The 48,910-nt window shown below is 61.6% G+C and carries 44 protein-coding genes, 1 tRNA gene and 1 pseudogene; 21 read left to right on the top strand and 25 right to left on the bottom strand.

Annotated features, from left to right (window positions below; genetic code table 11):
• The 6 genes from GNZ12_RS08415 to GNZ12_RS08390 all read right to left on the bottom strand — a co-directional run.
• On the bottom strand, positions 1 to 1,092 hold a 1,092-nt coding region (locus GNZ12_RS08415; protein WP_172309901.1), incomplete at its 3' end, for a Re/Si-specific NAD(P)(+) transhydrogenase subunit alpha.
• A gap of 146 nt (positions 1,093 to 1,238) precedes the next feature.
• Positions 1,239 to 2,369 carry a porin gene (locus GNZ12_RS08410; protein WP_172309900.1) on the bottom strand — a complete coding sequence of 377 codons (1,131 nt, stop codon included), beginning with the start codon at positions 2,367 to 2,369 and terminating at the stop codon, positions 1,239 to 1,241.
• Positions 2,370 to 2,495: 126 nt separating this feature from the next.
• Positions 2,496 to 3,290, bottom strand: a complete 795-nt coding sequence (locus GNZ12_RS08405) for a TauD/TfdA dioxygenase family protein (RefSeq protein ID WP_172309899.1) — start codon at positions 3,288 to 3,290, stop codon at positions 2,496 to 2,498.
• A gap of 40 nt (positions 3,291 to 3,330) precedes the next feature.
• Positions 3,331 to 4,302 carry a zinc-binding dehydrogenase gene (locus tag GNZ12_RS08400; RefSeq protein WP_172309898.1) on the bottom strand — a complete coding sequence of 324 codons (972 nt, stop codon included), beginning with the start codon at positions 4,300 to 4,302 and terminating at the stop codon, positions 3,331 to 3,333.
• A 41-nt stretch (positions 4,303 to 4,343) separates the two neighbouring features.
• Positions 4,344 to 4,709: a hypothetical protein gene (locus GNZ12_RS08395; RefSeq protein ID WP_172309897.1), complete on the bottom strand. Its 366-nt coding sequence runs from the start codon at positions 4,707 to 4,709 to the stop codon at positions 4,344 to 4,346.
• Positions 4,699 to 5,160, bottom strand: coding sequence for a hypothetical protein (locus GNZ12_RS08390; protein WP_172309896.1), 462 nt, complete (start codon positions 5,158 to 5,160; stop codon positions 4,699 to 4,701). Before GNZ12_RS08390 ends, GNZ12_RS08395 begins: the two co-directional genes overlap by 11 nt.
• Before the next feature lie 226 nt (positions 5,161 to 5,386).
• On the opposite strand from GNZ12_RS08390, the gene GNZ12_RS08385 reads away from it, so the two are divergent.
• From GNZ12_RS08385 to GNZ12_RS08360, 6 genes are all read left to right on the top strand, one after another.
• A complete protein-coding gene (locus GNZ12_RS08385; RefSeq protein WP_172309895.1) occupies positions 5,387 to 5,677 on the top strand; it encodes a UxaA family hydrolase in 291 nt (96 codons plus the stop codon).
• 4 nt (positions 5,678 to 5,681) lie between these two features.
• Positions 5,682 to 6,833, top strand: a complete 1,152-nt coding sequence (locus tag GNZ12_RS08380; protein WP_172309894.1) for a UxaA family hydrolase — start codon at positions 5,682 to 5,684, stop codon at positions 6,831 to 6,833.
• Positions 6,834 to 6,839: 6 nt separating this feature from the next.
• Positions 6,840 to 7,544, top strand: coding sequence for a GntR family transcriptional regulator (locus GNZ12_RS08375; RefSeq protein ID WP_172309893.1), 705 nt, complete (start codon positions 6,840 to 6,842; stop codon positions 7,542 to 7,544).
• The gene (locus GNZ12_RS08370) at positions 7,541 to 8,554 is read left to right on the top strand and encodes an Ldh family oxidoreductase (RefSeq protein ID WP_172309892.1); all 1,014 of its coding nucleotides are present in this window, start codon (positions 7,541 to 7,543) and stop codon (positions 8,552 to 8,554) included. Before GNZ12_RS08375 ends, GNZ12_RS08370 begins: the two co-directional genes overlap by 4 nt.
• 81 nt (positions 8,555 to 8,635) lie before the next feature.
• Complete coding sequence (locus GNZ12_RS08365) at positions 8,636 to 12,217, top strand: indolepyruvate ferredoxin oxidoreductase family protein (RefSeq protein WP_172309891.1); 3,582 nt, start codon at positions 8,636 to 8,638, stop codon at positions 12,215 to 12,217.
• Between the two features lie 178 nt (positions 12,218 to 12,395).
• A complete protein-coding gene (locus GNZ12_RS08360; RefSeq protein ID WP_172309890.1) occupies positions 12,396 to 13,721 on the top strand; it encodes an MFS transporter in 1,326 nt (441 codons plus the stop codon).
• A gap of 449 nt (positions 13,722 to 14,170) precedes the next feature.
• Here the strand turns inward: GNZ12_RS08360 and GNZ12_RS08355 are convergent.
• Positions 14,171 to 14,446: pseudogene (locus tag GNZ12_RS08355) on the bottom strand (tyrosine-type recombinase/integrase); the annotation flags it as partial.
• Positions 14,447 to 14,513: 67 nt separating this feature from the next.
• Positions 14,514 to 14,598, bottom strand: a tRNA-Leu gene (locus GNZ12_RS08350).
• A gap of 184 nt (positions 14,599 to 14,782) precedes the next feature.
• On the opposite strand from GNZ12_RS08350, the gene GNZ12_RS08345 reads away from it, so the two are divergent.
• The 6 genes from GNZ12_RS08345 to GNZ12_RS08320 are packed head-to-tail and all read left to right on the top strand — an operon-like array spanning position 14,783 to position 20,674.
• On the top strand, positions 14,783 to 15,853 hold the full coding sequence (locus GNZ12_RS08345; RefSeq protein WP_172309889.1) for a LacI family DNA-binding transcriptional regulator: 1,071 nt from the start codon (positions 14,783 to 14,785) through the stop codon (positions 15,851 to 15,853).
• A 57-nt stretch (positions 15,854 to 15,910) separates the two neighbouring features.
• The gene (locus tag GNZ12_RS08340) at positions 15,911 to 16,990 is read left to right on the top strand and encodes an ABC transporter substrate-binding protein (protein WP_172309888.1); all 1,080 of its coding nucleotides are present in this window, start codon (positions 15,911 to 15,913) and stop codon (positions 16,988 to 16,990) included.
• Positions 16,987 to 17,811: an ABC transporter permease gene (locus tag GNZ12_RS08335; protein WP_172309887.1), complete on the top strand. Its 825-nt coding sequence runs from the start codon at positions 16,987 to 16,989 to the stop codon at positions 17,809 to 17,811. Before GNZ12_RS08340 ends, GNZ12_RS08335 begins: the two co-directional genes overlap by 4 nt.
• A 32-nt stretch (positions 17,812 to 17,843) precedes the next feature.
• A complete protein-coding gene (locus GNZ12_RS08330) occupies positions 17,844 to 18,758 on the top strand; it encodes an ABC transporter permease (RefSeq protein WP_172309886.1) in 915 nt (304 codons plus the stop codon).
• Positions 18,755 to 19,801, top strand: a complete 1,047-nt coding sequence (locus GNZ12_RS08325) for an ABC transporter ATP-binding protein (protein WP_172309885.1) — start codon at positions 18,755 to 18,757, stop codon at positions 19,799 to 19,801. Before GNZ12_RS08330 ends, GNZ12_RS08325 begins: the two co-directional genes overlap by 4 nt.
• 45 nt (positions 19,802 to 19,846) lie before the next feature.
• Positions 19,847 to 20,674, top strand: a complete 828-nt coding sequence (locus GNZ12_RS08320; RefSeq protein WP_172309884.1) for a phosphodiesterase — start codon at positions 19,847 to 19,849, stop codon at positions 20,672 to 20,674.
• An 18-nt stretch (positions 20,675 to 20,692) separates the two neighbouring features.
• Here GNZ12_RS08320 and GNZ12_RS08315 read toward each other — a convergent pair whose 3' ends face one another.
• Entirely contained in the window at positions 20,693 to 21,178 is a 486-nt protein-coding gene (locus tag GNZ12_RS08315) for a DUF2569 domain-containing protein (RefSeq protein WP_172309883.1), read from the bottom strand.
• A 220-nt stretch (positions 21,179 to 21,398) separates the two neighbouring features.
• Between GNZ12_RS08315 and GNZ12_RS08310 the strand changes: the two genes are divergently transcribed.
• The 3 genes from GNZ12_RS08310 (at position 21,399) to GNZ12_RS08300 (ending at position 23,082) form a co-directional block, all read left to right on the top strand.
• Positions 21,399 to 21,593 (top strand): hypothetical protein, encoded by a 195-nt coding sequence (locus tag GNZ12_RS08310; RefSeq protein ID WP_172309882.1) that lies wholly within the window; start codon positions 21,399 to 21,401, stop codon positions 21,591 to 21,593.
• Positions 21,594 to 21,688: 95 nt separating this feature from the next.
• Positions 21,689 to 22,135: a hypothetical protein gene (locus GNZ12_RS08305; protein WP_172309881.1), complete on the top strand. Its 447-nt coding sequence runs from the start codon at positions 21,689 to 21,691 to the stop codon at positions 22,133 to 22,135.
• A gap of 377 nt (positions 22,136 to 22,512) precedes the next feature.
• The gene (locus GNZ12_RS08300; RefSeq protein ID WP_172309880.1) at positions 22,513 to 23,082 is read left to right on the top strand and encodes a lipid-binding SYLF domain-containing protein; all 570 of its coding nucleotides are present in this window, start codon (positions 22,513 to 22,515) and stop codon (positions 23,080 to 23,082) included.
• A gap of 303 nt (positions 23,083 to 23,385) precedes the next feature.
• Here GNZ12_RS08300 and GNZ12_RS08295 read toward each other — a convergent pair whose 3' ends face one another.
• Complete coding sequence (locus tag GNZ12_RS08295; RefSeq protein ID WP_172309903.1) at positions 23,386 to 24,636, bottom strand: D-amino acid dehydrogenase; 1,251 nt, start codon at positions 24,634 to 24,636, stop codon at positions 23,386 to 23,388.
• Between the two features lie 359 nt (positions 24,637 to 24,995).
• On the opposite strand from GNZ12_RS08295, the gene GNZ12_RS08290 reads away from it, so the two are divergent.
• Positions 24,996 to 25,760, top strand: coding sequence for a ParA family protein (locus GNZ12_RS08290; RefSeq protein ID WP_172309879.1), 765 nt, complete (start codon positions 24,996 to 24,998; stop codon positions 25,758 to 25,760).
• Positions 25,761 to 25,849: 89 nt separating this feature from the next.
• Here the strand turns inward: GNZ12_RS08290 and GNZ12_RS08285 are convergent, their stop codons facing one another.
• Complete coding sequence (locus tag GNZ12_RS08285; RefSeq protein WP_172309878.1) at positions 25,850 to 26,734, bottom strand: LysR family transcriptional regulator; 885 nt, start codon at positions 26,732 to 26,734, stop codon at positions 25,850 to 25,852.
• Positions 26,735 to 26,861: 127 nt separating this feature from the next.
• Between GNZ12_RS08285 and argC the strand changes: the two genes are divergently transcribed.
• Positions 26,862 to 27,791, top strand: coding sequence for an N-acetyl-gamma-glutamyl-phosphate reductase (argC, locus tag GNZ12_RS08280; RefSeq protein WP_172309877.1), 930 nt, complete (start codon positions 26,862 to 26,864; stop codon positions 27,789 to 27,791).
• Between the two features lie 243 nt (positions 27,792 to 28,034).
• Here argC and GNZ12_RS08275 read toward each other — a convergent pair whose 3' ends face one another.
• Together GNZ12_RS08275 and GNZ12_RS08270 are read right to left on the bottom strand one after the other, a co-directional pair.
• On the bottom strand, positions 28,035 to 28,454 hold the full coding sequence (locus GNZ12_RS08275; protein WP_172309876.1) for a c-type cytochrome: 420 nt from the start codon (positions 28,452 to 28,454) through the stop codon (positions 28,035 to 28,037).
• A complete protein-coding gene (locus GNZ12_RS08270) occupies positions 28,447 to 30,039 on the bottom strand; it encodes an NAD(P)/FAD-dependent oxidoreductase (RefSeq protein WP_216673138.1) in 1,593 nt (530 codons plus the stop codon). The genes GNZ12_RS08275 and GNZ12_RS08270 overlap by 8 nt, the downstream gene beginning before the upstream one ends.
• A 246-nt stretch (positions 30,040 to 30,285) precedes the next feature.
• On the opposite strand from GNZ12_RS08270, the gene GNZ12_RS08265 reads away from it, so the two are divergent.
• Positions 30,286 to 31,482, top strand: coding sequence for an MFS transporter (locus tag GNZ12_RS08265; protein ID WP_172309875.1), 1,197 nt, complete (start codon positions 30,286 to 30,288; stop codon positions 31,480 to 31,482).
• A gap of 1 nt (position 31,483) precedes the next feature.
• Here GNZ12_RS08265 and GNZ12_RS08260 read toward each other — a convergent pair whose 3' ends face one another.
• The 8 genes from GNZ12_RS08260 to GNZ12_RS08225 all read right to left on the bottom strand — a co-directional run bounded on the left by GNZ12_RS08260 (position 31,484) and on the right by GNZ12_RS08225 (position 41,443).
• Positions 31,484 to 32,272, bottom strand: a complete 789-nt coding sequence (locus GNZ12_RS08260) for an amino acid ABC transporter ATP-binding protein (protein ID WP_172309874.1) — start codon at positions 32,270 to 32,272, stop codon at positions 31,484 to 31,486.
• Positions 32,272 to 32,949, bottom strand: coding sequence for an amino acid ABC transporter permease (locus GNZ12_RS08255; RefSeq protein ID WP_172309873.1), 678 nt, complete (start codon positions 32,947 to 32,949; stop codon positions 32,272 to 32,274). The genes GNZ12_RS08260 and GNZ12_RS08255 overlap by 1 nt, the downstream gene beginning before the upstream one ends.
• A gap of 22 nt (positions 32,950 to 32,971) precedes the next feature.
• Positions 32,972 to 33,754 (bottom strand): amino acid ABC transporter substrate-binding protein, encoded by a 783-nt coding sequence (locus GNZ12_RS08250; RefSeq protein WP_172309872.1) that lies wholly within the window; start codon positions 33,752 to 33,754, stop codon positions 32,972 to 32,974.
• A gap of 353 nt (positions 33,755 to 34,107) precedes the next feature.
• Positions 34,108 to 35,559: a dihydropyrimidinase gene (gene hydA / locus GNZ12_RS08245; protein WP_172309871.1), complete on the bottom strand. Its 1,452-nt coding sequence runs from the start codon at positions 35,557 to 35,559 to the stop codon at positions 34,108 to 34,110.
• Between the two features lie 85 nt (positions 35,560 to 35,644).
• On the bottom strand, positions 35,645 to 37,156 hold the full coding sequence (locus GNZ12_RS08240; RefSeq protein ID WP_172309870.1) for an NCS1 family nucleobase:cation symporter-1: 1,512 nt from the start codon (positions 37,154 to 37,156) through the stop codon (positions 35,645 to 35,647).
• Between the two features lie 123 nt (positions 37,157 to 37,279).
• A complete protein-coding gene (gene preA, locus GNZ12_RS08235; RefSeq protein WP_172309869.1) occupies positions 37,280 to 38,608 on the bottom strand; it encodes an NAD-dependent dihydropyrimidine dehydrogenase subunit PreA in 1,329 nt (442 codons plus the stop codon).
• 67 nt (positions 38,609 to 38,675) lie between these two features.
• Positions 38,676 to 40,025, bottom strand: a complete 1,350-nt coding sequence (locus GNZ12_RS08230; protein WP_172309868.1) for an NAD(P)-dependent oxidoreductase — start codon at positions 40,023 to 40,025, stop codon at positions 38,676 to 38,678.
• A gap of 137 nt (positions 40,026 to 40,162) precedes the next feature.
• Positions 40,163 to 41,443 carry a Zn-dependent hydrolase gene (locus GNZ12_RS08225; protein ID WP_172309867.1) on the bottom strand — a complete coding sequence of 427 codons (1,281 nt, stop codon included), beginning with the start codon at positions 41,441 to 41,443 and terminating at the stop codon, positions 40,163 to 40,165.
• A gap of 340 nt (positions 41,444 to 41,783) precedes the next feature.
• On the opposite strand from GNZ12_RS08225, the gene GNZ12_RS08220 reads away from it, so the two are divergent.
• The 3 genes from GNZ12_RS08220 (at position 41,784) to GNZ12_RS08210 (ending at position 43,196) form a co-directional block, all read left to right on the top strand.
• Entirely contained in the window at positions 41,784 to 42,503 is a 720-nt protein-coding gene (locus GNZ12_RS08220) for a TetR/AcrR family transcriptional regulator (RefSeq protein ID WP_172309866.1), read from the top strand.
• 64 nt (positions 42,504 to 42,567) lie between these two features.
• Entirely contained in the window at positions 42,568 to 42,804 is a 237-nt protein-coding gene (locus GNZ12_RS08215) for a type II toxin-antitoxin system Phd/YefM family antitoxin (protein WP_172309865.1), read from the top strand.
• The gene (locus GNZ12_RS08210) at positions 42,801 to 43,196 is read left to right on the top strand and encodes a type II toxin-antitoxin system VapC family toxin (RefSeq protein WP_172309864.1); all 396 of its coding nucleotides are present in this window, start codon (positions 42,801 to 42,803) and stop codon (positions 43,194 to 43,196) included. The genes GNZ12_RS08215 and GNZ12_RS08210 overlap by 4 nt, the downstream gene beginning before the upstream one ends.
• Before the next feature lie 53 nt (positions 43,197 to 43,249).
• Here GNZ12_RS08210 and boxA read toward each other — a convergent pair whose 3' ends face one another.
• The 4 genes from boxA to GNZ12_RS08190 all read right to left on the bottom strand — a co-directional run bounded on the left by boxA (position 43,250) and on the right by GNZ12_RS08190 (position 48,875).
• On the bottom strand, positions 43,250 to 44,494 hold the full coding sequence (gene boxA, locus GNZ12_RS08205; RefSeq protein WP_172309863.1) for a benzoyl-CoA 2,3-epoxidase subunit BoxA: 1,245 nt from the start codon (positions 44,492 to 44,494) through the stop codon (positions 43,250 to 43,252).
• Positions 44,495 to 44,557: 63 nt separating this feature from the next.
• Complete coding sequence (boxB, locus tag GNZ12_RS08200; protein WP_172309862.1) at positions 44,558 to 45,985, bottom strand: benzoyl-CoA 2,3-epoxidase subunit BoxB; 1,428 nt, start codon at positions 45,983 to 45,985, stop codon at positions 44,558 to 44,560.
• Between the two features lie 97 nt (positions 45,986 to 46,082).
• A complete protein-coding gene (gene boxC / locus GNZ12_RS08195; RefSeq protein WP_172309861.1) occupies positions 46,083 to 47,753 on the bottom strand; it encodes a 2,3-epoxybenzoyl-CoA dihydrolase in 1,671 nt (556 codons plus the stop codon).
• Between the two features lie 117 nt (positions 47,754 to 47,870).
• The gene (locus tag GNZ12_RS08190) at positions 47,871 to 48,875 is read right to left on the bottom strand and encodes a helix-turn-helix transcriptional regulator (RefSeq protein WP_172309860.1); all 1,005 of its coding nucleotides are present in this window, start codon (positions 48,873 to 48,875) and stop codon (positions 47,871 to 47,873) included.
• Between the last annotated feature and the right edge of the window lie 35 nt (positions 48,876 to 48,910).

Raw genomic sequence — 48,910 nt, 5'->3', positions numbered from 1 at the left:
GTCGTCTGCGAGATCGATGTTCAGGGCGCCTTCCTTGGTGATGATCAGCTTGAGGAAGTCGAGCAGGTTGCGCGCGTAGAGGGACGACGCGTCGGCGGGCACCATCGAGGCCAGGTTCGTATAGCCGACGATCTGCACGCCGTTATCCGTCACAACGACCTCGTCCGGTTCGGTGAGCGGACAGTTGCCGCCACGGTGCCCGTCAATGACGGGGCCGCGCCCCGCAGCGAGGTCGACAATCACTGAGCCGGCCTTCATCGCCTGCACCGTATCCACGGAAATCAGCGTCGGCGCGGGACGGCCCGGAATAAGCGCCGTCGAGATTAAGATGTCCGCCTGTTTGGCCCGTTCATGCACGAGCGCCGACTGGCGCGCCAGCCACGAAGGCGGCATCGGCCGCGCATAGCCGCCTACACCCTGCGCCGCTTCGCGCTCCTCATCGGTCTCATAGGGCACGTCGATAAACGTCGCGCCGAGCGATTCGATCTGCTCTTTCACGGCGGGGCGCACGTCGGATGCCTCAACCACCGCGCCGAGGCGCTTGGCGGTCGCAATCGCCTGCAAGCCCGCGACACCTACGCCAAGAACCAGCACCCGCGCCGCCTTCACGGTGCCGGCTGCCGTCATCAGCATCGGCATGAAGCGCGGATAATAGTGCGCGGCAATCAGCACGGCCTTATAACCAGCGATGTTCGCCTGCGACGAAAGGACGTCGAGACTCTGCGCGCGGGTGGTGCGCGGAGCGGCTTCCAGCGCGAACGCAGTCACCCCTGCTGCTGCGAGCCGCTCGGCGTTTTCTGTGTTGAACGGATCGAGCATGCCCGCCAACACTGCACCGGGTTTCATCAGTGGCAATTCATCGGCTGTCGGTGAGGCGACCTTCAGTACGATCTGTGCGCCATAAGCCGCGGCCGCATCGCCAATCTGTGCACCCGCACTCCGGTACGCATCGTCCGTGTAATGTGCGCACTCGCCGGCACCGGCCTCAACAGTCACGCCGTGCCCCTGGGCGACGAGCTTTTTGACAGTCTCTGGCGTTGCCGCAACCAGCGCTTTGCGGCCTCTCGACTCAGCGGGAATTCCAATCTGCATGTCCAACCTCACATTGCGCCTGTCTGCGCGACCCTGTTTTCACTCTTACTATCCACACCACCGGCCCGCAGTCGCGGGCGCGGACGGCGGCGCCGCGCACAACATCTGCCAAACCAACGCCCGCCGCATTGCGGTCTCGCCTTCCGTCAGAAAAGATGTCGAATGCCGAGCTCCACGCCGAGTTGATTCGACCCGGGATGCGGAGCCGCAGGGACGGCACTTGAGGCCGACACCGAATAGATGCCCTCTTTGCCGCTGTTCTTCATGTAGGCGAATACGCCGTAAAGCGAGGTCCGCTTGCTGAGGTTGTAGTTGGCCCGCAGGGTGCCCATCGTGCCGTCGGCGTCGTAGGCGCTGTCACCGACATGCGAGACCTGCGCATCGAAGACCCACGCACCGTAGGGCACCGATGCACCGAGATATTCGATATCGGTTTTGGCCGACCGTGCGTCACCCTCGACCAGCCGGTGCAGCCATCCCGCGCCCACCCGCACCGAGCTGATATCCAGGTGCGCAGCCAGTTGGTAGCGACGGTCGGTATCGCTGGACTTCGTGAATGCGATACCTGCCGCACCCGGCACGACGGTAATGGGCGTCGCGCCTGCACCGCCGCGCTGCTCGTCGTAGGTCACAGCCGCGCCCCATGCGTTGCCGTCGTACTTGAGCATTGCCGAGATCGCGCGACAGGCAAGGAAGTCATTGCCCGTCTGACCCGGGCAATTTCCCACCGTACTCGAATCACGCCCGGTCGAATAGCTCGCGCCGACAGTGACCCCGGAAAATGTGCCCATGTAAACCACGTCGTTATCGAAACGCGCGGCAAGCAGATAAGAATCGAGCGATGCGAGGCCACCGAATCCACCTGAGCCGATAATGTTCGACTCCGTCATGCCCCAGTTCGTCATGCTGTACTGCCGGCCAAACGTGAGTTGTCCCCAGGGGCCAGTCAAGCCGACATAAGACTGCCGGCCGAATAACCGGCCGCCCTGTTGAAGCGCACCGTTCGAATCTGAAAAACCGCTTTCGAGCGTGAAGACCGCTTTCAACCCGCCACCAAGATCCTCCGCCCCTCGCAATCCCCACCGCGACGGTACGTCTCCCCCGCCGATCACGGGCATTCGCGCAACGGAACCACCCTTGGGCGTAGCGTGCGTGAAAAACTCGACGCCCGTATCGACGATCCCATACAGCGTTACAGAGCTTTGCGCAAACGCAGGCACCGATGCGATGGCCGCCGCCATTGCCGCCACTGCCGTTGCAACAGTTGTCTTTTTCATCTGATCTCCTCTTTTTCGCAGTCTTTTTTATTCGCCTATCCATTCGGATACCGAATCAATAAAAATTCGATCCATCCTGTCATTCGGCTCAACCGGTCGCCTGCCAATACGCGATCCGACGAAGCGTTAGACCGGCACCTCTCCCTCCAGCGTGATGCGGTTCAACACGCGTTCAGCTTCGCCATAGTCGTGCACGGCATAGTGCATCGTGCATCGGTTGTCCCACATCACGACATCTCCCACCTGCCACATATGACGGTAAATGTTGTCGGGCGTCGTGGAGTGTCCGTACAGGAAATCGAGCAACGGCCGGCTCTCGGCAACCGTCATTCCCTCGATCTGCTGCGCGGTATCGGGATGGCCGACGTAAAGTGCCTTGCGGTGGGTCTCCGGATGGGTGCGAACGATCGGATGCACAGCCGACGGAATCGTGTCGATACCTCTCATCCGGGCGAGCCGCAATCCTGTGAATCGTGCGCGCAAGCCCTCGAGCACGCGCTGCATGGTCGGTGACAGGCGCTCGTAAGAGACGTACTGATTGCACCACATCGTATCGCCGCCATGCGGCACGACGACGGCCGAAAGGATCGAGATCTTCGGCGGAACGGGTGTATAGATCGAGTCGGAATGCCACGCTTCAGTCGATGCGGTCTCCTTGGGAATTTTCGTGACCTGGATCAGACCGGGGAAGCCTGGCACCGACGGGTCCAACGGATTGTTTTGCGCAGGGTTGCCCCAGAGCCTGGCGAACTCGACGTGCGCCCCAGGTTGCAGGAACTGGCCGCGGTAGACAAGCACGCCATGCTCGAGAAAAGCGCGATGCAGCACGTCGAACGTATCGTGATTAATGGGCTCGTTCAGGTTGACGCCTTCGACCAGTCCCCCGACCGAACCGGTCAACGGCGTAATTTGGATGCTCATCAAAGTCTCCTGTTAATCGATATCGTTGATCTGGGCGAACTCATGCGACCGTCAGCACGATCTTCCCGACATGCTGATCGAGTTGCATGTACGCGTGTGCTTCTGCAATCTCGTCGATCGAAAAGGTACGATCGATCGGCAGACGGATACGGCCCGCCTCGAGAAACGGCAGCATGTCGCGCGCGCACGCCTGGATACATTCGAGCCGTTCCTGCTCCGTACGCGTGCGGAACGTCACGCCGATCAGCTTCAGGCGCTTGAGCCATAGCTTTGTCAGGTCGATCTGGGCCGTCGCCGAGCCAAGACGCGCGATATTGACGAGCCGCCCCTTGACCGCGAGGCTGTCCATGTTCGCCTCGAATACCGGGCCGCCAACGGTGTCGATAATCACGTCGACACCGCGCTTGTCGGTTGCGGCCATCACAACCTCGAGCTGCGAGTCGCGCGACGAGTCGATGCCGACATCGACGCCAAACTGACTGAGCTTGTCTAGCTTCGCCGCTGAGCGGGATGTCGCGATCACGGGCTTCGCGCCCAGCAATGAGGCAATCTGGATCGCCGCCATCGCCACGCCGCCCGACGCGCCATTGACCAAGATCGACTCGCCCTTGCGAAGCTCACCGTTCGTCACAACCGCATCGTGCGCGGTGATAAAAACATTCGGGAAAGCGGCCGCGTCGACCCATGAGAGGTTTTCCGGTACCGGCATCAGTGCAAGCGGGTCCATGACGACGTATTCCGCCTGACAACCCTTGCCGTGGCCCATCACGCGGTCACCTTCGCGCCATCCTGTGACCCCCTCGCCAACCTGAGCCACCTCGCCGGCCAGCTCGACGCCGGCGGTAATCGTGTTACCCGAACGGAGTTCGCGCGCCTGGTTGATCTCGCCGCGATTCAGCCCCGCGGCACGAACCCTGACGAGCACCTGTCCAGCCCCGACCTGCGGCACGGGGATGTCCTGCACCTCGACTTTGCCGCCTTGCGGCGTCGGCACTACTCGCACTGCTTTCACTGTTGTCTCCTCCTTTGAATACGGGCTGTCTCTCGTGCTAATCAGCCGCCTGCCGTCGCCTTGATGCGAATCACCGATAGCAACCCACGCGCACGGTCCGCGGCGGCCTCGGCACCCGGCATATTGCCGCGCACGAATGCTGGGCGCAGATCCTCGATTTCGGACAGCGCGCGAACCATCTCCTCGTTTGCTACGCATAGCTTCCGATACGCGTTGACCGTGAGAAGATAGGTGTGAAAGACGTCACTGGCCGGCTCCGTTGCGCCCATGCGGTGCAACGCGGCATTCAGCCAATGTGTGCCGGCCAGCATTGCCGCTTCGATCTGCATCTCGACGTCTTCCGCGCTGCATTTGCACAGCGAGTTCTCGATGCGCCCGGCGGCGGCGATGTGTTGTTCAATGTTCATGCAACGCTCCTTCCATCCGCTCATTCAACAGACGAAAACACACCCGCAAGGCCTTGTCGCACTCCTCCACGATCGCGGCCGTCGGTGCGACACCCTCGCGTACACATGGATCGCGATACTGCTCCACGACTTCCATCAGATGCATCATCGACGCGATGTCTTCGGGCACGGGCGCCTCGACGACAGGCCGCCCCACATGCAGCACATCCCCTAAAGGACGAAAGGCAGCTTGCAACGTGCCATCCGGCTGAGGAACGAGGTAAACCCCTGGCTGCGCCGCGTAGACGTCGTCGGCAGCGGTGATCCCCGCATGGTGCAGTGCTGCATTGACGGCATGGGTGCCGCCCGTCATACCGGTCCAGAACCACAACTCGAAATCGTCCAGCGGATCGAAGCGCGCACGCAGCGCTTCCAGTCTGGCGATCTTCTCCAGATGCGACTTCACGTTCATCGGAAACCTCCTTGTCCGTACGTCCACCGCGTTGCATTGCGTGCTTCGAAAGATAGACGGCGGCCACTCACAAGTCAACAACTTCTATATAGGAGTAGCTAGAAACACCTATATAGGACATTCGGCCCACACTCTATTCTGTAGCTCATGGATTAAGGAATATTCGACTTGACTAACCATGTACCTGATCCTAAATTTAGATCAACACCTATACAGGAGTTAGACAATGCCTCGTGCGATCGTACTCAACCCGTCAGACAATGTCGCCACACTGCTCGATCCTGGAAGAGTCGGCGACTCCTGCGTTCTTCAGGGCGAACGCTCGGGCGAGGTCACGCTGCGGCAGGACGTGCCATTCGGGCACAAGGTCTGCATTGCGCAGACCCCGGCTGGCACGGAGATCCTCAAATATGGCCAGGTCATCGGCACCGCGCGCACGTCGCTGACGATCGGCGAACACGCGCATGTACACAACATCGACTCGACCCGCGGACGCGGCGATCTGAATACGAGGTAAGCAGATGAAAACATTTCTCGGTTATCGCCGCGCGAATGGCGCCGTCGGCGTGCGCAACTGGGTGGCCATCATTTCCGTCATGGACAATTGCAACCCGGTGACCCGGACGATTGCCAGCGCGGTCGACGGTACGATTCCCGTCACTACACTGTTCGTGCGGGGTCAATACGGTCCGGATCTCGACTTCGCGTACGAGTCGCTCGCCGGTCTCGGACGTAATCCCAACATCGCGGCCGTCCTCGTTGTCGGGCTCGAGGAATCGTCGACAGAGGACGTCGCTTCGCGCATACGCGATACCGGCAAGCCCGTCGACACCGTACACCTCCAACCGCACGGCACCATTCAATGTATTGCCGAAGGCACACGCAAGGCATTGCGGCTCTCGATCGCCGCCTCGAACCTGCGGCGCGAGCCATGCCCGATGTCGGAGCTAATCGTGGGCGTCGAGTGCGGCGGCTCCGATACGACGTCCGGCCTCAGTTGCAATCCGACCATTGGACGAATGGCGGACCGTTTGATTGCGGAGGGCGGCACCGTCATCATTTCCGAAACGTCGGAATTCATCGGCGCGGAACATCTGTTCGCCGCGCGGGCAGCAGATGAAACCGTCAGAGCGGCGTTCGTTGACGCGGTCCAGAAGATGGAGCACGCCGCGATTGTGCGCGGAGTGGACATGCGCGAGTCCCAACCGTCGCCGGATAACAAGCGCGGTGGGCTGACCACCGTCGAGGAAAAAGCGCTTGGCGCAATGGCCAAGGCCGGTTCGACCCCACTTGTCGGCGTGCTTCGATACGGCGAGGCGCCCCGCCGCAAGGGACTTCATTTCATGGACGCGCCTGCCGCGGCTGTCGAAAACCTGACCGCGCTCGCCGCCGGCGGATGCCAGCTCACGTTTTTCGGCACGGGTGTCGGGAACCCCATCGGCAACATGGTCGCGCCCACCGTCAAGGTGTGTGGCAACATCCATACTCTGCAGACGATGGCGGACAACATCGATTTCGACGCCAGTGGCATTCTCGAACAGGGAATGAAAATTTCGGATCTAGGTGACCGGCTGTATGACTATGCAACGGACGTGGCATCGGGCACGCGTCTCGCCAGCGAAGTGCTCGATGTACGTGAAACTGCCGTCAGCCGGTTTGAACGCAGTCTCTAAGAGAACATGACAAAACTATCCATGGTGTCGGAAGCCATCATCCGGCACATCGAATCCGGGTCATTGCGCGAAGGTGACCGCCTGCCCTCCGAGGGCGACCTCGCGGCGAGCCATGGCGTGAGCGTCGGGACGGTCCAGAAGGCGCTCGTCCAGCTCGTGCACTCCGGGCTCATCACCCGCGAGCAGGGGCGGGGCACGTTCGTGTCGGGCTCGCGCGTCGCGCCCGCCGACGTGCGCTATCTGCGCTTTCGCGATGCGGAGGGCAACGACCTTACCTCCTATGTTCATGCACGCTCGGTGAAGCGGCTGAAACGCAAGGGGCCATGGTCCGAGTTCCTGGGAGGCGACGGCTTCGTGCGCATCGAGCGTGTCATCAGCGTGGGTGGCCGGTTCGATCTCTATAGCGAGTTCTGGCTGCGCGAGGAGGATTTCGCCGAGCTTGGCGGTGTGGACCGGGCCGCGCTGGAAAAGAATCTGCGCGAACTCGTCGCCCAACGGCTCTCACTGCCAACGCTTCGGGTAGACCAATGGATCCAGTTCGGCAAGCTGCCAGCCGCGGCGGCGAACGAACTGAACATCGACCCGAACGAGCCTGGGTTCATTATGGAATTGCGCGGCTACACGCTGCGCAACCGGCCGCTCTACTACCAGTCGATCTATTCCGGGCCGTTTTCCGAACGGCTCGTCATCACGCGAGAGAATGCGCAATGAGTGCTCGCCTGCTTCCCGATGCCCTCGAAAGCTGGACGTCCAGGGTTTTCGAAACGTGTAATGTGCCACCCGCACAGGCCGCCGAAGCCGCATCGGTGCTGGTTCGCAGCGAACTGCGCGGCTACGGGACGCACGGCATGACACGCCTCGCTTCCTACGTCGAGCGGCTTCAGTCAGATGCGTTCAACCCGCGGCCCACTATCACGCACAAGGCTTTCCCCGGTGGCATCGTGGTCGACGCGGACGGCGCGATGGGCCAGCTGGCGGGTCCGTACGCGGTTCGGCTCGGGCTCGACGCGCTAAAGACGAGCGCCTCCGTACTGATCGTCATAGAGGCGTGCGGTCATCTAGGTGCGCTGGGCATCCACACGCTGCTCGCCGCAGAGGGCGGCGCCTTCAGCATGATGGGCCAGCACACACCGCCCGCGCTCGCGATGGAGGGATTCCGCGGGGCGGCCATCGGACACAACCCGATCGCATTCGGCTGCCCGCGGCCTGGGCACGCACCGATTGTTTTTGACGTAGCCTGCAGCGTCGCCGCGCGTGGACACATCCTCCTTGCCGCGCGCGACGGCGAGCCGATTCCTGAGGGCTGGGCGCTCGATGCCGAAGGCCAGCCGACGACCGACGCGAAGCGCGCACTCGGCGGCTCTCTGCTCCCCATGGGCGGGCACAAGGGTATCGGCATCGCGATGATGGTCGAATGCCTGGCGGGTGCGTTGACGGCGGCAGCCCCTCCACTCGCCCCGCAGCGCCGCGCTGCGATGCAAGGTGCGTTTCTATGGCTCGTGCGGCCTGAACAATACGCTGAGCAGCCTGCGTTTGGCGATTACATGAACGACTGGACTCAGACATACCGGGCAGCAGGCGGCGACGGCGCACGGCTGCCGGGCGAACGCGGCGACGCGCTGGAGCGGCAGGCACGCGAGGAAGGCGTGGCATTGCCCGCGTCCATCGCGGAGGAACTGCGTGCCCTCGGCGACCGCTTACGCGTGAGCTTTCCCGGGTAGGGACCACACGCTCCGGCATTGCGGCGATCCAGCCAAACCATTTAGCCATCCTCATTACAAATACCGACGAGACACTTTCATATGAATGCCCCTCTTACAGCAGCGACCCGTAAGGCCATGGAAGTCGTCACGCTCGACGACAAGTACACGCTGGAAACGGGGCGTGCCTTCATGAACGGCACGCATGCGCTCGTGCGCCTGCCGCTCATGCAACGCCGGCGCGATGAGCAGGCCGGACACAAGACCGCGGCGTTCATCTCGGGCTACCGCGGCTCACCCCTCGGCGGCTACGACCAGGCGCTCTGGCAGGCGAAAAAACTTCTGGCAGAGCAGCATGTCGTATTCAAGCCTGGCGTCAACGAAGAACTCGGTGTCACGGCGGTGTGGGGCTCTCAGCAACTGGAGTTCGACGCTCCCAGCAAGAAGTACGACGGGGTGTTCGGCATCTGGTATGGCAAAGGCCCGGGCGTCGACCGGAGTGCCGACGCGCTCAAGCATGCGAACCTTTCGGGCACCGCGCCGCTTGGCGGTGTGATCGCGCTGGCGGGCGACGATCACGTGTCGAAAAGCAGCACGCTCGCGCATCAGAGCGACCACACTTTCATCGCCTGCGGCCTGCCGGTGTTCTTCCCCGCCAACGTGCAGGACATTCTGGACCTCGGCGTGCACGCGTTCGCGATGAGCCGCTACAGTAGCCTGTGGGTCGGCATGAAGACAGTGCAGGAAGTCGTCGAAGCAGCGTCTTCTGTGCTCACGGATGCCCACCGCATTCAGACAGTGATTCCGAACGACTTCGTGATCCCGCAAGGAGGCATGCATATTCGCTGGCCGGACGATCCGCTCGTGCAGGAAGCGCGCATGATGGAGTACAAGTGGCCTGCCGCGCTCGCGTACATCCGCGCGAACCGCCTGAACCACAACGTCATCGAAGGGCCCAATGACCGTTTCGGGATCGTCGCGAGCGGCAAGGCGTATAGCGATACGCGCCAGGCACTGCTCGACCTCGGTCTCGACGACGCGCAATGCCGCGCACTCGGCATCCGGTTGCACAAGATCAGCGTCGTGTGGCCGCTCGAACCCACGAGTGCTCGGGAATTCGCGCGCGGTCTGCGCGAAATCCTCGTGGTCGAAGAGAAGCGCCCGCTCGTGGAACAGCAGTTGAAGGACGAGCTCTACCATTACCCCGCCGACTCACGTCCGGTCATTGTCGGCAAATACCATGAAGCCGGCGCGGAACATCCCGGCGGCGAATGGAGCCACCGCGCGCCGGGCGAGGACTGGCTGTTACGCGCGAAGGCGGATCTTTCTCCCGCGCAGATCGCGAAGGCGATCGCGGCCCGCTTGAAGCGGCTCGGCGTGCCTGCGGACGTCGCAGCGCGCATGGATCGCCGCCTCGCGGAAATCGAGGCCAGAGAGTGCGCAGTCAGTCTGGTCACAGGCGATTCCGAACGGAAACCCTGGTTCTGCCCGGGTTGCCCGCACAACACGAGCACCCGCGTGCCTGAGGGTTCGCAAGCCACAGCGGGTATTGGATGCCACGGCATGGTCACCTGGATGGACCGCTCAACCACTTCGTGGTCCCAGATGGGCGGCGAAGGCGTTGCATGGATGGGGCAGGCACCGTTCAGCCGCCGCAACCACATGTTCGCGAACATCGGCGACGGCACGTACAACCATTCTGGCCTGCTTGCCATCCGCCAATCGATCCATGCAGGCGTGAACATCACGTACAAGGTTCTGTTTAACAGCGCCGTTGCGATGACTGGCGGCCAGCCCGTCGACGGCCAGCTCGACGTGCCTGCCATGACCTGCGAGTTGGCGGCCGAGGGCGCCAAACGCATCGTCGTGGTGACGGACGATCCTGACAAATATGCTGCGGCGACCGGCCTGGCAACGGGTGTGACGGTACGCCATCGCGACGAACTCGACGCTGTCCAGCGCGAACTTCGGGACGTGCAAGGCGCCACGGTCATCATTTATGACCAGATGTGCGCCACGAAAAAGCGCCGGGAGCGCAAGCGCGGCACGATGCCCGAACCCGACAAGCATGTGGTGATCAACGAACTAGTGTGCGAAGGGTGTGGCGATTGCGGCGTGGAGAGCAACTGTGTTGCGGTCCAGCCGCTCGAAACCGAGCTTGGGCGCAAGCGACAGATCAATCAGAACACCTGCAACAAAGACTTTTCGTGCGTGAAGGGCTTCTGTCCGAGCTTCGTCACCGTCGAAGGCGGACGGCTCCGAAAGCCTGAAGCCGCGCGCAAGGTGACGCTCTCCGACATGCTGCCACTACCGGAACCGCAACTGCCCGATGCCGCTATCGCGCGCCGTATCGTGGTGGCAGGCGTGGGTGGCACCGGGATTGTCACGATCGGCCAGGTGCTTGGCATGGCCGCGCATCTCGAAGGCAAGAGCGTGATCACGCAAGACGCGACCGGCATGGCTCAGATGGGTGGCGCGACCTGGAGCCACATCCAGATTGCGGATCAGGACGACGCCCTGCATGCTGCGCGGGTCGATGTGGCGATGGCGGACCTGGTGCTTGCCTGCGATATGGTCGTCGGTTCGCAAAAGTCCACACTCTCAATGATGCAGCCCGGTCGGACCTTCGTTGTGCTCAACAGCCACGTCACGTCGACAGCCGCGTTCGTCCGCAATCCTGACTGGAAAGCGCCCGGCGACGATGCAATGGCGGCGATCGCCCGTGGCGCCGCGCCCGGCCAGATGGGTGTTTTCGATGCCGAACTGACCGCGACGCAATTGCTCGGGCAGTCGATCTACTCCAATCTGATGCTGCTCGGGTATGCGTGGCAGAAAGGTCGCGTGCCGCTGACGCGGGAATCGCTGATGCGCGCAATCGAGCTGAACGGTGTGCAGGTCGAAAACAACAAAGCGGCCTTTGAATGGGGAAGACACTGCGCACATGACCTCGCGAGCGTGCCAGTGCGCGATGCCAATGCGCAGGTGATCCAGATCACGAAAAAGCCGTCGCTCGACCAACTCATCAGCAAGCGTGCCGCATTTCTCACGCAATACCAGAACCCGTCATACGCCGCTCGCTATGAAGCGTTCGTTGATCAGGTGCGCACCGCGGAATCGCGGTTCGGCAGCCACCGCCTGGCCGAAACAGTAGCGCGCTACCTGTTCAAGCTGATGGCGTACAAGGACGAGTATGAAGTTGCGCGCCTGCACACCGACGCTGCGTTCACTGCAAGCGTAGGATCGATGTTCGAGGGCGACGTCCGCCTCGTCCATCACCTGGCACCGCCGCTCTTCGCGAAGCGCAACGCGAACGGTGAACCCGTCAAGCGTCCGTTCGGGTCCTGGATTCGCCCGGCCTTCCGTGGACTTGCTGCATTGAAAGTGCTGCGCGGCACCCCGTTCGACCCGTTCGGCCGTACCGAGGAACGCCGTACGGAACGTCGACTCATCAACGAGTACCGCGCGTGCATCGAGGAAGTTCTGAAGGGGCTTTCTAAGGACAATCTTACTGTTGCGCTCGAAATTGCCGGCGTCCCGGAAGGAATTCGAGGATACGGTCATGTCAAGGCGCGTCATCTCGTGGCGGCGCGCGTACGTTGGGAGCAACTCATGCAGCGATGGCGCGATCCGGCTTCGCAGTCTCAAAACCAGGAGCATGATGTCTTCAATCGGATGACCCGGTAACACAGCAACGTGCCCCGGTCGGGAAAAACCGCTTCGCAGACTCGACCGGCCCGGCACGACGAAGGAAACGAGCGGTCTCGCACCACAACACGAGCCGCACACCCGGTACCGCATTACCGTTCCAATCCGCCAAAGAGCGGGCAAACACTTGCGCCGCCAGACAATTCAGGAGACATCGATGTCCAACCAACGCAGCGCCTCTCATGCGCCAGCACGCCCAGGCGCTTCGAGCAGATCCGTATCCCGGCCACTCTCCAAACCGGGGACTATCGCCGCGATCACAATCGGCAGCGGTCTGGAACTGTACGACTCCGTTGTGTACAACTTTTTCGCCACGCTTATCGGCCCGATGTATTTCCCTGTCAGCGACCGGTACGGCCAGCTATTGCTATCGTTCGCCGCATTCGGCCTCGGTTACGTGATGCGGCCTATCGGTGGACTGGTGATCGGCGCTTACGCGGACCGGGTTGGACGCAAGCCCGCAGTGATACTCACGCTGTGGCTAATGGCCATCAGCGCAGCGCTTCTCGTATTGACGCCGACATACGCGCAGATCGGCCTATTCGCGCCCATCCTGATGACGGCTGCCCGCCTCCTTCAGGGCTTTGCGATCGGCGGCGAAATGGGGCCTGCGAGCGCCATGCTGCTTGAGTACGCAGATGAGAAGTCGCGCGGCTTCTATACGAGCTGGCAACCATTCAGCCAGGGGCTCGCGGCGGTCTTTGCCGCACTTGTTGCGCTGTCGTTGACCAACGTTCTCACGCCATCCGCGCTAGGCTCCTGGGGCTGGCGGATGGCGTTCGTGATCGGTGCTCTCGTGATCCCCGTCAGCGTGATGATTCGCAGCCGCCTCGACGAAACGCTCGTGCCGAAGAAGTGGGGAGAGAGTGATGCCGACACCCATCGTCAGCTGGTAAAAGAGCATTGGCGCGAGTTACTGGCAAGCGTGCTTCTGATGATTGGTCTCGCGTCCGCCGTGCACGTTGTCGTGTTCTATCTTCCCAATTACGCCGCGATCCAACTGCACATTCCACTGTCGCAGTCGATCTGGGCCGGTTTCGTCGGCTCGCTCGTGCTCATGATTCTCTCCCCCCTATCGGGTTGGCTCAGCGATCGCCGCGGCCGGCGCACTGTCGTCTGGTGGTCACGTGTGGCACTACTGGTCATGATCTATCCGGCTTTCGCCTTCCTGAATAACCATCCTTCATTGCCCTGGCTGCTGGCAGTGGCTACCTGTCTAGCCGTGCCCATGGCAATGACCTCGCCGTCAACCCTCGTGCTGGTGAGCGAAGTGCTGCCTCAGCGGCTCCGCGCCACGGGCCTGTCCTTCAGCTATTACGCGGCGGTCGTGGTGTTCGGCAGTTTTTCCCAGTTTTCTTCGACGCTGCTGATTCATTTGACCCACGACGCCAATGCACCCGCGTATTACATCATCGGATGCGGCCTGTTGTCGCTGGTCGGTCTGGCGATGGTGCGAGAGACGTTGGGACGCCGACTGAAATAGCCTGCTTCATCGCAGGCGTTGGAGATTGAGTGGCGAATTGACTGACGGTTGCGCCCTAGCCGCGCAGTCTACTTCCCGCGGAAAACGACGAAAGGCGTCGCCCGCGATTTGGAAGCTCCGCCCGAGTTTCTCCTCGACACCTTGATGCGCACTCCCAGTGCGAGCAGCGTGCAGTCAATCGCTTGCCTCGACGAGATCAAAGGGACGCGCGCGATGCCGCTGCAGGCCTGAGTGCGTGTCGATGTCGGATGCGCACTCAGGCGGCCAGCACCACTGGGAGTGGACAAAAACTGGGGGAGCACGACACTTTGCACTAAGCTGCCTTTGACACCCGTGAACCGAGGTGACAAATGGATATGCATTGGACGATTTACCTGCAGCGGGACGGTACCGATGAGAAAGTGCCGTTAGCTATGTTTCAGCGCTCGCTTGAAGGAGCCACCGTAGCCCGGCTTCCGCTCAAGTTCCTCATGCAGGATTGTGCGCGCCATCGCTCGGAATCCGTGGCCGATAATTTCGGTACGGGTGCCGTAGCCGAGTCGCCGCAGCGCGGCATTGATCGCGGCGTCACTCATGAGGCGGCGCCGATCTCGCGCGCCTGGGAACACGTATGGGTGGTTGCCGGTTAGAGCTTGCAACTCTCGCAGGCTTGCTACTGCCTGCGTCGCAAGCGGCACAAGGTGCTCTGTCTTTGTCTTGGTGACGAGATAGCGCCATTCCCGTTTGAAAACCCGCGAAGCCTTGCTGCATCAAGGGTTTAAGGAATTTCCAGGAATCGGTTGGAATACAACTTGGTGCCGGGGACCGGACTCGAACCGGCAAGCCGTGAAGCGGCGGATTTTAAGTCCGCTATGTTTACCAATTTCATCACCCCGGCAGGGGTCAGAACCACGCGTGGACGCGAATTCTACCATTGCCCGGCGAGCGCACCAAACCGGCGCAATCCAGCCGCCGCCCACCCCCACCCTCGCCCCACAACGACAAAAAATTGGAGTCATCCGCAAGTCACAAACGTTCCCGATAATCCGCTCACGAAAACGTTTACATCACGAGCGGAAACCATGATCCCAACGATCAAAGATGTCGCCGCCCACGCGGGCTTTTCCATCGCCACGGTCTCGCGCGCGATCAACGCGCCGCACACCGTGAACCCGGTCACGCTCGACAAAGTGCGCCAATCCATCGACGCCCTTAACTTCCGCCCCAGCCCGCTAGGCCGGCAGCTGCGCGGCGAGCGCACGCGCCTCATCGGCGTGATCCTGCCGACAATCGCCAACCCCGTGTTCGCCGAATGCCTGCAAGGTATCGACGAGCTCGCCGCGGCGCAAGGCTACCGGCTCATGCTGATGACCACCCAGTACGATGCCGACCGCGAACGCCACGCCATTGAAACGCTGCGTGAACATCGCGTGGAAGGCCTGATCCTGACCGTCGCCGATGCCGACACGCATCCGCTGCTCGACGAGCTCGACCGCGCCGGCCTGCTCTATGTGCTGATGCATAACGACACCGTGCGGCGTCCGTCGGTCTCGGTCGACAACCGCCTCGCTGCGTTCGATGGCGTACGCACGCTGATCGCGCACGGCCACCGCCGCATCCTGATGCTCGCGGGCACGCTGGCCGCCTCGGACCGCGCCCGTCAGCGGCATCTCGGCTACGCGCAGGCGATGCAACAGGCCGGCCTCACCCCCGCGCCCGCGCTCGAGGTCGATTTCAACGCCGACGAACTGGCGCCGTCCGTGCTCGCTCATCTGACCAGCGGCCCGAACCGCCCAACCGCCCTCTTCTGCAGCAACGATCTGCTCGCCATGGTCGTGATGCGCGGCCTGCGTCGAGCGGGTCTGCAGATTCCGCGCGACATGTCGATTCTCGGCTTCGACGGACTCGCGATGGGCGAGTTGCTGTCGCCGCCGCTGGCAAGCGTCTGCGCGCCGAATCGCGAGATCGGCTGCGCCGCCTGGGAGCGTTTGCTGGCCCGCGTAACCGGTACCTACGACACATCGGGTGAAACGTCGCGCACGCTGACGCTGCCGCACAGCGTGCGCGAAGGCGCCACCATCGCAGCTATTCCGAACCGCACCGACAATCGGTCGGCACATGCTTCGACATCGGCCGAAGAGCCGTTCGCATAAACCGTTACCACTTCGAACCCCGAACCACCCGCTCTCTTCCTCTCCAGGAGACCCGCAGTGATCCGCTCGTCAACACGCTTTGCCTCGTCAATCAAGCCGCTCTGGCGCCGCCTCGCCCGCACCACGGCCACCGCGCTGTCGGCCGGCATGATCGTCACCGCCGCGCTCGCCTCCCTCGCCCCGCAAGCGGCCCATGCCGACGAAACCGCGATCTGCTACAACTGCCCGCCCGAATGGGCCGACTGGGCGAGCCAGATCAAGGCGATCCAGCAAAAGACCGGCATCCGCGTACCGTTCGACAACAAGAACTCCGGCCAGTCGATTGCGCAACTGATGGCCGAGCAGAAGAGCCCGGTCGCGGACGTGGTGTATCTCGGCGTGTCCTCGGCATTCCAGGCGAAAGACAAAGGTGTGATCCAGCCGTACAAGCCCGCGCACTGGGACGACATTCCGGCGAACATGAAGGACCCGCAAGGCTACTGGTTCTCGATCCACTCCGGCACGCTGGGCTTTTTCGTCAACAAGGACGCGCTCGAAGGCAAGCCAGTCCCGCGTTCGTGGGCCGACCTGCTGAAGCCTGAGTACAAAGGCATGATCGGCTACCTCGATCCGTCAAGCGCGTTTGTCGGCTATGCGGGCGCGGTCGCGGTGAATCAGGCGCTCGGCGGCACGCTCGACAACTTCGAACCGGGCCTCGACTGGTTCCGCAAGCTGAAGGCCAACGCGCCGATCGTGCCGAAGCAGACCGCCTATGCGCGCGTGATGTCCGGCGAAATCCCGATTCTGCTCGACTACGACTTCGATGCCTACCGCGCGAAGTACAAGGATCACGCCAACGTCGAATTCGTGATTCCGAAGGAAGGCACGATTTCGGTGCCGTACGTGATGAGTCTCGTGAAGGGCGCGCCGCATGAAGCGAACGGCAAAAAGGTGCTCGATTTCGTGCTGTCGGACGAAGGCCAGAAGCTGTGGGCCGAAGCCTATCTGCGTCCCGTGCGCGCGAATGCAATGACCCCGGAGATCGCCGCCAAATTCCTGCCCGCGAGCGACTATGCGCGCGCCAAGCCGGTCGACTTCGGCAAGATGGCCGAGAAGCAGTCGAGCTTCGGCGAGCGTTATCTACAGGTGATGCATTGAACGACGTCACGTTCCCGCTGCGCTGGCGCATCGCCTTGATCGCGCCGGCGCTGGCGGTTTTCATCGCGTTCTGGCTGCTGCCGATGGGCGCGCTCGCGCAAATCAGCGGCAACGGCCACGCGTTCGCGACCTATCGCGCGATGCTGACGAATCCGCGCTACATGTCCAGCCTCGGCGCGACCGTCGTGTTGTCCGCGGCGGTCACAGCGGCGACGCTGGTGCTCTCTGTGATTGCCGGGTTGCTGCTGGCGCGCCGTGAGTTTCCGCTCAAGCGCACGCTGGTCGCACTGCTGACGTTTCCGTTGGCATTCCCAGGCGTCGTGGTCGGCTTCATGGTGATCATGCTGGCAGGACGTCAGGGTTTGATCGGCGCGTTATCGCTGAAACTCACCGGCGACCGCTGGGTGTTCGCTTACTCGATGAGCGGCCTCTTTCTCGGCTACCTGTACTTCTCGATTCCCCGCGTGATCGTCACGGTAATGGCCTCGGCAACCAAGCTCGATGCCTCGCTCGAAGAAGCCGCGCGTTCGCTCGGCGCATCGCCGTGGCGCATTACGCGCGACATCGTGTTGCCCGCGTTGTCGCCGGGTCTGATCGCGGCGGGCGCCGTCTGTTTCGCAACCGCGATGGGCGCCTTCGGCACCGCCTTCACCCTGGCCACCGACATCGACGTATTGCCGATGACCATCTACACCGAGTTCACGCTGAACGCGAACATGGTGACGGCCGCTGGCCTGTCCATCGTGCTCGGTATCGTTACCTGGGCCGTATTGGCGTTCGCTCGCAGCGTGAGCGGCTCGGCTGTCGCGGCAAGCGCATGAGCGGCGTTCCTAAACCCGATGACAAGACCTCGATGAATTCCGTCACTGCCCCCATCCAGCCGGCCGCAAAACTGCGCGCGCGGCGGTTCAGGCTACCCACGTCACGCACGTGGCTGGCAGCCGGCCAGTGGTTCGTTACGCTACTCCTGTGTGCATTTCTGATCGTGCCGGTCGTGATGTCGATCATGGCCGGGCTCACGGTCAACTACTTCAAGGGCGTATCGAGTGGACTCACGCTGCGCTGGCTCAGCGAAGTGTGGACGCAATATCACGACTCGGTGTTTCTCTCACTCGAAGTGGCCGCAGCAACCGTGCTCATCACGCTGCTGACCGGCGTGCCCGCCGGCTACGTGCTGGCGCGCAGCAAGACGCGGCTCTCGCGCATTATCGAAGAATTTCTTGTGCTGCCGATCGCCCTGCCCGGCCTCGCTTCCGCGCTCGCGCTGCTGGTGGTCTACGGCGGCTTCACGATGTTTCGCATGAGCGTCGCGTTTATCGTCGTCGGGCATGTGGTGTTCACCCTGCCGTTCATGGTGCGCGCGGTCGCTGCTGTGTGTGCGAGTAGCGATCTGCGCACGCTCGAAGAAGGCGCGGCGAGCCTCGGCGCGAGCTTCTTTCAGCGCTTCATAACAATCGTGCTGCCGAATGCGCGGCCGGGGATCGTCGCCGGAGCGCTGGCGGTGCTCACGCTCTCGATCGGCGAATTCAACCTGACTTGGATGCTGCATACGCCCGACACCAAGACGCTGCCGGTCGGTCTCGCCGACACCTATGCGTCGTTACGCATCGAGATCGGCAGCGCCTACACGATTCTGTTTTTCATCATGACGATGCCGCTGCTCGTCGCGATGCAATGGCTCGGCGTCGATGCAACCGGCCAGCGCAGTGCGGGGAAAAAACGCGTTGCTGCCTCCCGTTCAAAGCCTACACCGACGTCCACACCATGAAACTCGACTCTGTTCCCATCACGCTCACGCAATGTGCGAAAACGTTTCGCGGCACGCGCGTGCTCGAACCGCTCGACTTACACATCGGCGCCGGTGAGACACTCGTGCTGCTGGGCCCGTCCGGTTGCGGCAAGACCACCACACTGCGCATGATCGCGGGCCTCGAGACACCCGACGCCGGCGGCCGCATTGCGTTCGGTGATGAAGACGTCACCGCACTGCCGATCGAAAAGCGCCAGGTCGGGATGGTCTTCCAAAGCTACGCGCTGTTTCCGAACCTGACCGTGCGCGGCAACATCGGCTACGGACTGAAGATCAAACGGATACTGGCTGAAACCGCACGACAACGCGTCGATGAACTGCTTGCGATGATGCGTCTCACCGCGCACGCGGACAAACCCATCGATCAGTTGTCCGGCGGACAGCGTCAGCGTGTTGCCTTGGCCCGCGCGCTCGCCGTGCAACCCCGTGTGCTACTGCTCGACGAACCGCTGACCGCCCTCGATGCACGTTTGCGCGACACCCTGCGCAGCGAGATGAATACGCTGCTGCGCGAACTGGGCATCACAACCGTCTATGTGACGCACGATCAGGCCGAAGCGATGGAACTCGGCGACCGCATCGTCGTGATGAGCGCGGGGTGCATCGAACAGATCGGGTCGCCGCGCGACATCTACTATCGTCCGGCGAATCGCACGGTCGCGCAGTTCGTCGGCACGATCAACCGGCTGGCGGGCGAGCGGCGCGATGGTTTGCTGACGACGACCGGCGGCGTTGTCCCCCTGCCTCCAGGCGCCGCGCAGGCAAGCGCGGCACACGAAATTTTCTTCCGCCCCGAAGACGCGACCCTCGCCGATCCGGCCAGCGCCCAATTGCGCGGCAACATCGAAAGCACGGCGTTTCTCGGCGAGCGCACCCGGCTCACGATCGGTGGCGCCGCACCCGACGCTTTGCTGATCGACGTCGCGGGCCGGGTAGAACTCGCACGCGGCACGCCGGTCGGGATTTCGATCGCGCAGGACGCGCTGATTGCGCTATCGTAATGAAGCTGCACTGTACTTTTAGCGCGCCATAGAAAGGAATTCCCCATGCTGCTGGCTCAAATTAGCGACCTGCATATCAAACGGCCCGGCGGGCTCGCTTACCGCCGCGTCGATACCGGCGCCTATCTCGCGCGCACTGTTGCCGCGCTCAATGCGCTGGACCCGCGTCCCGACGCCGTGATCATGACCGGCGACCTCGTCGATCAGGGCGATCCGGCACAGTACGAACACCTCAAGACCCTGCTCGCGCCGCTCGAGATCCCCTACTTCCTGATGGTGGGCAATCACGACGAACGCGCTGCGTTGCGCGCGGCGTTTCCCGATCGTGCCGAATTGCACAGTGGTGGCGAGTTCGTGCACTACGCGGTCGATGTCGGACCGCTGCGCTTAATCGCGCTCGATTCGCTGGTGCCGGGCGAAAGCGCCGGCAATCTGTGCGACTCACGGCTCGCGTGGCTCGAGACGCAACTCGAAGCGGCACAAGGCAGGCCGACGGTGGTCGCGTTGCATCATCCGCCGTTCGTCTGCGGCATCGGGCACATGGATGAATTGCGGCTCGATCCCGCTGCCGCCGACAAGCTCGCCGCGTTGATCGCGCGTTATCCGAATGTCGAACGGGTGATCTGCGGCCATGTGCATCGACCGATGTTCGTGCGTTTTGGCGGCACGATTGCGTCGGCAGTGCCCGCGCCCGCGCATCAGGTCGGGCTCGATCTGCGCGAGGATGCGCCCTCCGCCTTCGTCATGGAGCCGCCCGCTTACGCGCTCCATCGCTACGATCCGGCGACGGGCATCGTCACGCATCATGCGTATGTTGATAAGGCTGACGGCCCGTATCCGTTTTACGAACCTGAAGGCGACTTGATCGATTGAGGGTGTCGCCTCGCGGGGTCAGGCGGCGACGAAAGTTTGCTGTACGCGCCGGGACAGCCTGAAGTACGGTATCCCGAGCGCGGCGGCGAAGGCGGCCTGAATGAACCCTTCGAATGGAATGGCGATGGCAATGCCAATAGCGTGGGTCATGTGGTCGCCGAGCAGGTAGGCAATGGTCCGCATGACGACGATAGCCAGCAGCCACGCCTGCACCTGCACCGGAAAGCGCGCCGATCTGCGCCGCACGAGCAGCGCCAGCCAGCCTGTGCCGGCAACGATGAACGCCCCGATGATCACGTCGCAGCCGACCATTGCGATCACGGTGCGATACCAGCCATGCGTTTCAGGGCGGATGAATACCGCCAGCAGCTCCCATTCGAGCATCAGCTTTAGCGGATCGCGCAACGCGACCGCGGTTGAAAGCGCCCATGCGGCAAGGCAGATCAAGGCCAGCAGCAGCCAGCCGCCAATTCGCCGCCGTTCGGGTTTGGAGAGTGTGTTCATGAATTCGGTCACATGATGGATCTGATTGCGCGTGCCGATTCTACGAACGAAAACCGAACGACCATCTCATTTTGTCTGCGAGGCGTTCGGGGGCCGTTACGCCACGCTCCAGGACGACGGCACCTGGGATAAGTTTCAGAAAGGGTGGCTTAAGTAGACGCTAGCGCACAGACGGCAAAATTCGTTCGGTCCATGATGATCAAAACAACAGGAGGCCGCCATGGTCATCCAACTCTCCCCCGAGGCCGTCCAGGTTCTCAAATCGCTTGATCGAATTCCAGATTCCCTGGCAGAGATGCCGCGCTCGATAGCGGAAGAACTATTGAGCTTCGGGCTTGCATACGAATCGCGTGCGTGTGGTGTCATCAACATGACGGCCGCGGGCCGGGTGTGGTTGAACCAGCGCGCGGCGTAGCTCGCATTTTCTGGCTGAGCCAATCGCTCACTGTCTGCGCGTCCGACGCCAGACATGCGAGTGTGTGGTGTGACAGGACCATCTGTGCGACTACGATGAAAAAGTTCATTTTCAGCACGTTGACCGTGCTAACGTCACTAGGCATCGGGTTCGCTCCAGTCCTGTGCCATGCCCATGCGCTCGATCCACAACTCGACTGCAAATCGAGCGCGCACGGGTTCATCGCCCCACTTCTGGACGGCCAGTCTATCGATCCAAAGCCAATGCGCGTTGAAGCGAACTCAGTCAACGCATTTCGACCAACGCACGGCAGCAATCTGACGGCATTCGGCTTTCACGTCTATGCCGTCTTCGGGTATGAGCAGGGCGATCCGATGTTCAAACAGGGCGGCGGCCAGCCGATGACGGCCTCAGCGTACGGAGTGGTAGTAACCGGCCCTGCGGAGTCAGTTGAGGCGCGCGCACGCGAGGCGGGTAGTGACGCGGTCATTCGGGAAGTGGTTCCCCTTCTTCTCACCGCCGTTTTCTGCAACGGGCATTGAGACGAGTCCTCACCTGTGCTTCGCGTGCAGTATTTTCCTGTATGCGTCCTGGTGACAGCGATGCCGAACTGCCATGGCGAAAGGCTGAAAAAGGTTTATCTCGAAACTTCGTTATGAGCCACTCGCAGCCGGCGCCGGAACCTATTTGTGCAAGTCATCCAATGAGGAATTCCTATCAAGGCTGTGTGCACGGCCATCCGTCGCACCCATCATCCATCGTCGACTGAATTCCTGGTCGGCTGACTCAGACCAACGCTATTGGACCAAGGTCCAATTGTTTGATCGGAACGCAACTACCACTATTCATGTGAGTCTCGCTGTCGCAGCACATACGCGCTCAATGCCGTGACTACGATATGTTTAATGGAGCCTGCATCATGATCAAATCCCTTCGGTTTGTCCTCGCGATTCCCGTCTTTCTGTTTGTCGTGGCCTGCTCGACGAACCCGACCGTTGCTAATGGCGGAGACCCCGAGTTAGTCGACAAAGGGCAAGCGGCACTTCAACAACTTTTTGCTAGCACGCCAAAGGCGAAGGAACTCCAATACCAGGCGAAGGCCGTCGTCGTGTTTCCCGACATTGTCAAGGCCGGGCTTATCGTCGGTGCGCAAGGCGGGAAAGGGGTGATGTTTGGTCCAGACGGGAAAGTCCTTGGGTACTACAGAGCACGCGCAGTCTCGTATGGCCTGCAGGCTGGCGCCCAATCGTTCTCTGAGGCCTTGTTTCTTATGACCGACTCGGCTATGACTACGCTCACCAGCGGCGCCGGATTATCGGTTGGTATGGGGCCGAGTGTCGTAGTAGTGGATGCAGGGATGGCTAAGTCTATGACCACTACCACGTTGAAATCCGATGTCTACTCGTTCATTTTTGGCCAAGCGGGCCTGATGGCCGGTCTTGGCATGCAAGGCCAGAGGATTGTTAAGTTTGATGAAAATGATAAGTGAAGTGCGAAATATGCCCCCGGCGCGTTTTGCTGGCCTACAGCGGGCTGGGGGCGGTCCGGCAACCGTGCCGCCAATGCGGCCGCCGGCCGGCGCGGCGTCAGCCTACGCGGGATTCGGGGCGATTTCAGGGCCGGCAGAGCGATGCAGTGTAATGCGCGCGGCCGGTATTTTTTTCGCGTTGAAGGTGGCCGTCCGGGAAGGGTCGAACCCGGCCAGCCGTTTAATGGGAGCGCATAAACAAAAACAGGCGGTGACACCAAGCAGGTCCTGCTGCCAAGGGTGCACACCCGGTTGCCTGTCCGGTTAGTTGTAGCGACTGACCGCTAAATCGTCGGCGGTAATCGCCGGCGTAGTGCCCGACATCAAATCCGCCAGCAGTTGCCCCGAACCGCAGGACATGGTCCAGCCCAGCGTGCCGTGGCCGGTATTAAGCCACAGGCCCTTGATCGCGGTCGGGCCGATAATCGGCGTGCCGTCTGGAGTCATAGGCCGCAGGCCAGTCCAGAAGCTGGCTTGCGCCACGTCGCCAGCATGCGGGAACAGGTCGGTGACAACATATTCCAGCGTCTCGCGCCGGGTGCCGTGCAGTTCCTTGTCGAAGCCCACCAGATTGGCCATGCCGCCCACGCGAATTCGATCCTCAAAGCGGGTGACCGCAACTTTGTAGGTTTCATCGAGGATGGTCGAGACGGGTGCCTGCGCCGCGTCGGTAATCGGCACAGTGATTGAATAACCCTTGACGGGATAGACCGGAATGCTAACCAGGCCGCGCAGCAGCGCGGTGGAATAGCTGCCCAGTGCTACGACACACGCGTCCGCAGTCAACGTTTCGCCGTCGGAATGGACCCCCTTTAGCGTATCGCCTTCTACGACCAGGCCATCGATGCTGCGCTTGAACAGGAACTGCACGTGCCGTGCTTGCGCCATCTCGGCCAGTTTGGTGGTGAACACATGGCAGTCACCGGTTTCATCGCCTGGCAAACGCAAGCCACCGACCAGTTTATCCTTTGAGCCTTCAAGCGCCGGTTCGGCGCGAGCCAGTTCGTCGCGCGACAGCAACTCATAAGGCACGCCCATTTCCTTCAGAACGTCAATGTCCTTGGCGGAACCGTCCATCTGCTTTTGCGTGCGAAAGACTTGCAGCGTGCCCTGCTGGCGACCTTCATAGGTGATATGGGTCTCGCTGCGCAGCGCCATGAAGCAGTCGCGGCTATATTCCGCAAGCCGCACCATGCGCGCCTTGTTGACGGCATAGCGCCGTTTAGTACAGTTAGCCAGCATCTGTGTGAGCCATTGCACCTGAAACAAGGTGCCGTCCGGTTGGAGTGACAGTGGCGGATGCTTCTGCAGTAGCCATTTGACGGCCTTGGCGGGTACGCCCGGCCCGGCCCACGGCGACGCGTAGCCCGGTGAAATCTGGCCGGCGTTGCCGAAGCTGGTTTCGAGCGCCGCAGCGGGCTGGCGATCAAGCACCACCACCTCATGGCCGGCGCGCGCCAGATACCAGGCGCTCGTCACACCGACCACGCCTGCTCCAAGAATCAAAATTCGCATCAAAGTCTCCTGAAAAAACCTGTTCATTTCTGGTTCTGATGCAAATGCAAAGTATGAACGATGCAGCGTTGTTGCGTAGATCGGCCTCCCCTTGTTTTGCGGCCACTGAGTGACGGGAGGAGATCGGGCAGCGGCGTGGGACTCAGAGCGTAATCGGTTGAATGGTATGCGATTACTGTGGCAGGTGTCCGGCCAGCCATGGCAGCGGGTCGGCTCGAATGGCCAGCGAACTGCGGTGACGGGCGTCGCCATTCACCGGCACACTTTTCCGTGCCAGAAAACAACCGACCGCATCTAACCAGGTCCGCTGGCTCAGGTATGCTGAGCGCTTTTGGGTAGCTTCCGCTCAAGGGGAGAACATGCGGCGCGTCGTATTCAATCAGAAAGGTGGTGTAGGCAAATCGACCATTGTTTGTAACCTGGCGGCAATCAGCGCCAGCGAAGGTCTCCGCACACTGGTCATCGACCTGGATGCTCAGGCGAATTCAAGCCAATACCTGCTCGGCTCGCAGGCCGGCGAGGCCAGCCCCACCGTCGCCGGCTTCTTTGAAACCGCGCTAACGTTCAGCTTCAGGCCTGTAGAAGTCACGTCGTTCATTCATCCGACGCCATTTGAGAACCTCGATGTCATGCCCGCTCATCCTGATCTGGACACGTTGCATGGCAAGCTGGAATCCCGTTACAAGATCTACAAGTTGCGTGACGCCCTGAACGAGCTCGACATGTATGACGCGATTTATATCGACACGCCGCCTGCGTTGAACTTCTACACACGCTCCGCGCTGATCGCGGCCGAGCGTTGCCTGATTCCGTTCGACTGTGATGACTTTTCCCGTCGCGCGCTTTACACGTTGCTGGAAAACGTGAAGGAGATCCAGCAGGATCACAATGTCGCGCTGGAAGTGGAAGGCATTGTCATCAACCAGTTTCAGCCTCGCGCGAGCCTGCCCCAAAAGCTGGTCGATGAGCTTGTCAGTGAGGGCTTGCCGGTGCTGGCTTCAAAGTTGTCTTCGTCCGTGAGGATCCGCGAATCGCATCAGCAGGCAACCCCCCTCATTCATCTCGATCCGGGACACAAGCTTTCGCAAGAATATCGGGCCTTGCATCGTGAATTGGCCGAATAAGGGGAGACCAGCGGACGGTTTCGTTCGTCGTGGCGTGCAATAAGGCTATTGTCCCAGCGAGAACGAACCGAAGCGGCAAATGGCAACGCCTACGCCAATCGCAGATCCCACAACACATCAAGTACGTGTTGCGTGGAACGCTCAACGTACCCCGCACGATGTGCAATGCCGAGCCGACGCCACAACGCCGGGCGCAGCGGACGCATGACAATGCGCCTGTCGGGTAATGGCGTAGTGGCCTCATGGGGCAACAGCGCTGCGCCGTAACCTGCCGCTACCAGACTCTTGATCGCGTCGTTGTAGTTGAGCTGAATGCGCGGCGCAGGATGGTGCCCCCCGGTCGCGAACCACTCCGCAGTCAGACGCGAGAGACGCGTGGTCGCGTCATTGAGAATGAGAGGTTGGGCGGCGAGCCATTCAGGCGTGACGCGGGCCGGACACCGCCAATGCGCCGGCACAAAGGCCATCACGGGGTCGCGGCGCCAAGGCTTTATCACGAGTCCAGCCACCGGGGGCTGAGGCAGTGCGACCAGCCCAACATCCAGCGTTCCGTCCGCCAGTCGGGACAGCGTTTCATGCGAAGTGAGTACCGCAATCTGAATGTCGATAGCGGGATGGTGCTGGCGCAGCACCTCAAGCGCTTGCGGCAACAGGTGCGCGATCACGCCAGTCGACGCACCGAGCCGCGCGCGCCCTTCGAGCCCCTGCACCTGGCGTTGAATATCGTCTAACGCCTGCTCCGCATCGGCCAGCAGTCGACGCGCGCGCTCCACCAGCACCTCTCCTATCGCCGACGGCCTGACATGTCCGCGCTTGCGTGACAGGAGTGGAGCCCCGATACGCTCTTCGAGTTCCGCGATGTGGAGGCTGACCGTTGGCGGCGCCAGGTGCAATGCACGCGCTGCATCGGCAAATGAGCCACGGTCGGCAATGGCGACCAGGGTGCGCAAGCGATCCAGGCTGATCTCTCGCATGTCGGCGTCCAGATTCAGAAAAACTGAATGTTCACGTTATGAAATTCAACTTTCTCTATTCTAGTCGTCCATGGAACATAGGGGCTCGCTCTACTTATTACAACCTAGTCACCGGAGTATTCCACGTATGAGCTCTCCCGTTGTTTTCATCGACGGCGACCAAGGCACCACCGGGTTGCAAATCCACGAACGGCTGCGCAACCGGACCGACCTTAGACTGCTCACGCTTGCCGCTGCGGAACGCAAAGATCCGCGGCGTCGCGCAGAAGCCATCAACGCCTGCGACATCGCCATTCTCTGTTTGCCTGATGCCGCCGCGCGCGAGGCAGTGGACGCCATTGTTAATCCTGCCGTCAGAGTAATCGACGCAAGTTCCGCCCACCGCACACAGCCGGACTGGACATACGGCTTTGCGGAAATGACGCTGGGACAGGCTGAGCGCATTGCGAACGCACGTCGGGTCACGAATCCCGGCTGCTATCCGACCGGTGCAGTTGGCTTGCTGCGTCCCCTGTTGCAGGCTGGGCTCATACCAGGCAACTACCCTATCAGCATTCATGCGGTGTCCGGCTACTCCGGACGCGGGCGTGCCGGCGTGGAGGAACATGAGGGGCCGGGTGCCGTCAACGCGCCTTCATACCAGGTATATGGTCTGGAACTCGCGCACAAGCACACCCCGGAGATCCAGCAGCACGCCGGGCTTGCGCAGCGTCCCATCTTCGTCCCTGCGTATGGTGCGTTCCGCCAGGGCATCGTGCTGACGGTGCCCCTGGCGTTGCGGCTGCTGGCACCCGACGTGGATGGCGCCACGTTACACGCGTGCCTCGCACGCCACTATGCCGAGGCGGCCCACGTACGTGTCTTGCCGCTGCACGAATCGTGCGTCTTGAAGCACCTGGATCCGCAAGTGCTGAACGGTACGAACGACATGCATTTAAGCGTATTTCCTAACATGGAACACGGGCACGTCCTGCTGTCCGCGGTTTTCGATAATCTTGGCAAAGGCGCATCCGGCGCTGCGGTTCAGAACCTGAACCTGATGCTCACGCAGCAATAGTGGCCGATGGCTTGAGCTAACGTTCGGCTGCACCCATATGCCAACGATTGTTGCCAATCTGGTCGTGGCCGTCACTCATGCGCACGGCGCCAGGTTTTAGACCGGCATAGAGCCGCTGCGCGTGCTGAGAACCCCGTCCCGGCGCGCCGAAACAGACCCGGGTACATCGCGCCACAAGTCTCGTGAAGCAATGGAGGATGGTGCGGGAAAGAGCCCGCGCATCGACAGCCATGCCACGTGAACTCAGCGCAGGCTTCTAACCTGGCTCGGCGTGACATCTCCGGCAAATCGATTGCCGAAATGGGTTCTCGTGTAGTTGACGACAGCAGCGATCTGATCGTCATTCATCGCGTCGCCAAAGGATGGCATCGCCTTTCGGCCGTGCAGCACGTTGACGATGACGTAGGGTGCTGCTTCGACTGCCGGGTTGTCAGCGAGCGCCGGGTAGTGACCCGCGCCCTGTGCGCCTTTTCCATCTGGCATATGGCATCCCGCGCAGGTAGCGTTGTAAAGCGCTTCGCCGCTTTCTTCGGTGAAGCGGTAGTCCGGCGAAATCGTGAAGGTGCGTGGTGCGTCCTGTGCCACGGCCTGAGCCGACACCGTCGCGGGTCCCGACAGCCAGGCCATCAGCATCACGCTGAGCATCAGCGGCGGCCTATCCATTGACTATTCTCCGATGCAATCGGGTGATCGCGTCCAGTGACGACAGCACGGCGCCTTCCTGCCATGCCGGGATATGGGAAGCGTGCTCTCCGGCAAGGACGATCCGTCCGTCGATCTGACAGAGATTCGCGTAATGCGCTTCTCTCAACGCATCCGTCCATGCGGCGAAGCAGCCATTCGTGAACGGCGATCGGCTCCAGCTCATCGCGAAGCCGTTCTGGTACTCCCGCGCGTACTGCGGATGAATCTGGCTGCCCTGGCTCAATGCCACCGCGATCCGTTCCGCCGGGGGCAGTGCACCCATCTCATAGCTTGCGGGCCCCCACATGTAGGCGCCGAGCAGCACCGCAGGACCGGTCGATCCGTAACCTGTTGCCGGATAGCCGATCGTCGAGATCGGCAGGTCAGTATGCGTGATGCCGCCGTAGATCTGCTCGTCTTCTTCCCAGAATCGCCGGCCGAATTGCAACCCGATTTTCACCGATGTCTCGTAGGGCACCGCATCGATCGCGGCGCGCATGGCTGGGCCGACCGCCATGTCGATCTGACTCAGAATCGAGAGCGGGATGGTGCACACCAGCCAATCCGCGTGCGCGTTCCGTTCGGTTCGGGTGGTCGTATCGGTGTAGCGCACTGTGACGCCCTGCTCGTCCTGCAAGATGGCCGTGACTCTGGCGTTGAACACTACGGCGCTCGCGACCTGCGAATGAAGCGCATGGGCAATCCTGTCCATGCCGCCGACGGGCTGGAAAATGGCGCTCTGGAAGTCCAGCTCGTTTCCAGACGAGAGCCATTGCCACAAACGCGATGCAAGCAAAGGGTCGCGCGGGAGCAGATTCGACGGTACCGCCTCGGGCATCAGCCCACCGCCATCCGCGGTCGCGAATCCGCGGCGTTCACTGCTTCGCCGGCCCGCCAGGTAGCTCCCGTCCCGACCGAGCGCGCCCCATTGGCGCAGGGATTCGAGTAGCAGATGCGCATCTTCGACTGACAACGCATCATCGAGTGCGTCCTTGCGGATTGCTTTGGAAAGCAGCTCAGCGATATAGCCTTGATAGTCGGTCTGCACTGCCCGAAATCGTTGCGGCTTGCCATAGAAAGCCTCCGTCGAATGCAGGTAGGCGTTGTAATTGACCTGGATGAACGGCTCGAGCGGCACCTTCAGGCGTTTTGCATAGTCGAGTACGCCCTGGTGGTGATACGGAATGCGCCACGGCCCTGGGTTCAGATAAAGCCCGTCAGCGAAATCGCAGTACTGGGTGGCACCGCCGAGTTCGGTATAACGATCACCGCCCCTGACAGTCCAGGCCCGACCACCCGCGCGGTCGTTGTACTCGAGCACCTGCACGTGGTAGCCCGCGTTCCTCAACTCAAACGCCGCGACGAGGCCAGCCATGCCCGCGCCGAGCACGAGAATTCGCGCTCCTTTGGGCGCGCCATCGAGTTTGACCGGTCCGGCGTAGGTCGAGGTAGCGGCGAACCCCAACGTGCCCATGCCTTGCATCATGGCGGCCGCGCCGAGGTTCTTGCCGATCAGCGTCAGCAGGTGCCGGCGGCTCATCGCATTGGTGGTCATTCTCGACATAAGGACGTGGTGCCCCCACTGGAGAGAAACGATGGCGAACGAAATCGGATGGCATCCCAGATTGCAAAGGCCCGAGTCATCTGGATTTGTATGCTTGGGGATTGCGTTTGGGCGTATTGCAACGGACTAGTTCATTTTATGCGAGTCTCCTGTCGAGCGGGGACCAACGACCGCTTCGGCCCAACTCCGGTATGATCGGCACGCTTGAGGACCGCGCATGGGCCGGTCCATCGACGGTCCCCTCTTATGTCCACATCCGACGCTTCTACCCCTGCTTCGTCCGACCGGTCATTGCGCGGCTTGCTGCTTCTACTCGCAACCATTGCGGGTGTGGCAGTCGCCAACATCTATTACAACCAGCCTCTGCTCGACGGTTTCCGGCAGTCGTTTCCGAACAGCACGTCGTGGGTCGGTGCGGTACCGGCTGTAACGCAGCTCGGCTACGCAGCCGGGATGCTGTTGTTGGCGCCGCTCGGCGACCGCTTCGATCGACGCCGCCTGATCCTGTTGCAGATCGCAGGCATGTGCGTCGCGCTGGTGCTGGCATCCGCGGCGCCGACGCTGTCGGTGCTGATTATCGCGAGCCTCGCGATCGGCGTACTCGCCACCATCGCGCAGCAGGCGGTGCCGTTCGCGGCCGAACTCGCGCCCCCCTCCGAGCGGGGTCATGCCGTCGGCACGGTGATGAGTGGACTGTTGCTGGGGATTCTGCTGGCACGGACCGCGGCAGGCGTTGTCGGTGAGTATTTCGGCTGGCGTGCCGTGTTCGGCGCTTCAGTCGTCGCGCTGCTGGTGCTGGCTGTCGTGATCATCATGCGTCTGCCGAAAAGCAAGCCGACGTCGACGCTGCCGTACGGCAAGCTGCTGGTGTCGATGTGGCACCTGGTGGTCGAGCATCGCGCGCTGCGAGAAGCCTCGTTGACCGGGGCGGCGCTGTTCGCGGCATTCAGCATCTTCTGGTCGGTGCTGGCGTTATTGCTCGCGGGCGCACCGTTTCATCTTGGACCGCAGGCGGCCGGCCTGTTCGGGATCGTCGGCGCTGCGGGGGCGATGGCCGCACCGCTCGCCGGCAAGTTTTCCGACCGACGCGGACCGCGCTCGATTATCACGGTGTCGATTGTGCTGGTGGCGATTTCGTTTGTTGTTTTTGCCGTGTCGGCGAAAAGCATTGCGGGATTGGTGATCGGCGTGATCATCCTCGATATCGGCGTGCAGGCTGCGCAGATTTCCAATCAATCGCGGATTTACGCGCTGAAGCCCGAAGCGCGGAGCCGCGTGAATACCGTTTATATGGTCACGTATTTCATTGGCGGAGCCATCGGTTCGGGGGTCGGCGCCGTGGTTTGGCCGATCTTTGGATGGATGGGTGTCAGCGTTGCCGGCGTTGCTTTTGCCGGGCTGGCGGCGTGGAATCATTTGCGGCTGCCAGCCAGGGCAAGCTGACTTAGCTTCTCTCAGGCCGGCGCTGCTCGGTCCACGCGTCCGGCAAGCTATGTGTCAGCGTGGACACGAAGCGCGCGGTTTCCGGCTCGCGCGGATCCATGAAAATGTCCCGCGACGGGCCCTGCTCCACCACCACGCCGTTATTCAGAAACACCACGTCGCGCGCAATCGTTGCTGCAAGACGTAAATCATGTGTCGCCATCAACATGGTCATGCCTTCTGTGGCGAGCTGCTTGAGGACGTCCACCACCTCCGCGGCCAAACCGGGATCCAGCGCGGATGTGGGCTCGTCACACAACAACACTTCTGGCGACGGCGCCAACGCCCGCGCGATGGCTACCCGCTGCTGCTGACCGCCGGAGAGCGTGGAGGGCCATGCGTCCGCCTTGTGCGCGATGCCGACCTTTTCGAGTAATTCGTCCGCACGTATGCGCGCTTTTTCCTTGTCCCACTTCAGTACGGTCAGCAAGCCTTCCATGACGTTCTGGCGCACCGTCAGATGCGGAAACAACTGGAAATTCTGGAACACCATGCCGGTGCGGCGGCGAATCGTCAGCACCGTTTCGCGCGATGGCTTGTGATCGCGGCTGAATTCCAGGCGTTGGTCGCCGAGTTCGAGTGACCCGGCCTCGGGAATTTCCAGCAGATTCACGCAACGCAAAAGCGTGCTCTTGCCGCTCCCGGACGGGCCGATCAGCGCGGTGACATTACCCGGCGCGAGTTGCAGGTCCACTGAACTCAGCACCCGATTCTCGCCGAAGTGCTTGTCGATTTTTTCCAGTCGAATCATCAGTTGCTCGCCTGGAAGAGTGCGTGACGGCCGAACTTGCGCTCGAGCCGGACTTGCGCCGACGACAAGACCGAACTGAACACGAGATACACCAGCGCCGCCTCAGTGTAGAGAATCAACGGTTCATAGGTCACCGACGCGATGCGCTGCGCCGCCTGAAACACCTCAGGCACCGTCAGTACAGCAGCGAGCGATGTGTCCTTCACCAACGCAATAAACGAGTTCGACAACGGCGGCAGCGCGACGCGGGCCGCTTGCGGCAGGATCGCGCGGCGCAGCGCTTGCTGACGCGTCATACCCATCGAGTACGCCGCCTCCCACTGCCCCTTTGGAATCGACTCGATCACGCCGCGGATCACTTCCGAGTTATACGCGCCGACATTCAGCGAAAAGCCGATGATCGCCGCCGTCAACGGATCGAGCACGATGCCCACGTTCGGTAGTCCGTAGAAAATCACGAACAGTTGCACCAGCAATGGCGAGCCGCGAAACAGCCATACGTAGAAGCGCACGCACGCCACCGCCCAGCGCGGGCCGAAGAGCCGGACCAGCGCGACGATAAACGCCACCACGATCCCGATCGCGAACGACGCCAGCGTGAGCGGCACGGTAAAGACCAGCCCCGCATACAGCAGGGGCTTCAGCGAATGCGCCATCAGAAGCAACCATGCCGGCATGATTCAGACTCGCAGTTGAGGCCTATTGGGAAACGTCTTTACCGAAGTACTTCTGCGAAATCTTCGCGTAAGTGCCGTCCTTCTTCATGTCGGCAAGCGCCTTGTTGATTGCCGCCTGCAATTCCGGGCTGCCCTTGCGGATCAGGACCGCGGACTTATCGCTGCTGTCAGCCGATGTATCGAGCGCGGCAATCTTCACCTTCGCATCCGGTTTGTGCTTCTTGAAATCGAGGAACGACAGCGAATCGTTGACGGTCGCGTCGACTCGGCCCGAGGTCAACAGGTCAATCGATTCGTTGAAGCCTTGCACGGGAATCACCTCCGCGCCGTGCGCGGCCGCGATCTTGCCGAAGTTGCTGGTCAGCGTATTCGCCGACTTCTTGCCCTTCAGGTCGTCGAACGTCTTGATCGTCGTGTTGTTCGAGGCCACGATCAGCGCCGCGTGCGACGTGATGTACGGGTCCGAGAAATCGTATTTCGCTTTGCGCGCGTCGGTGACAGCGACTTCATTGATCACCGCGTCGTAGCGGTTCACATCGAGACCGGCGATCAGACCGTCCCATTTGCCTTCGACGAACTCCGGCTTGACGCCCAGGCGCTGCGCGATCGCCGTGCCGATCTCGACGTCGAAGCCGGTCAGCTTGCCGGATTCATCGTGGTAGGTGAACGGCGCGTAGGTGCCTTCGGTGCCGATCTTGAACACGCCCGCGGACTTGATCTGCGCGAGCTCGTCAGCGGCGAAAGCCGGGCTCAGGGTCACCGCTTGCAGCAGCGCGATCAGCAGAATGGAACGAATCGACTTCATCAGGTGGCTCCGTAAAGTTTGCTACGTCGGTTGCATGGTTTTGTATTCGGCATTCCGCCGGCGGTCATGCCCGACAGAGTGGGCGGACTGTAGCAAACGGTCTGTCTTTTTACAAAGGATCAGCTTTTCGATCAATATGCGCATACGTGCTAAGCGGACAGCCAAGGCGTCTCATGCAACGTTGAATTCGACTCTGCAACAGATATGACAGACGCGGCATGCATCGCACCACGGAACGCATACCGGGCGCCATCGGGGAAAACGCGGGAGGGTGTCGCCACGGCGAATGCGCGGCGTTGAAAAACAGACGGCACGGGCGGCCCTGCGGGGCCGCCCGTCATATTGCAAACAGCTTACCGTTCTACCGGATGCGGCTCCTTTCGCTTATTGGCAATCCGGATCGCATCGAAGTAAGCCGGATTGGGCGACCGCTTCAGATAACGCCCTGCGCCACGCACAGCCCGCAGCTCGCCATCGGTCCATGCCAGCGCACCACGGGTGAGCGTATGCATCGCCACGCCCTGCACCGTCATTCCTTCGAACACGTTGAAGTCGACCTTCTGATGATGCGTCTTCACCGAAATGGTTTTACTTGCCTTCGGATCCCACACGACCAGGTCGGCATCCGCGCCCACCTGTACGGCACCTTTACGCGGATACAGGTTGAAAATCTGCGCGGCGTTAGTCGACGTGATGCGCACGAATTCATTTGGTGTGAGGCGCCCCGAATTCACGCCGTGATGCCAGAGCACCGCCATGCGATCCTCGACGCCGCCGCAGCCGTTCGGGATCTTCGTAAAGTCCTCCCGCCCCATCGCCTTCTGCGACGCGCAGAACACGCAGTGATCGGTCGCGGTGGTGTGCAGTTGACCCGCTTGCAAACCCCGCCACAATGCCTCGCGATGCTCCGCGGAACGGAACGGCGGGCTCATCACGTGCGCTGCCGCACGGGTCCAGTCGGGATCGAGATACACCGCCTCATCGATCACCAGATGGCCCGGCAGCACTTCGCCGAACACCCGAAGACCTTCACTGCGGGCGCGCGCAATCGCGTCGACCGCATCTTTCGAGGACACGTGGACGATATACACCGGCACGCCTAACACCTGAGCGATGCGGATCGCACGATTGGCGGCCTCGCCCTCCACTTCAGGCGGCCGTGACAGCGGATGTGCCTCCGGACCTGTAAAGCCTTTTGCCAGCAACTGACGCTGCAACTGAAACACCAGTTCACCGTTTTCCGCATGCACGGTAGGCAGCGCGCCGAGTTCGAGCGAACGCGAAAAGCTGTTCACCAGCACTTCGTCGTCGGCCATGATCGCATTCTTGTAGGCCATGAAGTGCTTGAAACTCGACACACCGTGTTCGTGCACCAGCGTGCCCATGTCGCGATAGACCGAATCGTCCCACCACGTCACTGCAACGTGAAAACCATAGTCCGCCGAGGCCTTTTCAGCCCAACCGCGCCATTCCTTGAAGGCCTCCATCAACGGTTGCTTCGGACTCGGAATCACGAAATCGATGATGCTGGTCGTACCGCCGGATAAACCCGCGGCCGTCCCGGTATAGAAATCGTCGCTGGCCGTGGTCCCCATGAACGGCAATTCCATATGGGTATGCGGATCGATGCCGCCGGGCATCACATACTGGCCGCCCGCATCGACGATCGTGGCGCCAGCGGGTGCCTCCAGATCCACGCCGATCTGCAGGATCGTGCCACCGTCCTGCGGGTCCGCACACAACACATCCGCACGATACGTGTTCTCCGCGTCGATAATCGTGCCGCCGCGAATCAGGGTCGTCATGTTGCCGCCTCCTTATGAACTGCTGGTTTCTGTGCTACGTACTTCGTTCGCATGGTGCACAGTTCATGCACTCAATCATATGCACTCACGCACTCGCCACGCGCGCACTCGGTCCTTTGCTCAGCTTCATCCACGCGCTGTATACGATCGACGCCAACGCGAGTCCGACAAACCAGGCATACGTATAGAGCGTGTTGAAAATCGCCGGCACGTTCGGGAACGATGCCGGAAACGCGGTGTGCAAGAAGCCCGGCAGATTCGGCAGCACGCCGACCACGAGCGCCACCACCGCGCCGATATTCCAGCCGCCGGTGTAGCTGTACTCGCCATGCTCGTCGAACAGTTCACGCGGATCCAGCCGTGTGCCGCGAATCAGGAAGTAGTCGACCATCAGAATGCCCGCTACCGGACCGAGCAAAGCCGAGTAGCCGACCAGCCACGTGAAGATATAGCCCTGCGTGGTGGCAAGAATCTTCCACGGCATCATCACAATGGCGATGGTCGCGGTAATCATGCCGCCAACGCGATACGAAATACCCTTCGGCCACAGGCTCGAAAAATCATAAGCCGGGCCGACGAGATTCGCCGCGAGATTGCAGCACATCGTATCCAGCGTCAGGATGATCAGCGCGAGACCGACGCCGATGCCGGTCATGCGGCTCGTCAGGTCGATCGGGTCCCAGATCGCCTTGCCGTAGATCACCACGGTCGCCGACGTCACCACCACGGAGATCACGGAGAGTAGCGCCATCGGAATCGGCAAACCCACAGACTGGCCGATAATCTGATCGCGCTGCGTTTTGGCAAAGCGCGTGAAGTCGGGAATATTCAGCGCGAGCGTCGCCCAGAAGCCCACCATCGCCGTAAGGCCGGGCCAGAAGGTCACCCAGAACAGGCCCTCCTTCTTGCCACCCGGCACGAACTGCGACGGCGCCGACAGCATCGAGCCAAGGCCCCCCGCCTTCGAGGTGGCCCACCACACCAGCGCGATACACATCACGATCTTGATCGGCGCGGACCAGCTTTCGAGCCAGCGAATCGAATCGGTGCCGTGCACGATGAAGTAAATCTGCAGCGCCCAGAACACGAGGAAACACGCGAGCTGCGCGAGCGAGATGTCGAGAAACGGCAAGGCCGCGCCGTGCAGCGCGTTGCCGGTCAGAATGTTCAGCAGCGTGTAGATCGCGCTGCCGCCAAGCCACGTCTGAATGCCGTACCAGCCACACGCGACGATCGCCCGCAGCATCGCCGGCAATTTCGCACCCTGCGTGCCGAAGGAGGAACGCACCAGCACCGCGTAGGGAATACCGTGCTTCGCCCCCGCATGCCCGATCAGCAGCATCGGCACCAGCACGATCAGATTGCCGAGCAGCACCGTCGCGACCGCCTGCCACGGCGACATGCCCTCTTCCGTCAAACCAGCCGCGAGCATATACGACGCGATGTTCATCACCATTCCGACCCACAGCGCGGCGAAGTGATACCACCGCCACGTGCGCTGCGCGACGCCGGTCGGCGCAAGGTCGTCGTTGTAAAGACTGCTGCCCTGCGCCGCGGCCGCAAACTGCGGATCGACGGGTTGCGCTGTCTGCTTCATCGAATGATCTCCACTGATCGTTGAGGCCTGCGCGGCTTCTGGCGGCGCGTCAGGCCCTGGGGAAAACTACAGGTTCAGTACAAGCGCTTCGTTTCGTTTCTTTTCCTGCAGGTAGCTCGTGTTTCAGGCTGCTTTTGCTGCGTGGGCATGCTCGGCCGTTTCAGCCGCGTCTGACGTCTCGCTTTCACCGGCATTCACCCGCGCAGGGTTGTTCGGATGCGTGGTCCAGTTCGCGTACTCGCCGCTGTCGACGCGCTCCATCGTGATGCACTGCTCGACCGGGCACACATGCATGCACAGATTGCAGCCGACACATTCGGAGTCCATCACTTCAAAATGTCGGACGCCATCTTTTTCTTTCATGATCGCCTGGTGAGCCGTGTCTTCACACGCGATATGGCAGAGGCCGCACTGGATGCACTTGTCCTGATCGATGCGCGCCTTGATGTCGTATTTGAGGTTCAGGTACTTCCAGTCGGTGACATTCGGCACGGCGCGGCCGCGAATGTCGTCGAGCGTGGCGTAGCCCTTTTCGTCCATCCAGTTCGAGAGACCATCCGCCAGATCGGAGACGATGCGGAATCCATAGTGCATCGCCGCCGTGCAGACCTGCACGCTGCCTGCGCCGAGCACCATGAATTCGGCCGCATCGCGCCACGTCGAAATGCCGCCGATGCCGGAAATGGGCAGGTTCGGCGTCTCCACGTCGCGCGCAATTTCTGCCACCATGTTCAGCGCGATCGGCTTGACCGCCGGACCGCAGTAGCCGCCGTGCGTGCCTTTGCCATCGACCATCGGCAACGGTGACATCGCGTCGAGATCGACCGCGACGATGGAGTTGATGGTGTTGATCAGCGAGACACCGTCCGCGCCGCCTTTATAGGCCGCACGCGAACCGAGGCGGATGTCGCTGATATTCGGCGTGAGTTTGACGAGGCACGGCAGCTTCGAACCCTCCTTGACCCAGCGCGTGACCATCTCGATGTACTCGGGCACTTGGCCCACCGCGGCACCCATGCCGCGCTCGCTCATGCCGTGCGGGCACCCGAAATTCAGTTCAACCGCATCGGCGCCGGTGTCTTCGACGAGCGGCAAAATCCACTTCCAGTCGCGTTCGTTGCACGGCACCATCAGCGAGACGATCATCGCGCGGTCCGGCCAGTCGCGTTTGACCTGGGCGATTTCCTTGAGATTGATGTCGAGCGGACGGTCGGTGATCAGTTCGATGTTGTTCAGGCCCGCGATGCGCTGGCCATTCCATTGCACCGCGCCGTAGCGCGAGCTGACGTTCACCACATGCGGGTCGAGGCCCAGGGTCTTCCACACGACCCCGCCCCAGCCCGCTTCGAACGCGCGGTTCACGTTATAGGCTTTGTCGGTCGGCGGCGCGGAGGCGAGCCAGAAAGGATTCGGCGACGTGATGCCGGCAATCGTACAGCGCAAATCGGCCATGTTCGGCTCCTTGGGGACTGCTGTTTTATCTTGGTGTGATGCGTGGCTTAAGCGGTTTTGTCCAGTTTCACGCGGCCTTGACAGCGGTGCGGGCGAACTGAGCGTCAATCGCGGCGGCGGCGATCTTGCCGTCCTGCACCGCTTGTACCGTCAGATCGATCCCACCGGTCGCCGCGCAATCGCCACCCGCCCATACGCCGGGCAACGAGGTTTGTCCGCTTGCATCGACTGCGATACGATTGCCGTCCAGCGTCAACAGTTCGCGCTCGATACCGACCGGCACCAGCGTCTGCCCAATTGCTTTGAGCACCATGTCGGCTTCGACCACGAAGCGCTCCTGACTGCCATCGCCTAACGTGCGCTCGAATTCAACACCCGTCACCACGCCACCCTCTCCGATCAAACGCATCGGTTTTGCATGCGTGACGAGCGTGACGCCGTTGGTCTGCGCGAAATCGCGCTCGGCCCACGTCGCGCTCATCGACTCGACGCCGCGTCGATACACCATCGTCACCGACGTCGCGCCGAGCTTGTGGCTTTGCACGGCGGCATCCACTGCCGTATTGCCGCCGCCGATCACGACGACTCGCCGCCCCACCGGCACCGTGCCGAAGTCACTCGCGCTACGCACCTGTTCGATGAAATCCACTGCGTTCATCACGCCGCTCAGATCCTCGCCTTCCATCGCCAATGCGCGCACGCCCGTGAGACCGATCGCGAGGAAGACCGCATCGTATTGCTTCCGCAGCGCGTCGAGCTCCACGTCACGTCCAAGCGTTACGCCGTGTTTGATCTCGATGCCGCCGATCGAGCACAGCCACGCCACTTCGCGCTGCGCAAAATCGTCGACGGTTTTATAGGCAGCGATGCCGTATTCGTTCAGACCGCCCGCTTTCTCATGGGCGTCGTAAATGGTCACCTTATGGCCGGCCAATGCGAGCCGATGTGCGCACGCAAGTCCAGCCGGTCCCGCACCGGCTACGGCAACATGCCGCCCCGTTTCAGCCGCACGCTTGAACAGCACCTCGCCGCGCGCCATCGCCCAATCGGTTGCATGGCGTTGCAGCGCGCCGATCGCCACCGGTTTCGCATCCTGATGGTTGCGCACACATGCCCCCTCGCAAAGAATCTCGGTCGGGCAAACACGCGAGCACATGCCGCCCAGCGGATTCGCAGACAGAATGTCGACGGCCGCGCCCTTCAGATTGCCGTTGCTGATCTTGCGAATGAAACTGGGAATGTCGATCTGCGTCGGACACGCGTTCACGCACGGCGCGTCGTAACAGTAGTGACAGCGGCTCGCGGCCGCGGCCGCGGCGCTCGCGTCGAGCAGCGGCGCGATATCGGAGAACTCGCACGACAGTTGATCGGCCGATAGGCGCTGAGCCGCAATATCGCCGGTTTGCTTGATGGCCATACACGTTCCTTCTTCGATGTGAGGACGTAGCCGTTCCCGCCGGCTGCGCTATAGCGGAGCCGGGACGGCTTGTTTTATAGGCACTACGGTGAAGGCCAGAGAATCAACCCCAACCCGCAACCGCTACCGCTAAAGCGTTATGAAACCGGCTCGCACGCTCGTCCGAGCATGGCGTGCAGCAAGACGTTCGCTCCCGCTTCGATCCATTCGAAGGTGGCGTCCTCGATCTCGTTGTGACTGATCCCGTCGACGCACGGCACAAACACCATCGAAGTCGGCGCGACTTGCGACAGATAGCAGGCATCGTGTCCCGCACCGGACACCATGTTGCGATGCGAATAGCCGAAGCGTTCGGCCGCGGCGCGTACCGACTTCACGCAGGCTTCATCGAAAGCAACTGGCGCGTAGTAAAAAATCTGCTCGAGTTCGGTTTCCAGACCGATGGTGCTCGTGATCTTCGCCACGCCCTCGCGCAACGCGGCATCCATCTTCGCGAGCACCGCATCATCCGGATGACGGAAGTCGACGGTGAAGAACACGCGGCCCGGAATCACATTGCGTGAGTTCGGATAGACCTGCATCATGCCGACCGTCGCGCAACCGAACGGCGCGTTATCCAGCCCGATACGATTGACCAGATCGACCACGCGCGCGGCCCCGAGCAGAGCATCGCGACGGCGCGGCATGGGCGTCGGACCCGCATGCGCCTCCTGCCCCGTCAGCGTGATTTCGTACCAGCGCTGGCCTTGCGCATCGGTTACCACACCGATGGTTTTTTGCTCGGCTTCGAGAATCGGTCCTTGTTCGATATGCAATTCGAACGCAGCATGCAAGGGACGCCCACCACAGGGAAGATCGCCCGCATAGCCGATACGTTTCAGTTCTTCGCCGATGGTCTTGCCGTCCACGTCCTTGCGCGAGAGACCGTAGTCCAGTGTGAAGACGCCGGCGAACACCCCTGAGGCGACCATGGCGGGTGCAAAGCGCGAGCCTTCCTCGTTGGTCCAGATCACCACTTCAACCGGATGTTCGGTCTCGATGCCGTGATCGTTCAGACTGCGGATCACTTCGAGTCCGCCGAGCACGCCGTAGATGCCGTCGAAGCGGCCGCCGGTCGGCTGCGAGTCCGCGTGCGAGCCGGTCATGACCGGCAGCGCGTCGGGATTGCGCCCGGCGCGGCGCATAAACACATTGCCCATCTGATCGACACTGACCGTGCAGCCGGCTTCCTTCGCCCAACTGACGATCAGGTCGCGCCCCTGTTTATCGAGGTCGGTCAGCGCCAGCCGGCAGACGCCGCCTTTAGGCGTCGCGCCGATCTTCGCCATCGTCATCAGGCTGTCCCACAGCCGCTTGCCGTCGACCCTGATCGACGTGGCGGGTTCTGCGTGCTTCAGCGCTTCGGATACCGCGTTCATTCGTCTCGCTCCTTTCGGTGAATCGACATGAAACTGGTGCATGGGCGGCGGGTTTTGGGGCGTGGCCGCACGGCGGCGGTGCACACTCGATGCCTGCGATCGCCTCTTATACAGAGGGCAAACCCTGGGGCATCTCCCGCTCTCTCAATCCTGTCCAGTTGGACAGGTTGTAGACGATTAAGCCCGCCAAATCAACACCTTTCGTACGGTGGGAAACATAGCGAGAAGCGTGCCATTGCACTGCAGCACAGATTTTTCGACGGTCTCGAATGCGCGTGTCCATCCGCGCTCAAACGACTAGAATGAAGCGCGACGCGGCACACATGCCGATGAAGCCAACATGAGAGACAACAACGTGGCTGCCGACATCACGGAAAACGACGAGACACAGGACGAAACTCGCGCACCTTTGCGGCGGCGCAAGGCGCACATTCGCGAGTCGAATGAAGCGCATTTGTTGGCGTGCGCCGAGGCGGTTTTCGCGGAGCGAGGACTCGACGGAACCAGTACGGCGATGATCGCGGAACGTGCAGGCTTACCGAAAGCTAACCTGCATTACTACTTCCCGACAAAGCTCGCGTTGTACCGGCGTGTGCTGGAAGACCTGTTCGAAGACTGGCACCGCGCGGCGGATACGTTCGAATGCAGCGACGATCCGGTCGAAGCGATCGGCGGCTACGTGCGCGCGAAAATGGAGTTGTCGCGCCGCCGGCCATTAGGCTCGAAGGTGTGGGCGAGCGAGATCATCCACGGCGCGGAGCATATGGAGGACATTCTCACGGGGCGCGTGAAGCCGTGGCTGGACAGCCGGGTGAAGGTGATCGACGACTGGATCGCACGCGGTCTGCTGGCGCCGGTGAATGCGCAAACGTTGATGTACATGATCTGGGCCACGACTCAGCATTACGCAGACTTCGACGCGCAGATTCGCGCGCTTAAAGGCAAACGCGCGCTGACGCAGAAGGCGTTTGAGGCGACGACGGAGGAGGTCGTGCAGTTGGTGATTCGGGCGTGTGGGGCGGTGTCGCCGGCGCAAGAGAAAGGATCAGCCGGTCCGTGACCACATCCATCTAGTCATTTTCTAGTACAATAATGACCATAGGCAACTGACTATAGGAGTTATTGTGCAAGGCAATCTAGTATCGAAATCCGAATTCAAGGCAAAGGCGCTCGAATTATTCCGGCAGGTGGAGTCGTCCGGCGAAAGCTTGATCGTGACGGACCATGGCAAGCCTGCCCTTGAAGTGCGGCCCTATCGCGGCGTAGAACGCAGTCCGCTCGACGTGTTACGCGGCTCGGTCGTGCGTTACGACAATCCCACCGCTCCCGTCGGCGAGGACGACTGGGAGGCGGGGCAATGATCGTTCTGGACACCCATACTCTGGTCTGGTGGGTCACCGGCGATTCGACGTTGAGCAAGAAAGCAAAGACTGCCATCGCGCACGAAATGGCCGGCGGGGAAATCCTCGTATCGGCCATTTCCGCTTGGGAAATAGCCATGCTGGTGGAGCGAGAAAGACTCCTGCTCTCGATGGATGTCAGCAGTTGGCTCGCCACTGTCGCGGCCATCGAAGCGGTACGCTTTGTACCTGTCGACGTGGAAATCGCAACGAAGTCCGTCGATCTTCCCGGCGAGTTCCATAAGGACCCCGCCGACAGAATGATCGTCGCGACCGCACGCAAATTTGCCGTACCGCTAGTGACAAAAGACGAAAAAATTCGCGCGTATCCGCACGTTAAAACGGTCTGGTAAAAGCCGCCCGGCCCGCAAGCGCGCGGGCCCACCCCCGGCCGGAAGCTAGTCGTTCAATACGTCTCCAGATGCAGCCGCCCTTCCCGCTTCAACTTCAACCACAACGCTTCCCAGTCGACCTGGTGCTGTTCGCCGATTTCCTTGAGTGCCTGCAGCACGCCGTCTTCCATCCCCTTCAACCCGCACACGTAGATGTGCGTGTTGTCGTCCTTCAGCATGTGCGCGACATCAACCGCGCGCTCCCGCATCGCATCCTGCACATAGCGCCTGGGTTGACCCGGCGTACGCGAGAACGCCAGATTCGTATCGATGAAATCCTTCGGCAGATTCGTCAGCGGCCCGAAGTACGGCAACTCTTCCTTCGTACGTGCGCCGAAGAACAACATCAGCTTGCCGGTCGCGCCTTTCAGACGACGCCGCCTGCGATACTCGGTCATCGCGCGCATCGGCGCTGAGCCGGTGCCCGTGCAAATCATCAGCAGGTGCGAGTTCGGATGATTCGGCATCAGGAAGGTGCCGCCGAATGGGCCGATCACGTTGACCACGTCACCTTTCTTGAGATCGCACAGATAATTCGAGCAGATCCCATCGAGCGCGTCGCCATGCTGCTGGGAAACGCGCTTCACAGTGAGAGAAACGTTGTTATAACCGGGCCGTTCGCCGTCGCGCGGGCTCGCGATTGAATACTGCCGCGCGTGATGCGTGCGGCCATCGTCGGTCGCTCCCGGCGGCAGGATGCCGATCGACTGGCCCTCCAGCACAGGGAAAGGCATCGAACCGAAATCAAGCACGATGTGGTGAATGTCGCTATCGGTCGAGCCATCGGTGAGCCGGTAGTTGCCGACCACCGTCGCGGTAGTCGGCGCCTTGTGCGTGTAGAGATTCACGTACGGTTTCGCCGCTGACCACGGCGGCACGACCGACCCGCGCACGGTATCGACTTCAATACCGCTCGCGTCTGCCGGCGCATCGCCGGACGATCCCGCCGCGGCCGCGGTATCTTCGGCAACCGGTACAGCCATCGTGTTCTGCTCAGGCAAGACGTCCCATTTGAACTGCTCTTCGATGGAATACGCGTCGACTTTCAGCACCGTGCGCCAGTTATCGATCGCACCGGTCGGACACGGCGGCACGCACGCCATGCAGCCGTTGCAGACATCCGCCTTGACCACGTAATTGTTCTCGTCGTGCGTGATCGCATCGACCGGGCAAGTCTCTTCGCAGGTATTGCAGCGAATGCAGATTTCCGGATCGATCAGATGCTGCCTGAGAACTTCGATCGATACTGGGCCGTTCATGACTTCCTCCACGGTATATTCGTGCAAATACGACGCCGCACGCCGCGCGTTTTTAATCGCCGTTCAGTTAAAGCGCACGTATTCGAAATCGACCGGCTGACGGTTCACGCCCATTGCCGGCGGCGCGATCCAGTTCGCGAACTTGCCGGGCTCGGTGACGGGGCCCATCAGCGAAGCGACATACGCACGATCGTCCGGCGTTGCGAGCCACTTCGCCTCATTCGCCGCCCATTCGGTCTCGCTCACTACACGGCCATCCGGCGACACACGGGCGCCGGAAAACGTGCCGATCTGCCGGTTGAACGCTTTATGCGGCACCGTCATGCGGAAATCGATACCGGCCTTTTCGAGCACCTTGTTCCAACGGCCGACGCCCGCCACCGAATCTTTAATATAGTCGTCGCGCAGCACTTCATTCATGGCGTTGAGCATCGGCACTTCGCGCTCGACCAGCTTGCCGTCCTGCACGTCGAGCAGCTTGTAGCTTTGACCGTTCAATTGATGATCGTCGTCGCGCTTGTTCTCTTCATAGCGGCCCTTCAGACCCGAGCTATAGAACGTGGCCGCATTCGAAGAATGATCCGCGCCGAACAGGTCGATCGTTACCGAGTAATGGAAGTTCAGATAACGCTGGATAGTCAGCAGATCGATCACGCCAGCTGCGCGAATCTTCGCGACGTCGTCCGTGCCCAGTTCGTTCATCACTTGTGCGGTGCGCTGGATCACGCGCGACACACCCGATTCGCCGACGAACATATGATGCGCTTCTTCGGTCAGCATGAACTTCGTGGTGCGCGCGAGTGGATCGAAACCCGACTCGGCGAGCGCCGACAGTTGAAACTTGCCGTCGCGGTCGGTGAAATACGTGAACATGTAGAACGCGAGCCAGTCCGGCGTTTTCTCGTTGAAGGCACCGAGAATGCGCGGATTGTCTTCGTCGCCCGAACGTCGGCCGAGCAGTGCTTCGGCTTCCTCGCGGCCGTCGCGGCCGAAATAGCGGTGCAGCAGGTACACCATCGCCCAGAGGTGGCGGCCTTCTTCCACGTTCACCTGAAACAGGTTGCGCAGGTCGTACATCGACGGTGCGGTCAACCCCAGATGCCGTTGCTGTTCGACCGAAGCCGGCTCCGTGTCGCCTTGCGTGACGATAATACGGCGCAGATTCGCGCGATGCTCGCCAGGCACGTCCTGCCACGCAGCCTCACCCTTGTGCTCGCCGAAATGAATCTTGCGATCCTGCTCGCCGGGCGTGAGGAAAATGCCCCAGCGATAGTCCGGCATCTTCACGTGATCGAAATGCGCCCAGCCGCCCGCGTCGACGCTCACCGCCGTGCGCAGATACACGTCATAGCCATGCGAGCCTTCCGGGCCCATATCGCCCCACCATGCCAGAAAATTCGGCTGCCATTGTTCGAGCGCGCGTTGCAGTGCGCGGTCGTCGGCGAGATTGACGTTGTTCGGAATCTTTTCGCTGTAGTTGATCGATGACATGGTCGGTTCCTTGGTCGGAATACAGAGCTAGCGGTTGAGAGGCGCGTATCAGGCAGGTGGCGCTGCGTTCAGTTACGTTGCGTCGCGTCGAAAAGAATCAGACGCGCGAGACGTCGAATTGCGCCTTGCTGCCCTTGCCGTACACCTTGAGCGCACCCTTCTCGCCCACTGCGTTCGGCCGGTTGAAGATCCAGTTCTGCCATGCGGTGAGACGCCCGAAAATACGCGTCTCCATCGTCTCCGGGCCGTTGAAGCGCAGATTCGCTTCCAGGCCGGTCAATGCATCCGGCGACATCGCCGCGCGTTCTTCGAGCGCGATGCGGATTTCGTCGGCCCAATCGATATCGTCGGGTGATGCGGTCACGAGACCCAGGCGCTCGGCTTCAACCGGCTTGATCGCCTGGCCGATCTTCGAGCGCACCGCGTCGAGCGGTTCCGCTTCTTCATAGAAACGTCGAGCGAGCCGCGATTGATGCGTGACCATCGGATAGAGACCGAAGTTGACTTCCGACAGCGTGATCGCCGGTTCTTCGTCTTCGTTGCTCGGCAGTGCCGCCATATAGCTGCGGTCGGCGGCGAACGCGAGTTCCGCGAAGGTGCCTGCAAAGCACGAACCCGGTTCGATCAGCGCGAACAGCGAACGTGACGACACGTCGATACGCGCCAAGGTGCGGCGCAGCAGGCCGATGGTCTCGCGCACGAACCAATGGTTCTTGTGCTGTATCAGCGTGGCATCGGCGGCAAGCAGGTTACGGGCATCGCCTTCGGTCTTGAAGATCCAGGTGCCGATGTTGAGCTCGTTGGTGCGCATCGACAGGATCGCGTCGTCGAGTTCGCGGGCGAACTGCAGCGGCCACCAGCTCGTGCCGGCGGCAACGATCGCGTCGATATCGGTGGGTTCTCCGGCTTGCGGCGCTTTCGCGGTGAAGGTGGCGATGCGCTTCGCACGATCGATCGTGATGTCGAGTGTTTTATAAGTCAGGCCGTCTTCGCGATCGGTGCGTTCGATCCGCGTGAGCAATACGCCTTGCGCATCCGACGGACGATCGCTTTGTTCGGCGAGTTCGAGGGCGCGCGCCTGAATCGTTTGGTCGAACTGATTCGGCTTCACGACTTCGTCCACGAGACGCCATGCTTTCGCCCGTTCACCGCGAATGCCTTCGACCACCGTACAGAAGATGTCCGCACGATCGTGCCGTACCTTGCGCTTATCGGTGACGCGCGTCAGGCCGCCCGTGCCCGGCAGCACGCCCAGCAGCGGCACTTCCGGCAACGACACCGACGACGAGCGGTCATCCACCAGATAGATTTCGTCGCAGGCGAGCGCGAGTTCGTAACCGCCGCCGGCGCACGCACCGTTCACGGCAGCGAGAAACTTCAGACCTGAATGACGCGACGAGTCTTCGAGACCATTGCGCGTTTCGTTGGTGAACTTGCAGAAGTTAACCTTCCACGCATGCGTCGACAGACCCAGCATGAAGATGTTCGCGCCCGAGCAGAACACGCGGTCCTTCAGGCTCGTCAGCACCACCGTTTTGACTTCGGGATGCTCGAAGCGGATGCGCTGTATTGCGTCGTGCAGTTCGATATCGACGCCGAGGTCGTATGAATTCAGCTTCAGCTTGTAGCCGTCGCGGATCCCGCCGTCCTCCGCGATATCGATGCCGAGGGTCGCGACGGGGCCGTTGAAGCTCAGCTTCCAATGCTTGTACTGCGAGGGATCGGTACGGTAGTCGACCGGCGCGACGGCGGTTTCTGCTGTGGACATGGGGCGTCTCCTGACTGGACGGTGCAAAACTTGTTTTTTGAACAATAGTGCATCGTCACACCCATGTAAAGCACTTTAGTGCATGTTCACTCGTAAACCCTGGAACCGCACTGCACGTCAACTTACCCGTGCGTCATCCGGCGACTCCGCGGCGAGTCTTGCGGCAAGCCGGTCGCGCAACTGCAAGTAGGCGTCGGCCAAGGTCTTCTCGGTGGTGTCGAAGGTCATGTCAGCGCGGCCGTACAGCTCGCTACGCCCTGCCAGGATACGTTTGAGGTCATCCATCGCTTCCTTGTTACCAGACATCGGCCGCAGGTCACCTTGCGCGACGACACGGCGCATATGCTCTTCCGGCGTGGCCTGCAGCCATACGGTGAAGCAGTGCGACAGCAGTGCGTTGAAGGTGCCCGTCTCCGACACCAGCCCGCCCGGCGACGCGATCACGGCGCGCTCGTGCTCCTGAATCACCGCCTCGAGCGCCCGGTGTTCATAACGGCGGTAAGCGCTCGCGCCATAGAGGGAATGAATCTCCGACGGCGGACAGCCCGCGAGTTGCTCGATCACGCGCGTGAGTTCGACAAACGGCACCTTGCGCTCCTGCGCCAGCATCCGCCCAAAGGTCGACTTGCCCGCCCCGCGCAGGCCGATCAGCGCGATCCGGTCCTTGCGATGCGGGTCGCGCGGTGCTTGCGCGAACATCTCGGCAAGCGCCACGCGGGCGCGCTGCAACGCTGCCTGGTCACGTCCCTGCAGCAGTTCGCGGATCAGCAGCCATTCGGCGGAAGCGGTGGTTTCGTCGCCAATCACTTCGGCCAGCGGGCAGTTCAGCGTCGCCGCGATCTGCCTGAGCACCAGCACCGACGCATTCCCCACGCCGGATTCCAGATTCGCAAGATGACGCTCCGACAAGCCGGTTTCCGTCGCCAGCGTCTTGCGCGTCATGCCGCGGCGCGCACGCAGCAGGCGCACCCGCTCACCCATCGCTGTCAGAAAAGGATCGCGTTCCTCGCGCTCGCCGCCGCGCTCCGCCCCGCGATCGGCTCCGCTGTCAGCCCGACCCACGCGGCTTGCGTCCTCGTCGGCAGGATCGTCCAGCGGCGCGGGAGTGTAATTTTGGTTCATGTTTAACTACCTCTTAACTGCGTTACATGTACTAT

Origin of the sequence: Paraburkholderia solitsugae, from assembly GCF_013177695.1 — a bacterium.
GTDB classification, from domain to species: Bacteria; Pseudomonadota; Gammaproteobacteria; order Burkholderiales; family Burkholderiaceae; genus Paraburkholderia; species Paraburkholderia solitsugae.
Note: the sequence above shows the minus strand (reverse complement) of the source record. Positions and strands in the feature narration are given on the sequence as shown.

Excerpts from the sequence above, each read along its gene's own strand:
- GNZ12_RS08410 (WP_172309900.1), bottom strand. The coding sequence starts at position 2,369 with ATGAAAAAGACAACTGTTGCAACGGCAGTGGCGGCAATGGCGGCGGCC.
- GNZ12_RS08405 (WP_172309899.1), bottom strand. The coding sequence starts at position 3,290 with ATGAGCATCCAAATTACGCCGTTGACCGGTTCGGTCGGGGGACTGGTC.
- GNZ12_RS08395 (WP_172309897.1), bottom strand. The coding sequence starts at position 4,709 with ATGAACATTGAACAACACATCGCCGCCGCCGGGCGCATCGAGAACTCG.
- GNZ12_RS08390 (WP_172309896.1), bottom strand. The coding sequence starts at position 5,160 with ATGAACGTGAAGTCGCATCTGGAGAAGATCGCCAGACTGGAAGCGCTG.
- GNZ12_RS08385 (WP_172309895.1), top strand. The coding sequence starts at position 5,387 with ATGCCTCGTGCGATCGTACTCAACCCGTCAGACAATGTCGCCACACTG.
- GNZ12_RS08380 (WP_172309894.1), top strand. The coding sequence starts at position 5,682 with ATGAAAACATTTCTCGGTTATCGCCGCGCGAATGGCGCCGTCGGCGTG.
- GNZ12_RS08375 (WP_172309893.1), top strand. The coding sequence starts at position 6,840 with ATGACAAAACTATCCATGGTGTCGGAAGCCATCATCCGGCACATCGAA.
- GNZ12_RS08370 (WP_172309892.1), top strand. The coding sequence starts at position 7,541 with ATGAGTGCTCGCCTGCTTCCCGATGCCCTCGAAAGCTGGACGTCCAGG.
- GNZ12_RS08365 (WP_172309891.1), top strand. The coding sequence starts at position 8,636 with ATGAATGCCCCTCTTACAGCAGCGACCCGTAAGGCCATGGAAGTCGTC.
- GNZ12_RS08360 (WP_172309890.1), top strand. The coding sequence starts at position 12,396 with ATGTCCAACCAACGCAGCGCCTCTCATGCGCCAGCACGCCCAGGCGCT.
- GNZ12_RS08345 (WP_172309889.1), top strand. The coding sequence starts at position 14,783 with ATGATCCCAACGATCAAAGATGTCGCCGCCCACGCGGGCTTTTCCATC.
- GNZ12_RS08330 (WP_172309886.1), top strand. The coding sequence starts at position 17,844 with ATGAATTCCGTCACTGCCCCCATCCAGCCGGCCGCAAAACTGCGCGCG.
- GNZ12_RS08325 (WP_172309885.1), top strand. The coding sequence starts at position 18,755 with ATGAAACTCGACTCTGTTCCCATCACGCTCACGCAATGTGCGAAAACG.
- GNZ12_RS08320 (WP_172309884.1), top strand. The coding sequence starts at position 19,847 with ATGCTGCTGGCTCAAATTAGCGACCTGCATATCAAACGGCCCGGCGGG.
- GNZ12_RS08315 (WP_172309883.1), bottom strand. The coding sequence starts at position 21,178 with ATGAACACACTCTCCAAACCCGAACGGCGGCGAATTGGCGGCTGGCTG.
- GNZ12_RS08310 (WP_172309882.1), top strand. The coding sequence starts at position 21,399 with ATGGTCATCCAACTCTCCCCCGAGGCCGTCCAGGTTCTCAAATCGCTT.
- GNZ12_RS08305 (WP_172309881.1), top strand. The coding sequence starts at position 21,689 with ATGAAAAAGTTCATTTTCAGCACGTTGACCGTGCTAACGTCACTAGGC.
- GNZ12_RS08300 (WP_172309880.1), top strand. The coding sequence starts at position 22,513 with ATGATCAAATCCCTTCGGTTTGTCCTCGCGATTCCCGTCTTTCTGTTT.
- GNZ12_RS08295 (WP_172309903.1), bottom strand. The coding sequence starts at position 24,636 with ATGCGAATTTTGATTCTTGGAGCAGGCGTGGTCGGTGTGACGAGCGCC.
- GNZ12_RS08290 (WP_172309879.1), top strand. The coding sequence starts at position 24,996 with ATGCGGCGCGTCGTATTCAATCAGAAAGGTGGTGTAGGCAAATCGACC.
- GNZ12_RS08285 (WP_172309878.1), bottom strand. The coding sequence starts at position 26,734 with ATGCGAGAGATCAGCCTGGATCGCTTGCGCACCCTGGTCGCCATTGCC.
- argC (WP_172309877.1), top strand. The coding sequence starts at position 26,862 with ATGAGCTCTCCCGTTGTTTTCATCGACGGCGACCAAGGCACCACCGGG.
- GNZ12_RS08275 (WP_172309876.1), bottom strand. The coding sequence starts at position 28,454 with ATGGATAGGCCGCCGCTGATGCTCAGCGTGATGCTGATGGCCTGGCTG.
- GNZ12_RS08270 (WP_216673138.1), bottom strand. The coding sequence starts at position 30,039 with ATGTCGAGAATGACCACCAATGCGATGAGCCGCCGGCACCTGCTGACG.
- GNZ12_RS08265 (WP_172309875.1), top strand. The coding sequence starts at position 30,286 with ATGTCCACATCCGACGCTTCTACCCCTGCTTCGTCCGACCGGTCATTG.
- GNZ12_RS08260 (WP_172309874.1), bottom strand. The coding sequence starts at position 32,272 with ATGATTCGACTGGAAAAAATCGACAAGCACTTCGGCGAGAATCGGGTG.
- GNZ12_RS08255 (WP_172309873.1), bottom strand. The coding sequence starts at position 32,949 with ATGCCGGCATGGTTGCTTCTGATGGCGCATTCGCTGAAGCCCCTGCTG.
- GNZ12_RS08250 (WP_172309872.1), bottom strand. The coding sequence starts at position 33,754 with ATGAAGTCGATTCGTTCCATTCTGCTGATCGCGCTGCTGCAAGCGGTG.
- hydA (WP_172309871.1), bottom strand. The coding sequence starts at position 35,559 with ATGACGACCCTGATTCGCGGCGGCACGATTATCGACGCGGAGAACACG.
- GNZ12_RS08240 (WP_172309870.1), bottom strand. The coding sequence starts at position 37,156 with ATGAAGCAGACAGCGCAACCCGTCGATCCGCAGTTTGCGGCCGCGGCG.
- preA (WP_172309869.1), bottom strand. The coding sequence starts at position 38,608 with ATGGCCGATTTGCGCTGTACGATTGCCGGCATCACGTCGCCGAATCCT.
- GNZ12_RS08230 (WP_172309868.1), bottom strand. The coding sequence starts at position 40,025 with ATGGCCATCAAGCAAACCGGCGATATTGCGGCTCAGCGCCTATCGGCC.
- GNZ12_RS08225 (WP_172309867.1), bottom strand. The coding sequence starts at position 41,443 with ATGAACGCGGTATCCGAAGCGCTGAAGCACGCAGAACCCGCCACGTCG.
- GNZ12_RS08220 (WP_172309866.1), top strand. The coding sequence starts at position 41,784 with ATGAGAGACAACAACGTGGCTGCCGACATCACGGAAAACGACGAGACA.
- GNZ12_RS08210 (WP_172309864.1), top strand. The coding sequence starts at position 42,801 with ATGATCGTTCTGGACACCCATACTCTGGTCTGGTGGGTCACCGGCGAT.
- boxA (WP_172309863.1), bottom strand. The coding sequence starts at position 44,494 with ATGAACGGCCCAGTATCGATCGAAGTTCTCAGGCAGCATCTGATCGAT.
- boxB (WP_172309862.1), bottom strand. The coding sequence starts at position 45,985 with ATGTCATCGATCAACTACAGCGAAAAGATTCCGAACAACGTCAATCTC.
- boxC (WP_172309861.1), bottom strand. The coding sequence starts at position 47,753 with ATGTCCACAGCAGAAACCGCCGTCGCGCCGGTCGACTACCGTACCGAT.
- GNZ12_RS08190 (WP_172309860.1), bottom strand. The coding sequence starts at position 48,875 with ATGAACCAAAATTACACTCCCGCGCCGCTGGACGATCCTGCCGACGAG.